Source organism: Ruminiclostridium cellobioparum DSM 1351 = ATCC 15832, from assembly GCF_000621505.1.
Lineage (GTDB): Bacteria > Bacillota > Clostridia > Acetivibrionales > DSM-1351 > Ruminiclostridium > Ruminiclostridium cellobioparum.
In genome coordinates this window covers 57672-115342 of sequence record NZ_JHYD01000010.1, presented here as the reverse complement: position 1 = coordinate 115342, position 57671 = coordinate 57672, and the positions used below count along the sequence as shown (strand labels likewise).

Sequence of the window (57671 nt, the reverse complement as noted above, 5' to 3'; positions counted from 1 at the left end):
GTTTCACCGACAATGGCCCTGAGAAGTATATTTACACAATTTGCTGCTATTTTGTTACATGGGTTCCTTTCAATGAAAGCTGGGGAGTACGGGATATCTTGCATAACAAGGAGCAGCAGGCATTTGCCCGGTCACTTTATTATATTACAAAGGCCCTGGACAAAACCAGGCTGGTCAGTACCAATGACGGTTGGGAGATGGTCACCTCGGATATTTGCGGTATTCATGACTATGTCGGAGACGGCGGGAAGCTGTATGACAAATACCTGAACAAGGATGAACTGCTGGCCTGGTCGGAGTAAATTTTACCTGGTGCCTTGCGTGGAAAAGCTGTGTTGAATTGAAGCTTATTTTCTGTGCAGTCGGCTAGGGCGGGATTTACTCTTTTATTTTTGAATTTTCAGCCAGCAAGTGGATTGCACCATTTAGATTGCACTATGTTCAATTGACAAAAGTTAATCATAATTTTAAAATAAGAAATACTATTATGTAAGGGGGCACAATGAATATAAAAGTAAAAGCACTAAAGGCTGCATTCCCGCATACATTACCGGTTCTGGCAGGATTTTTGTTTCTGGGGGTAGCCTATGGGATTTTAATGAAATCTATCGGTTATGGGGCGGGCTGGACTTTTTTGATGAGCTTCCTGGTATTTGCAGGTTCAATGCAATACGTTGGAATTACCCTGTTAACGGCTACCTTTAATCCCCTGTATGCTCTTTTTATAACCCTGATGGTAAATGCAAGGCATATTTTCTATGGCATATCAATGCTGGAAAAGTTCAAAAATACAGGAAGATTTAAACCCTACCTGATTTTTGCCATGTGTGACGAATCTTTTTCAATATTATGCTCTGCAAAACCTGAGAAGGATGTGGACAAAAACTGGTTTATGTTCTTTATAGTCTTTCTGAACAGATGGTACTGGATCATCGGCTCTGTATTGGGAGCTCTCCTGGGGAATTACATAAAGTTTAACACAAAAGGCCTGGATTTTGCATTAACCGCACTATTCGTGGTTATTTTCATAAACCAGTGGCAGGAACTGAAAAATCATTTTCCGGCTGTTGTGGGGGTAATAAGCTCTGCCGTTTGTCTGCTGATCTTCGGGCCTGATAAATTTATCATACCAGCCATGATTCTGATTTTAATTATATTTACTTTCTCAAATAAAAAGATTTATAAAGGAGAAAACCTGTGATTTTAAGTCCATTTCAAACCTTTATTACAATTATAATGCTTATGTTAGGTACCATGTGCACCCGGTTCCTGCCGTTTATATTTTTCAGGGCCGACAGGGCGACACCCCAGTACGTTCAGAGGCTGGGCAGGGTATTGCCCTATGCCGTTATAGGGTTACTGGTAGTATACTGTCTGAAGGGGGTGTCATTTACTTCAGGTCCTTACGGTCTGCCTGAGTTCATATCAATACTGATAATAGCCGTACTGCATGTGTGGAAGAAGAACACTCTCCTGAGTATATTTGCAGGCACGGCGTCATATATGCTTTTGATTCAGTATATATTTTAATGCTATTATCAGAATGTGAGGGTTATAATAAAAGAGGCTGGAGCTATGATAATCATAATGTCCAACCTCTTCATATATTTATCAACTTATGACTTGCTTATTCTGTCGGAGATGGTTCTTGCAACGTGAACGCCGCTGGCGCTGGCCTGTGACAGACCGCGTGTGACACCGGCTCCGTCACCTATGGCAAACATGTTCGGAAGTTTTGTCTCCAGCTCGTTGGTGAGCTCCAGTCTTGAGCTGTAGAACTTAACTTCTACACCGTAGAGCAAGGTATCGTAGTTTGCCGTACCCGGAGCAATTTTGTCCAGAGCGTATATCATTTCAATAATATTATCCAGATGTCTCTTGGTAAGAACAAGGCTGAGATCACCGGGAGTGGCATTCAATGTGGGGTGTGTAAAGCTTTGACCAAGCCTGTGGGCATTGGTTCTGGCACCTTTTATCAAGTCTCCGAACCTCTGGACAAGCACACCTCCGCCCAGCATGTTTGACAGCGATGCAATCCTCTTACCGTATTGATAGGGCTCATTAAACGGATGAGTAAATCGGTTGCTGACTAAAAGCGCAAAATTGGTATTTTCACTTCTCAGGCTGGGATCCGTATAGCTGTGTCCATTGACAGTTACAATGCCGTCAACGTTTTCCGAGACCACATGGCCGTAAGGATTCATGCAGAATGTACGCACCAGGTCACCATACTGTTTGGTTCTGTATACAAGCTTTGATTCGTATACAACATCGGTAATGTGCTCAAATACCTTTGCAGGGAGCTCAACTCTTACACCGATATCGACCTGGTTATTGATCATATCTAACTTAAGCTGCTTGCACTGCTTGGAAAACCATTCGGCACCTGATCTTCCAGGAGCAACAATAAGATATTTGCACTCTATGGTTTTTTCATTGTGAAGCTCTATTGCATAACCATTCTCAGAAGGTGTAATATTTAATACCTGGGTGTTGCAAAGCATTTCAAGACGTTCCAACAAATATTTGTATAGGCGTTTCAGTATTTCCAGATTGTTCTCTGTTCCAAGGTGCTTTACTGCCGCCTGAAGCAAATGCAGATCGTTTTCAAGAGCTCTCTTTTCAATAGCCTTGGCTTCAGGTGTGTAGGTTGAAAACATCTCTTTGGTTGCACCGAAATCGACATTAACACTGTCCACATAGTTAATCAGGTCCATTACTTCCTTATCTTCAAGATAGTCATTCAGCCATCCACCGAATTCAGTTGTAAAATTAAACTTACCGTCCGAAAAAGCACCTGCACCGCCGAAACCCCGCATGATATCACAAGTTTTGCAACGTATGCAATCCTTTATTTTATTGGCAATTATGGGACAATTTCTTCCAAAGATATCATTGCCCTGTTCTATCATTACAACTTTCAAATCAGGATTCTTTTTTGTCAACTCATAGCCGGCAAAGATACCGGAAATACCACAACCAATAATTGCTACGTCATACATAGTCTTTACCTCCGTAATTCACTGTGTCAATGTTGTTATCATGTATGGCACTTGGAAACAGATTTGTACAAAAATAAGAACATTGTCTTCCAAATAAGATATTATACAGGACATCTCATACTAAGTAAATGGTTAAAATGATTTAATGATACTATATTACATATTATTGCGTAAACGTTCAATCATATTGCCTGGGGTAATTTGAAAATATTTACACTACTTTAAATTTGTGCTAAAATAGCTGAAAAGGATATATAGTATGGAATTTATCCATTTCATGAATATAATCATATGAAAGGTGGATTTTATCGTGAAAAACAGGAAGAATTTAATAATGTTATTTTCTTTAACAATAACATTATCCTTAACCGGTGTTTATGCTTCAACTGCCGTTAATGAAAGTACGGATTCTAATAGTACAGTATCATCTGAAAAAGCTGAAAATAAGATAAAAGTAGAAACAAGACTAAATACGGTTTGGCAGGATATAAAGAAAACCCATAACATAAATGAAGATGATTACATAGAATTGGATATTGGTAAGCTGAACCAATTCTTGAGTGGTAAGTTAAAAGGATATACCGACAAAGACTTAATTGATGAAATGAATAAAATTTTAGCGGAAAATCTTTTTAATGCACCGGTAGGCTCAACAAAACCTAAAATTTTGCTTAACAAAGCTGGTAATGAGATTGTTTTTGCATATAAGGAAAGTGACGGCAAAAACACTTTAAATATATTCAGAAAAACTGAAGTGAAATCATCAAATGATGTTCTATTTGAAAATATCGTGCAAAAATCAGAGGGTGATCACATTCCGGAACTGGCACCAACCATATGGTTAAATTAACACGTTGTGCTAATTAATTTAAATTTTGTTTTACCTGTGTAATTTTTTATGTCAACTAGTACTTCCGCACTAACTTCATAAAATAAGGATGCCCCCAAAACAATTACGAAAATTGTATCGCCTCATTTAAAGTGGTTTTACCGTCGTCGACAATTTACCGCAATTGTTTTTAACCGTGCATCTTATTTCATGAAGTTGTCCTCGCGTACCAGTTGATTTTAATTAAATCTATCTGTAAAGCAAAACAAAATTTCAATTAGCATAACAGATTAAATTAACACGTTGTGCTGGTTTAAAAGCGCAGGTACTTTCCGTAATAAAAAGCTGATGCCTCGCCGGGAACCAGCTTTAAAGAACCTTGCTTCAATAGTGCGCGAGAACGTATCCATTGATGGACAGCGGGCGGGAGTATTATTGATTGTGCAGACATGGGTTAAAGCTGTTTTTTATGGTCTCTGCAACCAGATTTAACCAGGAAAGAGTGTTTAACCTGACTTCAACTTTGCAGTTAGCTGATATTGCTGTTTATACCGGTATGCGAGTACAACTTTAAGCAATGGACAGCACGGTAAAAGTGCTTGCTGAAATTTGTAGGCGAGAAACAAGTATTTATGCCGGGAAATTGACAGGAGGTCAATTTGAGCAGCACGCGAGACCCGGATGGTCGAGTTGCTGCGACGGCGAAAAATACTTGTTGTGAGCCGTACTATTTCAAGTAAGCGCTTTGTGTGCAATCCATTGCTTGAAGTTAGTACGGAAGTACCGGTATAATCAGTAATAATTTTTTTCTCGCAAAGTTGATCAGCTAACCGGCACAACTCGTTAAATTATTAATAATCTCTTAATTTTTTCTCCAAAATGTTGAAAAGTAGTTTTTAATAGTATATTTTAAATGTATAAACGAATGTATAAATACTAAGGATGAAATGGAGTTAACAGGGTATGAGTTACTATTTGACCTTTTTTCTGTCACTTGTAATAATGCTGATTGTAACACCTAAATTGACAAAACTTGCCCATAAAATCAATTATACAGAAAAACCAAATCCCGAAAGCGGCAGAAAAATCCATACAGAAAGCAAAGCATATCTGGCGGCTGTGGGAATATTCTTTACTTTCTGGTTTTGCTACTTTTTATTCACCCGGGATTTCAGCCAAAAATCAATAGTTCTGCTTACAAGTTCCTTCATCATCTGGTGTGTGGGTATGGTGGATGACTGGTTTAAAATCAACGGTAAGGATTTGAAGGCATTGCCCAAATTTATACTGCAGCTGTTTGCATGCATGCTGCTGGTATATTTCACAAATATTGAGTTTTCCGGGATTACAAATCCCATTAACGGCACTTATATATTGTTTCCGGAGTGGATACAATTTCTTCTCTCCGTTCTGTGGCTGTTCGGAGTGACGACAGTAATTAATTTTTCCGATGGCCTGGATGGCCTGGCAGGAGGGATTTCATGCATATCTGCCGCCACCCTGTTTATAGTATCTGTCACAAAAGGCAACCAATTGCTTGGAATCATGTCTATAACTCTGGTGGGAGTGTGCCTTGGATATTTAAAATATAACAAATACCCTGCAAAAATATTGATGGGTGATGCAGGAGCTACTTTTTTAGGCTTTATTCTGGCGGTTATTTCCCTGGACGGTGCTTTCAAACAGGCCACGGCAGTGTCAATTTTCATACCAATACTGGCTCTGGGCCTGCCCATATTTGATAATATTTTTGTTGTCATAAAAAGGATAAGAGAAGGGAAACGGATATATGAGGGGGATTCCTCCCAGATTCATTACAGGTTGATCAACAAAGGGCTTACCCAAAAACAAACAGTATATGTCCTGTATCTTGTCTGTATTTGTTTGAATTTAAGCGCAATAATTTTACTGCTTCTGTAATAAACTTATTAATAAATTTTAATAAATTTATTTTGTATTACCGGTAAATCAATGATATAATTTGATAAAAAGAAAATAATAAAGACAGTTCGTGACCATCCTGTCTGAAGCTTGTATTTTAAAGCACATTCCAAAAGAGTGCGAGAACGGCAAAATGAGAGATGCTGTAATACAAGCTTTGATTAAAACTACGGCGACGCTGCCTGCATTGCAGGGCAGTATTTTGTTTTGCATCCCGGCCTATTGACGTAGTCCGCAAGCTGCATGCACTGTGTTTTAAAAATGTACTGTTGGTTGCGGCAAATGAGAGGGGTTTTTATGAAAAACAAAAAAATATTATGGCTGACAACTTCGGCCATGATAGCGGCAGTATATCTGGTGCTCACAATGATTTTTTACGCAATAAGCTTTGCACCCATGCAAAGCAGGCTGGCAGAGGCACTTACGGTTTTACCGTATTTCACGCCAGTAGCCATACCGGGATTATTTATAGGCTGTATACTGGCAAACATAATAGGGGGCTACGGAATATGGGACGTGGTAATTGGAAGTCTTACTTCACTTTTGGCTGCATACCTGACCTACAGGCTGACTTTTAACAAACCCCGGAGAAAGTGGCTTGCACCGCTTCCGCCTGTATTGCTGAATGCGGTAATTGTCGGAGCGGAGCTCAATCTTTTATCAGGTTCTCCAACCTGGGAGGCATTTTTAGGAATAATGCTGTCGGTGGGCATAGGACAGATTATTGCATGTTATGTAATAGGATTTCCACTTATGTTATTATTTGAGAGAAGCAAAAAAATAAGTGAACTTTTTAAGCGTATTTCTTAAAAATGTTCATATTTTATCTTGATTTTTTTGATAGTCTAAGATACAATAACTTTGTCGAAAAAACTTAATAATGGTGTTTTTCAATATATATATCCGTATATTGAAAAATATCCCGTATATTCTCGGTGATATGGTCCGAAAGTCTCTACGAAGCCGCCGTAAATGGCTTTGCTACGGGTGTTCATCTTTGACATATTTTTATTTGTCGTAAGAATCAGAGCTCCCAATCCATGATTGGGAGCTTTTATAATTAACTGGGTCTTTTTATAATACTTCAGTTGAGTTGTTATGACTAGGAATATTCTGTTAAAGCAGTATATTTCACTATTTTCCGGAGGATTGAGATGGAACTCTTAAAGCAAAGAATCTTGAAAGACGGACAGGTTTTAGGTAATGACATCCTTAAAGTGGATTCTTTTTTGAATCATCAGATGGATGTTCAGCTTTTCAATGAAATGGGCAAGGAATTTTTCAGATTGTTTGCTCACAAAAATGTTACCAAAATTCTCACAATTGAATCTTCAGGTATAGGCATTGCATGCATAGCCGCACAGTATTTCAATGTCCCGGTGGTTTTTGCCAAAAAAACCGAAGCAAAGAACCTGGATTCCGATACTTATCTGGCAGAAGTATTTTCGTTTACAAAAGGCAAAACCTATAGTGTGAGAGTTTCGCAAAAATATATAAATCCCAATGATATCGTATTAATAATAGATGATTTCCTTGCCAACGGAAAAGCGGCACTGGGACTTGCCGACATTGTCGGACAGGCAGGAGCTCAGGTTGCCGGTATTGGAATTGCCATAGAAAAGGGTTTTCAGGACGGGGGAAAACTCCTGCGTGAAAAAGGTCTTGAGGTCCAGTCCCTGGCTATTGTGCAAAGCATGCAAAACGGAAAGATCAGCTTCAGTGAATAGGTTTTATGTTAACATACTTGGTTTAAAATGCTCCCGGAAAACGGAAGCATTATAATATATCAATTAATTATTAATTAGAACTTAGGGGGATTCAAAAATGAAAAGATTATTGGCATTAATGCTGGCTGTTGTTATGATCACTGCAGCTGTACTTACCGGCTGCGGATCGGGTTCGGCAGCGCCGGCAGGTGGTGAAGGTTTAAAAGTTGGTTTTATTTACATCGGAACTCCTGGAGATGTGGGATATACCTTTGCTCATGACCAGGGGCGTATCTACCTGGAAGAACAATTAAAGGATAAGGGCGTTACAACCGCTAAAGTTGAAAGTGTGCCTGAAACGGCAGATTCCGAAAAGGCCATAAAAAACCTCATTGACCAGGGCTGCAAGGTAATATTTGCTACAAGCTTCGGTTACATGGATTTCGTTGAAAAAGTGGCTAAGGAGTACCCGGATGTTAAGTTCTTCCACTGCTCCGGCAACAAATCAAACGGAACCAACTTCGTAAACTATTTTGGAAAGATTGAACAAGCCAGATATCTCACCGGAATAGTTGCAGGTTTGAAGACAAAGTCCGGAAAAATCGGATATGTTGCAGCAATGCAGATACCTGAAGTTATCAGAGGTATCGACGCATTTACATTGGGAGTACGTTCGGTAAACCCCACAGCTGTTGTAAACGTCAAATGGACAAACACCTGGTATGATCCCCAGCTGGAAAAGAGTGCTGCCGAAGCATTATTGAACGAGGGAAATGACGTTATTGCACAGCATCAGGATTCAACTGCTCCGCAGATAGCAGCCCAGGAAAAAGGTGCTTTTGCAATCGGTTACAATTCAGACAGCAGCAAGGCTGCACCAAAGGCGTATCTCACAGCTCCCGTATGGAACTGGGGTGTATACTATGTAGATCAGGTTCAGAAAATTCTTGACGGTTCATGGAAGGCTGAAAATTACCTCGGCGGAATGCATGAAGGCGTTGTGGATATAGGACCTATGACAGATCTTGTGGACGCCGACATAAAGGCAAAGGTTGAAGAAGTCAAGGCCAAAATTCTTGACGGTTCACTGGATGTATTTGCAGGTCCTGTAAAGGATCAGACCGGTGCGGTTAAAATCGCGGAAGGTGCCACAATGACTGTTGAAGAACAGCAGGCATGCAAATGGTTTGTTGAAGGCGTAAACGGAAAAATAGACTAATAAAAAACGATAACTGATTTATTCTGACAAATTACAATATTAGCAGTAGTTGAAGCTCCTTTGCCAGCATTGGGCTCGACTACTGCTAATAAGGTTTTATAACGGGGTGTGAGGATGTTTCCAGCCTCGTTGAAAGTGCCAAGGCAAGGAAGTTTCTGCAGACGAAAAAAATTTTTAAGAACGTAAACGTTCTTTTGAACCATGGGTTATAATAAAGACATGCAGTCAAAAAATCTTTATAAATTTAAAAGGTGATACTGTGAGAAATGAAGTTTACATCAAAATTGAAAATTTAACAAAAACCTTCGGACCCGTAATAGCAAATAATAACGTTTGTCTTGAGGTAAACAGGGGAGAAATACACGCACTTCTCGGAGAAAACGGCTCGGGCAAAAGTACCCTGATGAATATGCTTTCCGGCATATACACACCTGACAGCGGACAAATATACATCAAGGGCAGGCAGGTTACTTTCAGAACTCCCAAGGATTCAATGGAAATGGGGATAGGTATGATTCATCAGCATTTCAAGCTGGTGGAGGTAATGTCTGCAAAGGAAAATATAATAGCCGGCCAAAAGGGCAGGTTCTTTGTGGGAAGTGCAAAACTTTCCGGGAAAATCCGTAAAATATCCGATAAATATGGTCTGGCAGTTGATCCGGATAAAAAAATATATAATATGTCTGTAGGTGAAAAACAGACGGTAGAGATTCTCAAGGTTATTTACAGAGGAGCTGAGATTCTTATTCTCGATGAGCCCACGGCAGTTTTAACTCCACAGGAAACGGAAGGGCTTTTTAAAATTCTCAGAAAAATGAAAGAATCGGGAAGTGCGGTAATAATCATAACCCATAAGCTGAATGAGGTCATGGAAATTGCCGATAAGATCACTGTATTAAGAAAAGGCGAAACAGTGGGCACAGTAAATAAAGAGGATACAAATTCCGCCGAACTTACCAACCTTATGGTTGGGCGTGCTGTCGACCTGTCTATTAGCAGGATTGAATGCAAGGACAAAAAAACAATATTAAACATTGAAGGTCTGACAGTGGTGGATGATGAAAAAGTAAAGGCTCTCGACAACATTAACTTCAAACTGTCGGCAGGTGAAATCCTGGGAGTGGCTGGGGTTGCAGGCAGCGGACAGAAGGAGCTCTGCGAAGCAATTGCCGGACTTTTTCCGGTTGCTTCAGGAAAGATAGAATATAAAGGCGAAAATATCGTAGGTAAAAATCCTCGTGATATAATAAAAAAGGGAATAAGCATGAGCTTCATACCCGAAGACAGGCTTGGCATGGGACTTGTGGCATCCATGGGCATGGTGGACAACATGATTTTGAAGGAATATCAGAATCAAAAAGGATTTATGATCGATAAAAAAATTGCCAGGTCCCTTTCGCAAAATCTTATAAAGAAGCTGGAAATAAATACTCCTGGTATTTACCATCCTGTCCGGCAATTATCAGGCGGCAATATCCAGAAGGTTCTGCTGGGGCGTGAGATAGAATCAAATCCCCATCTGCTCATAACGGCTTATCCGGTCAGGGGTCTTGATATAAATGCATCCTATACAATTTATGACCTGCTTAACGAGCAGAAGGAAAAAGGTGTCGGAATACTTTATATCGGAGAGGATCTCGACGTGCTTATCGAGCTTTGCGACAGGATCATGGTCATATGCAACGGTAAAATAACCGGCATGGTTGATGCCCATAAGGTTAACAAGGAGCAGCTAGGTATGATGATGGCGGGAGAAGCTATGGAAACGGTTATGGGGGTGGGAGCGTAAATGGTCAGAATAGTTAAAAGAACGGATTTGACAAAACGGCAATCGGTAATGTTCAGACTGCTTGCAATTCTGGGAGCACTGCTTGCCGCCGGAATATTTATATTATTTCTTGGATTCAATCCCTTTAGGGTTTACCTTTCAATGCTGGACGGGTCCTTCGGCTCCCTGTACAGGTTTAAGGAATCAATTATCCAGGCCATTCCCCTCATTGTTTCATCACTGGGTATTTCAATAGCCTTCAGAATGAAATTCTGGAATATTGGTGCCGAAGGCCAGATAATAATGGGAGCATTTGCTGCCAGCTATTTCGCTTTGTATTGGTCAAACCTGCCGGTATATGTCATGCTGCCGCTTATGTTTCTGGCCTCGGCGGCTGCAGGCGGCATATGGGCTTTGATACCTGCCTTTTTCAAGGCGCAGTTCGGCACCAACGAAACCTTGTTTACACTGATGATGAACTATATAGCCCAAAAAATAATAGTCTATGTACAGTATGGTCCGTGGAAGGACCCCAAAGCCCTGGGGGCAGGTAAAATCGCACTTTTTGGTGATAATGCGGCGCTCCCGGAAGTGTTCGGCATTCACATAGGCTGGATAATAACTGTTGTACTTGTAATTCTGGTATATATTTTCATTAATAAAACAAAGCGGGGCTATGAGATACAGGTTATAGGAGAAAGCGAAAACACTGCAAGATACGCAGGTATGAATGTTAAAAAGATAATATTGTCCTCATTGATTCTCAGCGGTGCACTCTGCGGGCTGGTAGGCATGTTCCAGGTATCGGGAGTAAACCATACCTTAAGCTACCAGGTGGCCAACGGGGTCGGGTTCACCGCTATAATAACAACCTGGCTGGCAGGTTTGAGTGCTCCTGTTATTGTAATAGTCTGTTTCCTGTTTGCAGTGCTGCAGCAGGGGGGAACCTTTATACAAACGGCGTTCAGCATACATTCCTCGGCTGCACAGCTGATTCAGGGTATGATCTTATTCTTTGTACTTGGAAGTGAGTTCTTTATCCAATACAGACTGGTTTTAAAGCAAAAAACGGATAAATTGATAAAGAAGGAGGCAGCGTAGAGCAAATGACATTTATAAGTATTTTAACATTTATTCTGACTGGTGCCGTCACTGCCGGAACTCCTCTGCTATTTGCCACACTGGGAGAAATTATCACTGAAAAGGTCGGCCAGCTGAACCTGGGTGTGGAAGGTATGATGCTGATGGGTGCCGTAATTGGCTTCAGTGCTGCCCTTTCAACAGGAAATCCTGTTCTGGGCATACTTGCCGGGATGATAGCCGGCGCTTGCGGAGCATTGATCTTTGCTTTCCTTACAATAACACTCAGGGCAAATCAGATTGTTTCAGGTCTTTCACTGACCATTTTCGGTACAGGCTTTTCAAGTTTTGTGGGACAAAAGATGGTTGGACAGGGTTTGGCCGATTCCGTGAGAAACAGCTTTGCACCTGTAAAACTGCCCTTGCTGGGAGATATTCCGGTGCTGGGACCGGCTTTGTTCAATCAGAATGTACTGGTATATGCGGGCTATGTTGTAGCTGTCATTCTGGCAATATATCTGTATAAAACCAGATTGGGCCTGAATATGCGGATGGTAGGGGAAAATCCCGGAGCGGCGGATACTGCGGGAATTAATGTAGCCCTGTACAAATATGTGCATATACTTATCGGGGGTATGCTTTGCGGGATTGCCGGAGCGTATATGTCGATGATCACAGTTCCTTCCTGGCAGGATGGAGTAACAGGGGGCAGAGGCTGGATAGCCGTTGCACTTGTTATATTTGTAACATGGAATCCGTACAAGGCCATGCTGGGCTCGTATTTCTTCGGAGCACTGAGCATTCTGGGTTTATATTTACAGGGTTATGTGCATATACCTCAAAGTATTTTTGACATGCTGCCATATTTTGCTACAATAATAGTATTGATTATGATTTCTTTGAAAAAGTCCAAAGAAAATAACCCGCCAAAGGCGTTGGGAGAACCTTATTTCAGGGAAGACAGATAACAGGAGATGGAGGTTAATGTGAATAAAAAAATAATGCGGTCAGGGAGCATATTTTTTACAATTATTCTGTTGGGCTTTGCAGCCTTAAAATATTCTGCAGGAAGTACCAGAACTTCTATTTTTTATTTTATAGCAGGAATAGGCTTCCTTATTGTTTTTATATCATATTCGAGAAAAGGCGGAGCATCAAAATAAATAAGGTAAGAATATGGACAAATACCTTGTTATGACTGTTATTTTAATGATAAAATCATTTATGATGCTTTTAACTTGTCAGGTGTGGCAAAAACTTATTTGTACAATGAGTGCAATAAAATACCAATAATATTTGTTTAAGGATGTGTTTTAAAATGGAACGGACAGAACAAAAGAAGAGGATATTCAGCGGAGTTCAGCCTTCAGGGAATCTTACAATAGGTAATTACCTCGGTGCAATAAAAAACTGGATTCCCATGCAGGATGAGTTTGAATGCCTCTATTGTGTGGTTGATCTCCATACTCTCACCGTAAGACAGAATCCTGCAGAGCTGAGACAGCGCAGCCTGAACCTGCTGGCTTTATATATGGCCTGCGGCCTTGATCCGCAGAAATGTATCCTGTTTCTGCAATCCCATGTAAGTGCTCATTCCGAGCTGGCATGGATTTTAAATTGTTATACCTATATGGGCGAACTGAACAGAATGACCCAGTTTAAGGATAAATCAGCAAAACATTCCGACAATATAAATGCGGGGCTATTCACATATCCCGTACTTATGGCGGCAGACATACTTTTGTACCAGACCGAGCTTGTACCCATAGGTCAGGACCAGAAGCAGCATCTGGAAATAGCAAGAGACATTGCAGAAAGATTTAATAATGTTTACGGAGATACTTTTACCATTCCTGAACCTTACATTCCTAAAATAGGTGCAAAGATAATGAGCCTCCAGGAGCCGGAAAAGAAAATGTCCAAATCCGATGAAAATGAAAATGCATATGTATTTATACTTGACAAGGAAGATGCGGTCCTTCGCAAGTTTAAAAGGGCGGTTACCGATTCAGAACGTGAAATAAGATATGATGAGGTCAATAAACCCGGTGTAAGCAATTTGATAAGTATATATTCCGCAGTAACCGGCAAGACTTTTTCTGATATAGAAAAGGAATTTGACGGAAGGTCCTATGGTGACTTAAAGGAAGTCACAGGCCAGTCTGTTGCTGAAATGCTCAGACCTGTTCAGCAGAAATATAACGACCTGACTGCAAACAAGGATTATCTTAATTCCATATTAAAGGAAAATTCTGAAAAAGCGGCTTATATGGCAAGAAAGACACTTTCAAAGGTTCAAAGAAAAATTGGTTTGCTGCCAAGAAGCTAGGGAAATGGAACAGGGATCATTTCATACGTCGATTTGACTTTGCAGTGGAATGGTTCCTGTTTTTTTATGTTAAGGAAATAATACTTCTGTTTGAAGAATATAAATTAGTGATACGAGCGTCAAAAGAATATATTCATTAAATCCTTAACAAAGCTGCTATTTTTCCTATCAGTAAATTATTTTGCTGATAATATACATGTGTTTTAGGAGAATTGTATGGCACTGACAGAATTGATATTATTGGCATTGGGACTTTCCATGGATGCTTCGGCAGTGTCCATATCCAATTCCCTGTGTATTGATAAAATAAAACTTAAACATGTCCTGAAGATGGCTCTGATGTTTGCTGCTTTTCAGGGCATCATGCCGCTGATAGGCTATTTTGCCGCAAACAATTTTGAGGATGTAATCAGCAGGTTTGATCACTGGATAGCATTTATTCTTCTGGCCATAATAGGCGGGAAAATGCTGCATGAAGCAATAAAAGCCGAGATAAATCAGGAGTGCAGCTTGTTTTCACTTACCTTGAAGCTGCTTTTTGTTCAGGCTGTGGCAACAAGCATTGACGCCCTGGCGGTCGGAGTGAGTTTATCGGCCCTGAATGTGGATATTTATTATTCAATAACTATTATAAGCATTGTAACATTTGTCTGTTGTACGGCAGCGATACTTGTAGCCAAAAGATTCGGAAATCTGCTGGGAAAGCGGGCAGGTATAGCAGGCGGTATTATTTTAATATCCATAGGAATTAAAATATTCATCGAGCACATGTTTTTTCACGTATGAGATACTTGGAGCGCATATAACATAAACATAAAGCAGAGCAAAGGCAAACGTATGTTTGCTTTTGCTCTGCTTTATGTTATAATTTAATTTGATTGTTTGAAGCAATATAAGTTATGAGAGACCGGTTAATGGCAGGGAGGACATATGAACAGATTTGAAGTTGTTTCGGAATATAAACCAAAGGGCGATCAGCCTGTAGCTATAGAAAAGTTGAGCAAGGGGATAATAGAGGGACAAAAGCATCAGACTCTGCTGGGTGTTACCGGTTCCGGTAAAACCTATACTGTGGCAAAGGTCATAGAACAGGTTCAAAAGCCTACGCTTGTCATCGCCCATAACAAAACCCTTGCCGCACAGCTATGCAGCGAGTTTAAGGAATTTTTTCCGAATAATGTCGTAGAGTATTTTGTAAGTTATTATGACTATTATCAGCCCGAGGCTTATATCCCGTCGACAGATACCTATATTGAGAAGGATTCCTCGGTGAACGAGGAAATAGATAAGCTCCGGCACTCGGCAACTGCCGCTCTTTTTGAAAGAAGGGACGTAATTATCGTTGCCAGCGTTTCCTGTATTTATGGTCTGGGTGATCCGGAGGACTATACCGACCTTATGCTTTCACTCAGGGTAGGGATGCAGAAGGACAGGGATGAAATAATACGCAAGCTTGTTGATATTCAATATGAGAGAAATGAGATAGATTTCAGAAGAGGCAGGTTCAGAGCAAGAGGGGATGTGCTTGAAATCTTTCCGGCAAACAGCTCTGAAATGGTTCTGAGAGTTGAATTTTTTGGGGATGAGATAGAAAGGATAACAGAGGTTGATTACCTGACTGGGGAAATAAAAGGAACAAGATCGCATATAGCTGTTTTCCCGGCATCTCACTACGCTACTACGAGGCCTAAAATGGAAAAAGCCATGGTGACCATTGAGCAGGAGCTGGAAGAACGTCTTGAACAGCTGAAAATGGAGGGCAAGCTGCTTGAAGCCCAGCGGCTTGAGCAGAGAACCAGATATGATCTTGAGATGATGTCTGAAATAGGTTTCTGCCAGGGTATCGAGAATTATTCAAGGCATATCAGCGGCAGAGAGCCCGGAAGTTCGCCCTTTACACTAATGGATTACTTTCCCGACGATTATCTTCTGGTAATAGACGAATCCCACGTTACAGTTTCCCAGATAGGGGCAATGTACAACGGAGACAGATCCAGAAAGGAATCACTGGTTGAGTACGGTTTTAGACTGCCTTCCGCTTTTGATAACAGGCCGCTTAAATTCAATGAATTTGAGGAAAGAGTAAATCAAGTGGTCTATGTCAGCGCCACGCCGGCCGCCTATGAGAGAGAGCACTCCACACAGGTGGTTGAGCAGATTATCAGGCCTACCGGGCTTATTGATCCTGAGATAATAATCAGACCGGTCAAGGGACAGATAGATGATTTGATCGGAGAAATAAATTCCAGGGCTGAAATAAGACAAAGAGTACTTGTTACAACACTTACCAAGAAAATGGCCGAAGATTTGACCGATTACATGAAGGAACTTGATATTAAAGTAAAATATCTTCATTCCGATGTTGCAACTTTTGAGAGAATGGAAATAATCAGGGATTTGCGTCTGGGGGTATTTGACGTGCTGATAGGTATAAACCTTCTCAGAGAGGGGCTTGATATACCTGAGGTTTCGCTTGTTGCCATACTGGATGCAGACAAGGAAGGCTTCCTCAGATCGGAAACTTCCCTGATCCAGACAATAGGACGTGCCGCCAGAAACTCTGAAGGAAAGGTAATCATGTATGCCGACAATATAACCGGTTCAATGCACAGAGCCATAAGTGAAACCAACAGAAGAAGACAGCTTCAGATGGATTTTAACAATACTCATGGTATTGTGCCAACAACCATACAAAAATCAGTCAGAGACTTAATCGAAGCGACAAAGGTTGCAGAGGAGGAGGAATCATATTATACTGGTAAGGATAAACCAAATCTCATGTCTGTTGAGGAATTGGAAAAACTGATTTCAAAACTTCAGAAAGAGATGAAGCAGGCTGCCGCAGACCTGCAATTTGAACGGGCAGCTCAACTGAGAGACAAAATTGAAGAGCTGAAGAAGAGAGTATAGCATACAGATGAACGATGGACATAACAATATTTAGATGTATGAATGAGGGTGTGTCGGGGTTAAATGAAATTATTGAGGCAGTTTTTAATCGTACTAATAATTTGTGTTATAGGTGAAGTGCTGAATAAGGTTGTACATGTTCCGCTTCCAGGCAGTATCATCGGTATGATATTGCTGTTTGTTTGCCTGATTACCGGAGTTATTAAAGTTGAAATGATAGAGGAAATAAGCGGTTTTTTGCTTGATCACCTTGCATTCTTTTTTATACCCTCGGGAGTGGGCCTTCTGGCATATGCAGGCATACTGAAAAAGAATCTGGTACCTATCATGGCCATATGCTTTGTTTCCACCATTCTGGTAATGATTGTTACAGGTCTGACCGTACAGTTGATCAAGGGGAGGAAAGCAAAGTGAAAGAAATATTATCAACACCTGTATTTGCATTGTTGATCTCATTACTGGCCTTTGAAATAGGTATTTTTGTTAATAAAAAAACAAGGCTGGCTGTTTTAAATCCTTTAATGCTGGCAATTTTAATTGTTATTGGAATATTGATTGTTTTTAAAATACCGCTGGAGGATTACAAAAAGGGCGGAGATTTTATATCTCTGTTTTTAACTCCGGCTACCGTGATACTTGCTGTTCCTCTATATAAAAATATCCATTCTCTGAAAAAGGACTATGCGGCAATAATTGGCGGTGTAATTGTGGGCTGCATTACTGCCATTCTCAGTATATGGCTTATGGGAAAGGCATTTGGCCTTTCGCCGGAATTACTTGCCTCGCTTATTCCAAAGTCAATAACCACACCTTTGGGCATAGAGTTGTCAAACCAACTCGGTGGAATACCGTCGGTTACAGTAGCAGCCATAGTTATAACCGGAATAGTTGGGGCGGTTTTGGCACCGGCATTATTGAAGGTATTAAGTATAAAGGATAAAACAGCCAAGGGTATAGCAATCGGTACTTCGGCACATGCACTGGGGACAACCAAGGCAGTTGAGCTCGGTGAAACCGAAGGGGCCATGAGCGGCCTGGCCATAGGCCTGGCAGGGCTTGTCACCGTTATAATAGCCACAATACTTTCCAGGGTGGGATTATTCTAAAGGAAATCATACTTTCCTAAATCATTATCGTATATATCATTATAGCGGCAAATTGTTTCAGCGGGGTTGCAACCCTCAAATACAGTTTCAGTTTGCATTGACTTATTTGTTTGTGGAGGTTATTGTGAAGAATATATACGTCATATTATCCGCTACTCCTACAATGATGGGGAAGTTTATAAGAGTACTGACCAGGAGTTCCTTTAATCATTCCTCCATCAGTTTGACAGAAGGCTGGGAAGAGATGTATTCCTTTGCTCGTTACAGAGCTTCCAATCCTTTAGTAGGTGGTTTTGTCAGGGAATTTCCTCAAAGACTCTCACATGGAAGGGACCAGGGCGAGGTTTATATAAAAGTGTATAAAATTCCTGTAAGCAACAAGCAGTATGAAAAAATTAAGATGTTCATATATGGTATCAGGGATGACAGCGAGGAAAATATATATAATACGCTGGCTGCCATAGGTATTTTCCTGGGTCATAGAGTTAATACCTATAAAGCGTACACCTGCTCGGATTTTGTTGCACAGTCCCTGTCCAGGGGAAAAATCATTTCCAACAGTTATGTATCAAGAAATATAGTTCCTGATGAAATGCAGATGTTTCTGGATAGATACACTGTTTTCAGCGGATGCTTAAAGAATTATAAACCGGTTGCAAATACCTGTCCCGAGTCGGGTGAGTTCTATATGAGACTGGGATTTGTAAAGGAAGTTACAAAGACCTGCCTTCACTTTTATAACCTGATAAAGCGGAATAACATGGCCAACTATTTTTATGTCTCAGGTAAATCACAGCAAATTTAATATTTTATAATAAAAAACGGCTGATTACGGCAAAGGAAGATTATTGGGCCGCACTGCGCTGCCTTGCAGCTTGTGCCGGGCGTGTTATTAACGAAAAAAAGCTATTAAAAAAGCTTTTTTTGTTATAACTATTAATGAAGATAATAGAGCCGCATTTCGCCGCTTAAAAAACATGCCCGGTAAATATGTATTTAATTGCGGCTCATGCCGGACTATGCTATACTATTACCAAACTAAACCATTGTTTGCTCTTATAGGTGGATGCTGGTTGTAATAAGATATATTTTAGGAGGGTATGCAGCAATTATGGATAGCATGGCAAAACTGAATTTTTGGTTGGAAAATGATTATTTTGATCAGGATACAAAAAATGAACTTATATCAATAAAAAATGATGCAAAAGAAGTAGAGGACCGTTTCTATAAAAGTCTTGAATTCGGAACCGGAGGACTGAGAGGCATAATCGGCGCAGGCACAAACAGAATAAATATATACACCGTGAGAGTTGCTTCACAGGGCCTGGCAAACTATATAAAAAGCCTTGGCAAACAGGACAAGGGTATTGTCATAGCTTATGATTCAAGATTCATGTCGCCGGAATTTTCGCTTGAGGCAGCAAAAGTATTTTGTGCAAATGGTATTAAGGCCTATCTTTTTGATGAATTACGCCCCACCCCTCAATTATCCTTTGCGGTGAGATATTTGAAAGCCGCCGCGGGAATAGTAGTCACAGCCAGTCACAATCCAAAGCAGTACAATGGTTACAAGGTCTACGGAGAAGATGGCGGTCAGCTTTCTCTGGACGGTTCAAACGCTGTTATTGCTGAAATCAATAAAATTTCCGATATCACAAAAGTTAACACAATGGACAAAGAAGCTGCCGTCGAAAAGGGCTTGCTTGAAATTATCGGAAGCGAGGTTGACGATGCCTATATTGCAATGCTCAAAACCTTGCAGGTTAACAAGGAGGCTGTTGCACAGGTTGCAGATACCTTTAAGATTGTTTATACACCGCTGCACGGTGCGGGGAACAAGCCTGTAAGAAGAATCCTTTCAGAAAACGGTTTTAAGAACGTTTTGGTTGTAAAGGAGCAGGAACTTCCCGATTCCCAGTTTTCTACCGTAAAGTCTCCAAATCCGGAGGAACGGTCGGCCTTTGAGCTTGCTATCAAACTGGCTTCGGATAATAACGTCGATCTTATTATCGGAACCGATCCGGACAGTGACAGAGTCGGAGTTGTAGTAAGGAAGAACGACGGGGAATATGCCGTTCTGACCGGCAATCAGACAGGCTGTCTCCTGCTGGAATATATCCTGACTGCAATGAATGAAGCGGGCAAGCTTCCTAAAAACGGTTTTGCAGTAAAGACAATCGTTACTACCGAACTTTCAAGGGAAATTGCAAAATATTATGGTATTGAACTCGTTGAAGTTCTTACCGGATTTAAATTTATCGGTGAGCAGATAATGCTGAGAGATGAAAAGGGAAATCAGAAATACCTTTTCGGCTTTGAGGAAAGTTATGGCTACCTTGCGGGTACCGATGTACGTGACAAGGATGCGGTAGTTGCTTCAATGCTGATAGCTGAAATGGCTGCCTACTACAAGGTAAAGGGTATGTCCCTGTATGACGCCCTTATAAAACTCTTTGAAAAGTACGGCTATTTTATTGAGGGAATAAACTCCTTTACACTGGAAGGCAAGGACGGACTGATGAAAATAAAGTCCGCCATGTCAACCATGCGTACAGCCGGATACACGGGTTTTGGAAGCTTGAAGGTAAAGGCAATAAGGGATTACCAGAATTCGAAGAGATTTGTGGTTGCGGACGGTTCAACTGAAAAAATTACCTTACCTGAGTCGGACGTGCTTTACTTTGAAATGGAAGACGGTTCATGGTTCTGTGTAAGACCTTCCGGAACAGAGCCCAAAATAAAGATATACTACGGTGTCTCCGACAAGACTCTGGAATTATCCCAGCAAAGATTGGAGAACCTGAAAAACAGTGTTCTTGAAGTTATTAAACCTTTACTGTAACTGTAATTGAATAATCAAGCCTCCGGAGCAAATAAGCAAGTACTTCCGGAGGCTTTTTCAAACCTGGCTTTTATATAGTTAATTTATCCTGTTTCAGGGAAGTTGTACGATTGCCATTTCAGGCGTGGAAAAGAACCTGAAGGGAAATATGACGTTCCCAAGGCCCCTGTTAATGTAGAGGTTAATACCATTAACTTTATGAAGTCCTCTGTAGCATTTCATTTTACACAGTTTTTCACTTCTCATCAGTCTGAATTCCAGGTGGAAGGGCATCCATATCTGGCCGCCGTGAAAATGCCCGCAAAAGAAGTAATCCACCTTATTCTCAGGCAGTTGAAAAACCATGTCGGGGTTATGAGATACGGCAATATTTATGCACCCGCCGGAAAAGGAGGCTTCAATGCCTTTGAAGGCCTTTTGGAGGTCAGGCTTGCCTTGCTTTAAATCATCAATCCCAATCAAATTGTATGACTGACCATTCTTATTTATTTTAACATTCGAGTTTAACAGCACTTTTGCACCTGCGGTTTCTATCTCCTTTATAAAGGCAGATATGTTTCCGGCATCCTGCTTCAGGGCTTTATGATCATGATTGCCCATGGTCAAATAGACTTGGTGATTCTTAGTCAGCAGCTTCAAAAAGTTAATAAATTTTGTAATATTTTTGGGGGTTTCAATGTAATCGCCGCTCAAAACAATGATGTCCGGTTGGGCATCGTTTAAAGCTGACAGCAGCTTATATTCCGATACATAGAACTTATTTATATGTATATCGGATAAATGTGCTATTTTCAGGCCCTTAGGGCTTGTGCTGAAGTTTATGACGCTTTTGGATAAAAAGGTCGTTTCAATTTTCATGTATATAAGAATTAATAATATTGCAATAATAAAATAGATCATGTTTATGGGTTACTCCTGTTATATAAACCTATCCTGTGTCTAATAAGTATATAGAAAAAATCATGTTTTGTAAAATATCTGGTGCCATTTGCAGCTTTAAGTAAAAATGTATTGCTACTTTTTGGAACAGTAAGTATAATTATGTTATCAAACTGCATAAATTTTCAATTACTGGGTGTAAAAATTATTAATGTTTTATTTTTAATGAGCAACTTAAGTCACAACTAGACAAAAGAGGAAGAAATGAGACAGATAAGGATATCCAATTGTGAACCCGGCATGATTCTTGGCAAGGCAATATTCAATGATAATTTAATTCTGTTGGAGGCTGGCGCTCTTTTGACCAATTCATACATCGAGCGTCTTAAAGACCTGGGAATTACCGAAGTATATATTGATGACGATATATCCGGCGGTGTGGTTATACCTGATGTTGTCAAGGAAGAAACAAGGCGGGAAGCAATACGGTTTATCAAAGAATCGATGGAAAACTACACCTCCATGCAGTTGTTAAATTCAGTTGAAGCAATAGAAATAGTCAATAAAATACTCGAAGAAATATTAAGCTCGGATGATGTCATTATAAATCTGATGGATATAAAAACCCGCGATTCATATACATATTTCCACTGTGTAAATGTATGTATCCTCTCTGTAATTACCGGAATAAAACTTAATCTCAACACGGCTCATCTCAGGGAGCTGGGGGTAGGGGCGCTTTTGCACGATATAGGCAAATTAATGATACCTGCTGAAATATTATTAAAGAAAGCGGCTTTATCCACTGATGAATATGAAATTGTAAAAGAACATTCCATATACGGTTACAATATATTAAGGAAATTGCCCCTTATCAGTGAAGCTTCGGCAAGGGTGGCTCTTGAGCATCATGAGAGAATAGACGGAAAAGGTTATCCCAAGGGCTTGAAAGGTGATCAGATTCATTTATTTTCGAAAATAGTGGCCATTACGGATATTTTTGACGCACTTACATCAAACAGGATATACAGAGACAAAATAAGTGCAAATCAGGCCCTGGAATACCTGACTGTAATAGCGGCACCCACACTGGACACCAGGGTTTTAAATTGCTTTATTGAGATAATCCCACCATTTCCTGTGGGATCGGGTGTTGTTTTAAACAACGGGGAAAAGGGAGTGGTAATAGGTATAAATAAGAATTTTCCCACAAGGCCTGTTGTGAGGATAGTTTTTAATTCCGATGGCAGCAAGAAAGAGCTTTTTGAAGAAATTAACCTTGCAGAAAAAGTTGGATACACTATTATTAATAATACCGAGCTGATCAAGCAGCCCTGAGAATAAAGCTGTTATGGCAGCATATGATTTTAACGGCAAATTGTAGTTGACAAACCTGGTGTTTGTATTTATAATAGGAAATGCTCGTGCGGATGTGGCGGAATTGGCAGACGCGCTGGATTTAGGTTCCAGTGGGCGACCGTGGGAGTTCAAGTCTCTTCATCCGCACCAATAGTATCTAAACAATAGTCGAAAGTGATTTTATCATTTTCGGCTTTTGTTATTTTCTGAATAAATTGCTTAACAATTGGCTTACACTCATCAATATCGCCACGTTCGAGTATTTCTTTGTATTTTGATAAATTACTTTTTAGCTCATCAGGAGAGTAAAGTTTTGCGATCTGATCACTTTTCACACAGGCTAATTCATATAAGGAATCCTTTTTTGCCTGTTCCAAAGTTTGGAGTTTTTCTTCAAGGGCTGTTGAAGAAATACCTTTCATAATTACATTTACAATATTATTTATTTCCTTATCAAGCCTGCTTATAGTAGATCTCAGTTTATTTATTTCAGATTCTGCCTTATTAAATTTGCTGGCTGAATATTTATTAAGTTTCTCGACGTATTTGTCTATAGAATCATCAGAGAATATTTTATTTACCATAACGGCTAGTGTTTTTTGCTCAATGTGCTCTTTTCTTACTTTGTTCCGGCAATTTTTACACAGGTAATACGAGTAAATTCGTTGCTGGTTGTTCTTTGTCCGATGACCCGCCATAGTTGTATTGCATGTCTCACAGCATACCAAGCCAGTCAACAAATATGTATCTATAGCTTTAAATTGTGCTCTGCTATGTTTATTGTCAATTTTTCTAGCACTAGTGAGTTTCCAGGTATTCAAATCAATTATAGGGGGAATGATATTTTCTACAGTAATGATCTGATCTTCGGGTTTTGTTTTGTGGCCATTACGGCGTCCAGGAACTCTTGGAATTGCTTTGTTATACTCCATAATGCCGATATATTTCTTATTTTCCAGAATAGAGTATAAACTATTTTTTCCAAAATCAGCATTAAACTTGGTTTTAAAACCTTTTGATTTTAGCTCTGATAGAATCTTACCGTAAGTGGCTCCTCCAGCGTACATATCAAATATCTTCTTTACAATACTTGCCTCATAATCATTAATCACATATTTCTTATCTACAATGTCATACCCTAATGGGGCGAATCCACCAGTAAATTCCCCTTTTCGGGCTGTTGTCTTGAGCCCCTTCATAACTTCAGTAGCCAGGTTATCAGAAAAATATTCGGCAAAGCTTTCTAATACCCCTTCCATGAGCCTTCCTTCTGGACTGTCGGATATGTTTTGTGCGGAATACAGTACCTTAATTCCCAATCGTTTGAGCTGAGCCTTATAAATGGCAGAGTCATATCGGTTTCTGGCAAATCGGTCAATTTTATGACATATAATAACCTCAAACAGACCCTTTTTTGCGTCTTCAATCATACGCTGAAAGTCTGCTCTATTATCCGATTTTCCTGAACGTTCTTCATCTATGTAGTCTTTTATGATATCAATTTTATTTTTAACGGCATAGGCCCGGTTGTCTGTGAGTTGGGCCTCAATACTATCATCAGTCTGATCCGGTCCTGGAGAGTATCTATTATAGGTTGCACCTTTTATCATGACCTTCCTCCTGCTATTCGAGTACTTTAAATACGCCTAGTGGCTCAAAATAAATAATGTAATTTGATAAAGTATGATATAAACCGTATTTTTCTCTATAATGTCGCATTGCTTCTTCCAGAAAGTTCTCTGTAACTCCCATGTGTAGTGATAATTCAAAACGGTTTCGGATCCCGTTCTCATAAGCATCAATAAGTCTCTCTAGAGGCACCAATTTTTCATATGCCCAATTCCGAGCACGCTTTTCCTGTTTTACGTTTTCAGGCTTGGTTTGATCAAGAATGTTACCATGAGTTGTAAAATAATGTCCTAGTTCTTCAGCCAGAACACAGATTTTTTCAACATTGGTATCAATATTTTCTCGTATAAGAATATTTTCATTTATGCAAAGTCCGCTAAGCTCTTCCTCAGGATCGATTTTATTAAAATCAACTTCTTTTATTTTTAACATATCGTACTGTATAACCAATTCGTCATATGTCATATTAATACCTCACGGTAAGAGATTTATTCATCCTCACGCAATGTAAATTCGATAAATTTCTCAATCCTTTTTAATTTTTCTTGTGAAATGTCTTTCCCCTTAAAATGCGCGGCTATTGTGTTTATCGGGTCGTTTTCATTGACAATTTTAGGGAGTGGATCAGAAAAATCTTTAAAAGCATCACTCGCTGTCTGCGCTGGTCCGTCGTAAGCTGGAATTTCTTGCCGAGCAAGAGCGGCTCTTAATTGTGCTCCCGGTAAGCCTAAAACTTCAGCTACTTTAGTTATCCAAGTATAGGCTATATCATCTTTACCTCCCCATTCTCCTGGTATGAAGTTATCGATATGCCGAAGCCAATCAAATATATCAGGGTCTATTTTATTTGCAACATCTTCCAAGGTCATTCCTAATTCTTTTAATCTACTATCGATAATACTGCTAACAGCTTCGCCAGTTAATCTGTCAGTGGAAACTTCTAAAGCCTCTGCTATCTTATCAAGAGTTTCTCTGGATGGATTTGTTTTTTTACCCTTTTCTATTGCGCTTATATAACTGGGACTAACCCCTATAAGTCTACCCAATTCATTAACGCCTATGTTCTTATTTTCACGGAACTTTTTTATATTTTTGCCAAGCATAATTAACCCTTTCGCAAATCATTATCTAGTAGAGAACATTATATACTAATAGAGCACAAATTGTCAATATACTTAGAAATAATTAGTAAACTTAAGGAAGCAAGAGCTGGTTTATTTTAATCGTGCTCCATTGGTGCATGATTAAGTTTGACGTGCTCTGGTAGATTATGATACCATTATCTTGCAGAGCACAGAGTGAGCCGATAGAGCATAGAAGGGAGTTGAATAATTTGAAGCTTAGAGAATTGCGGGAAGCTAAAAAAATAGGATTGAATCAATTCGCAAAAGCGCTAGAACTTGCACCATCTTATTTAAGCGATCTTGAAACGGGTAAAAAAACAAACCCATCAAAAGATGTTATGGAGCGTATAGCTGATGCTCTTAATAGTACAGTTCCAGAAGTATTTTATGAGTTGGAAAGTGCGGATAAAACACAAAGGGGGACTTGATCACATGCCATTTTATTTACCTAAACAAACAATTCTATACCCAGATGGCACTGAGGAGGATATTGGGCAGATTGAAATGTCTCCAGAGCAAGAGGAAGCTGCTTTAAAATTCTTAATTCACATAATTAAAGCAACCAGTAAGGGAGACGATCCCAGACTTGAATGCTTGTGAGAAGAAAGAAGGAACTGATATGAAACACGGTATTAAGCCCACAGTAGCACAAAGAAAGTTAATCGCGGGGTATAAGCCCAAAAGTGAATACCTAAATCCTGAAAACTGGCTCGTAATCAAAAATCTACCTAAAGAGCTTATACTGAGACACCGGATTACAAGGAATATTATTCATGTACCGAAAGGAGGTGTAAAGGATGCTGAACATACTCTCAAAGATAGCGAACAGAATTAAAGTTCCAAGGTTCGATGCTTTTCTTGAAAATCTGGAACAGAGAAACTACATACCCGTAAATTCAAATGTTACAGTTGGTGATTGCCTGTTGGCTTGTCAAATGGGCTACAGAGTGGAAGTTTCAAACGGAAAAGTAAGATCCATTAAAAAAGAAAAAGCACCTAAAAGGCGCTAAAACAAATTTCCTATTACCAGTATAGCACTGGAGAAAGAGTGAGGTCAACATGTTTATAACGAAAGAGTCGTTAAAAGAAAAAGGAGCCTGCGGTGCGGGTACTAGAGCCTTTATTGAGAGATTTCCAGAGGGGGCAGAATATCAGACTATTCTTGATGCGCTGGCTGCAGAAAACAATTACGAGTGGGCTAGTTGGTTAATGCACCAGTTTGGTACTACCGACACGGTTATGGAAGTTAATGAAATAAATATCGAGGCAAGTCTTTTCTTCGCAGGAAAAATTATTGTTAAGGGAGCTTTGAAAATAGCAAAATGGCTTTTGGCAGGCCGGGGTATCGAGGCAGGCCGGGGTATCGAGGCAGGCTGGGGTATCGAGGCAGGCCGGGGTATCAAGGCAGGCCGGGGTATCAAGGCAGGCGAGGGTATCGAGGCAGGCCGGGGTATCGAGGCAGGCGACGGTATCGAGGCAGGCGACGGTATCGAGGCAGGCCGGGGTATCAAGGCAGGCGACGGTATCGAGGCAGGCCGGGGTATCGAGGCAGGCTGGGGTATCGAGGCAGGCCGGGGTATCGAGGCAGGCCGGGGTATCAAGGCAGGCCGGGGTATCAAGGCAGGCGACGGTATCGAGGCAGGCCGGGGTATCGAGGCAGGCGAGGGTATCGAGGCAGGCTGGGGTATCGAGGCAGGCGACGACTTTGGAATATATGCTGGATTAAAAATCAGAATCAGTCAAAAGAAAGAATATGCCACTATCAGGGCTAAAGAAAAGCCTCAGAATATTGTTTGCGGCGAGTTTATTGAAGCTACAGATAAATAACATAGAAGGAGAATAAAGAATATGGAAATCACAGTAAACGTTAATGTAAGTGCACCGGAGCTGTCATCAGCTCTCAATAATTTAGCATTAGCTATGGGCGGTAGAGCAATTACATCTGCCGAATCAACTAAAGACGAAGCTAAGAAAGCTACAAACTCTAAGGCAGATAAGAAGGAAAAGGAAAAACCACAAAAAGATCCTGAACCTGAAAAAACTGATGAACCAGTTGTTATTACCCTTGAAGAAGTTAGGGGCAAACTTGCTGAATTGACTCGTGCAGGCAAGCCGGTAAAAGAACTTATTAATAAATTCGGTGCATCCAAGTTATCGGAAATCCCCCCTGAGAAATTTGCGGAAGTTCTGAAAGAAGCGGAGGGGTTATAGAATGGGCCACAGTGAAAGAGCTCATGCCCTGCTATCGGCATCTGGCTCTAAACGTTGGATGAATTGTCCCCCAAGTCCAAGATTGGAGGAGCAGTTCCCAGAAAGTAAAAGTGAAGATGCCATTTTAGGAACCTTCGCCCATGAACTCGCTGAACATCTCCTGAGAGGTAATCTCACCACTGAACTAAAACCCAGTATATATAAGAAGAAACTCATTGAATTTCAAAAAAATCCACTATACAGTCAAAGCATGCTGGAGTACATAGAACAGTATAAAACAATTGTAGGCGAAAAGTACCTTACATTGAAGAAAGATTGCAAGGATGCCTTTATCCTGCTGGAACAAGAACTAAATTATTCTTCTTGGGCTCAAGATGGATCTGGAACAGCCGACGTAGTCTTAATATCCGAGGGTGTAATTGAAATCGTGGATCTTAAATACGGTCAAGGTGTACCTGTTTCAGCAGTCGGCAACCCACAAATGCGGCTGTATGCTTTAGGCGCTATCAACGAATATAGTATGCTGTATGACTTCGATAAAGTCAGGATGACAATTATTCAACCAAGACTTGATAGTGTTTCGGAAGATGAAATAACCGTACAGGAACTACTTGAGTGGGGGGAAACGGAAGTTAAACCGGTAGCAGCATTAGCATTTGCCGGTGAGGGTGAATATAAATCCGGTGATCACTGCCAGTTCTGCAGGGCTAAAGCGGTATGCAGGAAAAGGGCTGAGGATAATCTTGAAATGGCCAGATACGAGTTTCAGAATCCCAACATACTTACACATGATGAAATAGCGGTAATACTGGAGCAAGCCGATGCCTTACAGAAATGGGCAAAGGACATACAGGAATATGCACTTGATCAGGCAGAGAATCACGGAGTCAAGTTCCCTGGCTGGAAGTTGGTTGAAGGTAGGAGTAACAGAAAATATACCGATAAGGAAGCAGTTGCTACAAAGCTCAAAGAAGAAGGCTATTCCACCGAAGTTATCTATCAGCCTCAAGAAATATGGGGTATCACAGATATGGAAAAGAAGATCGGTAAAAAACTGTTTGCTGATTATCTCAAAGACCTTGTTATTAAGCCTGCAGGTAAAGCCACTCTTGCAAAAGAGAGTGACCCACGCCCAGAGCTTTCCTCAGTAGCATCAGCAGTAAAAGATTTTGACGATGATATTTTAAGTTAGGGGGTGCTCATTTGGAAGATTCATATAAAGGGCTATTCAAAGAATTAGCTAAGCTTTGCGGGGTTAATCCGGAACCCCACTGTTCTTATAAGCCAAAATGCGCAACGTATCCAAATTGCAAGGATTGTGACCCTTGCCGTAATAAATTCAAACTTAAAAAACAACCAAAATAAAAAGGAGATTAAAACTATGGCAATTACAAATACAGATACTAAGGTTATTACAGGAAAGGTAAGACTTTCATATGCACACTTATTCACTCCGGCAGCTATTGATGATAGCCAGGATCCAAAATACAGCGCATGCCTGTTAATTCCAAAGACAGACAAGGAAACTGTTAAGAAGATTAAAGCCGCGATTGAAGCCGCAAAACAGACAGGTGCAGACAAAATCAAAGACAAAAGCGGCAAGATTCCAGCCAATCTAAAAACCCCATTGCGTGATGGCGACGAGGAAAGAGCCGAAGATAACCCCGAATATGCAGGACATTATTTTATTAATGCCTCCAGCAAGCAAAAGCCGGGTATCATTGACCGGTATAAGAATGAGATAACTGATTCTACAGAAGTATACTCTGGATGCTACGCCAGAGCCAGTGTTAATTTCTATGCGTTCAATACTGCCGGTAATAAAGGAATAGCCTGCGGACTCAACAACATTCAGAAGGTAGCTGACGGAGATTACCTGGGGGGAAGGTCCAGAGCAGAGGACGACTTTGACGAAATAGAGGACGATGACGACGATTTACTGGATTAATCAAATACGGGGATTCGCAAGAGTCCCCGCTTTTTTCTAAGTTTAGAAGATCGCATACCAAATGAGTGCAGAAAGGATATGAATAATCCTAGGTAAAGACTGGCCGGTCGTTCAGACGTGAACGAAATGAATATAGTTAATGAATCACCGATAGTAAAAGATTCAGAGTGTACAATAAATACTCCCGTAACATTGGGAGTAAAAGATTCAAAAATATATGGAACAGGTCACGTTATAAAACCTGTAGTCCCAGGGAAAGCCAATACACCGCATCAACAAAAGTTTCATTTGGAACAACTTCTACCACTTGAAGATTATGACAAGATAATTATTTTGTTCTCAGGCGGCAAGGATTCAACAGCGTGTTACTTTAAACTTATAGAAATGGGTGTTCCTAAAGAAAAGATTGAATTATGGCACCATGATATAGACGGGGGACACCCAACGAGAAAAATGGATTGGCCTTGCACTGCAAATTATGTAAAATCGTTTGCTGAAGCTACCGGAACATATCTCAGACTATCATGGAGACAGAATGGATTTTGGGGGGAAGTTTACAGAGTAGGTTCAAGCCATCCAATTCAGTACACGGATAACGGAGAAGTTAAAACCTGTAAGTTATCAAAGCTACAGGAACGAAGCCAAGAATTAAGAGAAAATATTTTGGATTCAGACGAATTAAAGGAATATGGCTATAGAATGAAGTTCCCTGCAAAGTCAGCAGATTTAAATGTACGGTGGTGCAGTGCTTATTTAAAAATAGTTGTAGGGGATACAGTCATACGAAATTTAGAAAAGTTTAATGAGCTCAGAAGTCTTGGAAGCAACAGACATAAGTTTCCTGCAAAGAGTGGATGTCATCAAGGCAGATGGTGCAGCGGATCGTTGAAGGCAAGTGTACAAGATACTGTCACTCACCATGTAGACAAAATAAAACAAAATTCTAAGATACTTATTATATCAGGAGAACGCAGGGGAGAAAGTGCAGGACGTTCCAAGTACAATGAAATGGAGATACACAGGACTAATGCAACTGCTAAAAGTAAAAGGTTGGTACATTGGTGGAGACCAGTTATAGACTACACCGAAAGAGATATTTGGGAAGTGTTTAAGAGAAATAATTGCAACCCTCATCCATGTTATAGAGTTGGTTGGAATCGTTGCAGCTGCATGATGTGTATATTTTCACTTCCTAAGCATTGGGTAGGAATAAAGGAATTGTTTCCTAGTTGTTTTGATGAAGTATGCCAGGATGAAAAGATATTGGGCTTTACCTTGGATAATAAAAAGACAATGGAAGAGTACATATTAGGAGCAGAAAGTTGTTTAGATTATTCAGATGCAGAAGCAATAAGGCAATTGAAAACGGGTGAATTCAGAGCAGACGAAATGTTTCTTCCTGAAGGGCAATGGACGTTTCCGGTAGGAGCCTTTGGAGGAAGTGAAGGGGGGCCATGTTAGGCATAATGAAAATATTATCTATAGATATCGAAACCTATAGCAGTGTAGACCTTATAAAATGCGGGGTTTACAGATATGTTGAAGCTCCTGACTTTGAAATACTTCTCTTTGCGTATGCCTACGATGATGAGCCTATAACTGTAATCGACCTGGCAGACTTTGAAGAATTGCCGGAACATGTAAGGGGAGATCTTCAAAACCCAGAAGTAATAAAAGCCGCCTATAATGCCAACTTTGAAAGAACATGTTTAGCAAAATTCTACACCATAACAATGTTTCCGGAGCAGTGGAGATGTACTTCGGTTCATGCTTTATCCCTGGGCCTGCCGGGCAACCTTGAGGCAGTAGCAAAAGTACTCGGATTAAGTGCCCAGAAGGATACAGCAGGTAAGAACCTTATAAAATACTTCTCGGTTCCATGTAAGCCCACAAAAGTAAATGGCGGCAGAACTCGCAATTTACTGCACCATGCACCAGATAAGTGGCAGCAATTTAAAGCATATAACAAGCAGGATGTTGAGGTAGAGAGAACCATCAGAAAGGCTATTGAGAAGTATCCGATTCCTGAAAATGAGTGGGAATTGTGGGCGCTGGATCAGAAAATCAATGACTCCGGTGTGAGACTTGATCCGGTACTCGTGCAACAGGCTCTTAAATGTGATGCAGAATATGCAGCCAGACTTGAGGCAGAGGCAAAGGAACTTACAGGCCTTGATAATCCAAATAGCCCAGCTCAATTAACAGAATGGCTCAAAGAGCAAGGGTTGACTGTTGCTAACGGTCTTGGTAAGGAGTACATACCTCAGTTACTTGACCAGGCTCAGGGGGATGAGGATGTCACCAGGATGCTTGAGTTGCGGAAAGAGATGTCAAAGACCAGCACCAAAAAGTATGAAGCGATGGAACGTGCAATGTGTTCAGACGATAGAGCAAGGGGGCTGCTACAGTTCTGCGGTGCCAATCGTACGTGGCGCTGGGCAGGAAGATTGATTCAAGTACAAAACCTGCCACAGAACAAAATACCGGATTTAGGTGTAGCCAGACAACTACTTAGGGACGGAGAGTTTGAAGCAATAGAACTTCTTTTTGGTAGCCCGCCATTTGTACTGTCACAGCTTATCAGAACTGCTTTTATTCCGTCGGAGGGATGCCGGTTCATAGTATCTGACTTTTCAGCAATTGAAGCGAGGGTAATAGCTTGGCTGGCGGGAGAAACATGGAGAATGAAAGTATTCCAGAGTCACGGAAAGATATATGAGGCCTCAGCTTCTCAGATGTTCCACGTCCCTATAGAAGAAATTACAAAAGGAAATCCACTCAGGCAGAAAGGTAAGATTGCTGAACTGGCCCTTGGATACGGTGGCAGTGTTGGAGCACTTGAGGCTATGGGAGCTCTTAAAATGGGATTGGATGCAGACGAATTGCCCGACCTGGTAACGGCATGGCGTAGAGCTAATCCTAAAATCATTAAATTCTGGTGGGATGTCGATAAAGCAGCAATGGCAGCTGTAGGTGAGCGCAGAACGATAAGGATTCAATATGGCATAACCTTTTCCTACCAAGATGGTTACATGTTTATCAAATTACCGTCAGGGCGTAAGCTGGCTTACGTAAGGCCACAAATCCGAGAAGGAAAATTCGGACGTCCAGCGCTTACATATGAGGGAATGGACCAGGTAAAAAAGACTTGGGGGCGGATAGATACATATGGCCCGAAACTGGTAGAAAACATAGTGCAGGCTGTAGCAAGGGATTGTTTAGCGGTTAATATGATACGCCTGTATGAAGCAGGATATGACATAAGAATGCATGTCCATGATGAGGTCATTCTGGATGTACCAAATACTGATACCGGGGCTCTTACGCAGGTTAATGAAATAATGAGCCAACCGATAGAATGGGCTCCTGGGTTGCCACTCAGGGCAGACGGATATGAAACAGAGTTTTATAGAAAAGATTAAAAATGAAAAGAATGCGCGGCACCGCCATATGTGGAGGTTAAACATGAATAAAAAATTGATTTTAGATTTGTGTGGTGGAACTGGGAGCTGGAGCCGGCCGTATAAAGAAGCGGGTTATGATGTCAAGGTTATAACACTGCCGGCATGGGATGTTACTAAAATTGAGTTTAACAATTATGGCGTAGAGTTTATCCGGCAGGATGTGCAATACAGGGATACAATTTGCGTGTTATTCGATGACGTTTACGGAATATTGGCTGCACCGCCTTGCACGGAGTTTTCATTAGCAAAAGGTAACGCTGTGAGAAATTTTAAGGAAGCTATGAAAGTTGTTGAAGCTTGTTTACAAATTATCTGGAAATGTAGGTTACATACTAAATTACAGTTCTGGGCAATGGAGAATCCAAAAGGTTTTTTACGGCAGTTCTTGGGGAATCCATATTTCGCATTTGAACAATGGGAATTCGGCGATACTGGAATAAAACCAACGGATATTTGGGGTTACTTTAAACCTCCTGTAAAAACTGTATCCGAAAAGCCCAGTGATCCTACAAGACGATTCCCAAACGGAAGAATAAATGGCCGGGGAATGGCTGTACCTATAGTTCCAGATGAATATAGGGGGCTAGGATTAAGCCGAGCCGCATTAAGAGCTATCACACCTAAAGGATTTGCGGAAGCCTTTTTTAAAGCAAATAGTCAGGAGATTAATACAAATGAATTACCGAGATTTCTTACTTAAAAAACGTTTTATATTAGAGTCATCTGGCTTTGAAATTAATAAATACGATCTCAACCTTATGTTGTATGATTTTCAGTGCGATATCGTCAGATGTGCTCTGGCAAGAGGCAAAAGCGCGATATTTGCTGACTGCGGTCTTGGTAAAACCCCTATGCAGCTGGAGTGGGGTTATCAGGTTTACGACTATACCGGAGGAAATGTTCTGTTGCTGGCTCCATTGGCTGTAGCGGAACAGACAAAGCGTGAAGCTGCTAAATTTGATATACCGGTAACCCTTTGCAGGAGTCAGGCAGATGTGCAGCCGGGTATCAATATAACAAATTATGAAATGCTGGATCACTTTGTATCAAATAAGTTTGAAGGGATTATTCTGGATGAATCCTCAATACTGAAGAACTACAATTCTAAAATGAGAAATCAGATTATAGGAAACTTCTCTCAGACACCTTTTAGGCTGGCATGCACAGCGACTCCAGCGCCGAATGACTTTATGGAACTCGGTAACCATTGCGAATTTGCAGGAGTTATGAGCCGGGCAGAAATGCTATCAATGTTTTTCATTCATGACGGTGGGGATACTTCAAAATGGAGATTAAAAAAGCATGCTGAGGATGTATTTTGGCAATGGATGGCTTCATGGTCCATATTCCTCAGCAATCCTGCCGATCTTGGATACGATGGAACCGACTACATACTGCCAGAACTGATTATTCATGAGCACATAGTAGACGGGGATGAGCCTATCAGGGAACCGCTTACACTGACGCAACGCAGGCAGGCCAGAAAGGATAGCCTCGATCTACGAGTTAAAAAGGCTGCTGAAATTGCTCAAAGTGTTGAAGGGCAGTGCCTTATATGGTGTGACCTTAATGCAGAATCAGATTTACTTACAAAGTCAATCCCCGGTGCTGTTGAGGTAAAAGGCAGCGATGCTCCAGAACATAAGAAAACAGCTATGCTGGGATTCTCCAGAGGTGAAGTGAAAGACCTTGTAACGAAACCCTCAATTGCCGGATTCGGTATGAACTGGCAGACATGTTCAGACATGATATTTGTCGGGCTCTCGGACAGTTACGAACAATACTATCAGGCTGTAAGGCGCTGCTACCGTTTCGGGCAGAAAAAGCCAGTAAATGTTCATATTGTCATAAGCGCAAAAGAGGGATGCGTCAAGGAGAATATTGAGAGAAAGACAGCCGATGCCTTAAAGATGCAAAGGGCTATGATCGAGTACACCAAGGAGATTACGAAGAAAGAATTACAATCTACAAAGCGGATAACGACACCGTATAACCCGCAAATGAAAATAAAACTGCCTCAATGGGAGGAGATGATAAAAAGTGCAGCAGGTTTTTAATCAAACAGTTACCGATAGGTGGGCTATGTACCACGGAGATTGTATAGAAGTTTTAAAGGGTATCCCGGATAACAGTATCCATTATAGCATTTTTAGCCCTCCGTTTGCTTCATTATACACCTATTCGAATAGTGAAAGAGACATGGGTAACTGTAGATCGGAGAATGAGTTTTACTTAAATTTTGAGTTTCTGGTATTTGAATTATACAGAGTGCTGATGCCCGGCAGGTTGTTAAGTTTTCACTGTATGGATATCCCGGCTATGAAGGAAAGAGACGGATATATCGGATTGAAGGATTTCCCGGGAGACCTTATAAGAATCTTTCAGGCAGGAAATTTTATTTATCATTCCAGGGTAGCTATATGGAAAGACCCGCTGGTGGAAGCAACTCGTACAAAAGCGCTGGGGCTGCTACATAAGCAGATACAAAAGGATTCATCATTATGTCGTCAAGGGCTACCCGATTATCTAATTACAATGCGAAAGCCTGGAGATAATCCGGAACCTATTTCACATCCAGAGGGTTTTACAAGCTTCGCCGGTGAGAATGAGCCAGAAGCACCAAAAGTTGAACCTACGCTGAAATCGCAATATTCCACTCTCAATAAGCATTCCCATATGAGCTCTGAGGATCCTGTATATTCTCATCATGTTTGGCGCAGATATGCCTCCCCGGTCTGGATGGATATTAAGCAAAGTAATACATTAAACCGTAAACCCGCCCGGGATGACAGGGACGAAAGGCATATATGCCCTTTGCAGCTTGATGTAATTGAACGGGCATTGCAGCTCTGGACCAATCCAAATGATATCGTGCTGAGTCCTTTTGCAGGAATCGGAAGCGAACCATATAAGGCTATCCAGATGGGGCGTAGAGCTGTTGGGATAGAACTGAAAGACAGTTACTATGCTCAGGCGGTAATAAACTGTAAGAGTTTGGATCCAGAATATGATTTTCTAGAATAGGAGGGATTACCTTGAAGTTTTATATAGCAAGTAGATTGGAAAATGCGGATACGGTTAAAAAAATAGCCCTTGCGTTAAAATCCTGGGGGATGAAACATACATACGACTGGACAGCCCATGGAAGTGTTCAGTGTGAAGGACCTGAGAGACTAACTGAGGTCGCAGAGCTTGAGTTACAAGGTGTCAGGGATGCGGATATTGTTATAGTCCTGTTGCCTGGTGGGCGTGGAACACACTGCGAATTGGGCATGGCAAACATTCTCAATAAAAAAGTATTTCTCTGGGCTGAGACAGATGCTATGTTCCTGCAGGATGAAAGAACATGCGCCTTCTACTGGAATGTCAATGTAGAAAGAGTAGTCGGGGATAAGTTCACTTTATTAGAACAGATATTCCGATACGAAGAGAAAATGAGATTTGGTTAAGGGGTTGAGGGCATGCTTGAAATTTCATTCGGAAAAAACAGACACGATAAAGACTGGAAACCGGACTATATGGAATGGGATGAATTTGTCGGGCTACTTAAAAAGGTACGCAGAACAAATGAAACCATGGCCGAGTATGACCGTATGTCTAAAGATGATAAAGATAATATCAAAAATGGCCGGGGCTTTGTAGGTGGCCTTGTAAAAGGCGGCAGGCGTAAAAAAGAAAATGTTGAGAGCCGTTGGTTGATCACACTGGATGCCGATAACGCCGATAGCAACTTCATACCCTGCGTTGAAATAGTCCTTGATGGAACGGCGTATGCTATCTACTCTACCCATAGTTGGCGGCAAAACAAACAAAAATATAGACTCGTATGCCCTCTTGACCGAGCTTTGTCTCCAGACGAGCATGCAGCTGTTGGTCGTAAGCTTGCTGACAAAATAGGCATGCCATACTTTGATAAAACCACTTTTGATGTACATAGGTTGATGTACCTGCCGAGCTGCTCTAAGGATGCTACCCCGATACTGGAGATTGCGGCGGGTGAGCCGGTTAATGCCGACTCCATACTTGAGGAATATATCGACTGGAGAGATCCAGAAGAATGGCCCCGGCATCCGGATGAAAAGAAAAAAGAATCTTTATTCGCAGATAAGAAACTTGGGGATCCCGCTGAAAAGCCCGGAGCTATCGGGGTATTCTGCCAGGTGTATGGCATTGCTGAGGGTATTGAGAAGTTCCTCCCCGATGTGTACGAGGCTACACAATATGATGACCGCTGGACTTATACCGGCGGTACTTCCTTCGGCGGTATGAGGGTTTATGACGATACCTGGGCATATAGTGAGCACCAGAGTGATCCGGTAAATGATGGGCATTGTCATAATATATTTGACCTTGTGAGAATCCATAAGTTTGGACACCTTGATGCAGATGTGAAGGAGCATACAGCAGGCACAAAGCTGCCAAGCCATATAGCTATGTTGGAGTTTGCTGCAGATGATCCTGAAGTTAAGCGTATAAGGCTGGAACAGGACTTTGAGGATGATATTGAAGTCGAAGTCACAAATGATGAAGAAACACCTTCAGCAGATAAAAACTGGACAAATAAGCTCAAGGTAAACTCAAAGACTGGGTTCCCTTTTCCTACGGCGAAAAATGCTGAAATCATTCTCAGGAATGGGGACTTTAATAAAAAATTGGCCTATGATGCCTTCGGTAACACCGAAGTTATACGTGGCCCTTTGCCTTGGCGGCAGAGAGAAAGGCCAAAACAAGAATATGAGCCTTGGTTGGGTGCGGACGACAAAAGGCTGCTTCACTATTTTGGTAAAAAATACGAATTTAAATCTACCGCAACAATACAAAATGCTTTTACGGAGGTAGTACATATGAATACATTTCACCCAATAAAGGAGTACTTGGAGACCACCGAATGGGATGGCCTTGAAAGAATTGAAGAATTATTCATCACATATTTAGGTGCTGAGAACAGCCATTATGTGAGGACGGTTACACGTAAGATGCTTATTGCAGCTGTTAAAAGGTTATATGAACCTGGATGCAAGTTTGACTACATGCTTGTACTTGTGGGGCCACAGGGGGCCGGTAAAAGTAGTTTATTGGCAAAGCTTGGCCGCAAGTGGTTCAGCGATTCCCTGAGAACGTTTGAGAACAAGGAGGCTGGAGAACACCTGCAGGGGGCCTGGATATTTGAGCTCGGGGAACTATCTGCAATGAAAAAAAGTGAACTTGAGGAAGTAAAAGCCTTTTTGTCAAAGACTGAGGATAGATACCGTGTAGCCTATGACAGACAGGTGTCAGAGTTCCCGCGTAAGTGCGTATTTTTTGGAACAACCAACAACCATAACTTTCTGCAGGACCCAACAGGAAATAGAAGATTTTGGCCTGTAGATGTTGATCCGGAAAAGAGGAGATTAAACCATTGGGACAGTCTGGACGATTTTGAGATAAACCAGATATGGGCTGAGGCTTTGAGCCTATACAAGGCGGGGGAATCCTTGGAACTTGATAAGGATACAGCTAAAGAAGCTGAGCGCATGCAAGGCATACACACTGAGGTTGACCCCAGGGAAGGGCTTATACAAAAGTACCTTGATACAAAATTACCTGATGATTGGGAGGAACGCGATATTTGGTCCCGTCGACAGTATCTCTTGGAGGAACCAACTGGAAATATACCAAGAACAAAGGTGTGTGCAGCCGAAATATGGGCTGAAGCCTTAGGGCTTGACCCTGCCAAATTTGGAGTTTGGGAATCAAGGCCCATCAATGAGATTCTAAGGAAGTTTTCTGCTTGGGAAGAGAGAAAAGGGCGTGTAAGGTTCAAAATATACGGGTTACAGACGGCTTATATACGAAAATAAAAGGTGTATCAGTAAAATATCAGTAAGTATCAGTAAAAAAATGGAAGTGTATCAGTAGTAACAGTAAGATAACAGTAAAAATAAAAAATACTGATACACTTTAAAGCCTGATACTAAATGATTACAGAACAACGTAACAGTAATAACAGTAAATTTCTCTATATAAGATAAAAATAATAATTAAGTAGTATATAGGGGTATAGATACAACCTAAACGCACATATCACACACATACGCGTGAAATACCGTTACTGATACACCCTAAAAAATGGAAGGTGAAAAAATGCTTGAGTCAAGAGTCGAGAATAAATTAAAAAAATCGGTGGAGGCCAAAGGCGGTAAATGCTTAAAATTTGTATCTCCCGGTATGCGTGGGGTGCCGGACCGAATTTGTCTCTTTCCTGGTGGGAAAATAATTTTTGTGGAAACCAAGGCACCTGCCGGCAAGCCGGAGCCGTTGCAAAAGAAAAGGCACGATGAGCTAAGGGCTTTGGGGTTTGACGTAAGGGTTGTAAACACTCTGGAGGAAGCAAAGGAGGTGGTGCCGAATGAAGTTCATTCCACATAAGTATCAGGAATACGCGAAAGAGCGAATTATAGATACTCCAGCCCTTGGGTTGTTTTTGGAAATGGGCTTAGGTTAGCAAAACGGTAATTACTCTTACTGCAATTGATGAACTCCTGTATGACCGATTTGAAGCCGCAAGAGTTTTAATTATAGCCCCATTAAGAGTAGCGGAGGACACTTGGAGCCGGGAGAGTCAGAAATGGGATCACCTGAAGCATCTGCGGATATCAAAGATTTTGGGAGACAGGAGACAGAGGGAAAGAGCATTAAAGACTGATGCAGACCTATACATAATCAACCGAGAAAACGTTCCCTGGCTGGTGAGCATGACCGGTAACGATTGGCCGTTTGATACTGTGGTGATTGATGAGTTATCAAGTTTTAAGTCACCATCAGCACAACGGTTTAAAGCATTAAGGCGTAACCGGCCACTGATGAAAAGGGTAATAGGCCTTACCGGTACACCGGCACCTAATGGATTATTGGACCTCTGGAGTCAAATATATCTGCTTGACCAGGGAGAACGTCTTGGAAAAACAATAACCGGATACAGGGAACGATATTTTACAGCGGGGGCGAGATCAGGATATGTAGTGTACGACTGGAAACAAAAAAAAGAATCCGAAGAAGCCGTATTCGATAAGATTTCTGATATCTGTGTCAGCATGAAGTCAGAGGATTGGCTAGAGCTGCCGGAGAAAATCGATAGAGTAATACCGGTTAAGCTTGATGAATCAGCAAAAGCAAAGTATAGAAAGCTGGAAAGGGATCTACTTTTACCCCTGGTGGATGGAGATATAGTAGCTAATACAGCAGCGGTGCTGTCAAATAAGCTACTGCAAATGGCAAATGGGGCTGTGTATAACGAGAATCAGGGTATACAGGAAATTCATGATTCCAAACTTGATGCCTTGGAGGATATCCTTGAAGCAGCAAACGGGCATCCGGTACTATTGTTTTACACATACAAGCATGACCTATTACGCATACAAAAAAGGTTCCCGCGGATTAAAACCCTACGAAAAGGCAGTGAAGGGGTAAAGGATATAGCCGATTGGAATGCGGGAAAGATTGAATTGCTTGGAGTTCATCCTGCATCGGCAGGTCATGGATTGAATCTGCAAGATGGCGGTAATATCATTGTCTGGTTCGGGCTTACGTGGAGCCTGGAGTTATACTTACAAGCCATAGCGCGTTTATATAGACAGGGGCAATTAAAGCATGTAATGAATTATCATTTAGTTTCAGAAGGCACAATTGATGTAGATGTGATGACGGCTTTAGAAAATAAAGCAGCGGGGCAGGATGCCTTGATGGAGGCAGTTAAGGCCAGGATTGAGAAAGTGAGGGATGAATAATGCCAGATGAACAACAGATGCAGGAATGGAAAGAAAAAATTGAAGGGTACAAAAAGATCTATTCAGGAATATATGGAAAGCAGCCTTCGGAAAAGCTTATAGCATCATTCTGTAAGATAAATAAAATTCCTTGGCCTTTACCAGAGCCGGAAGACAATTTGGATTTCTTGAATTGATAGGGGTGAGTCGAATGACCAAAGAAGAACTATCCATTTTGAAAAAGATTAACAAGGAGATTGAACAGATTAGAAAAGAGCTAAATAGCGTACATCCCACAATGATGCCAGTTTCGGATACTGTTTTAGGGTCATTACCCTATTTTCCATATACCGAGCACCCAATTGGGATCGCAGGCTTTGATAATACGCAGTATGAACGAACGATAAAACGGATTCAAAACAGACTTAATCAAAAGCTGCAGGAACTTATGGATGAGAAAGATCGAATTACTGAGTACATATATGGGGTGGATGACAGCGACCTCAGGCAGATATTGATGTACACTTACATCAATGGTATTAGCCAAGAACAGATAGCCGAGAACATGGGGATTAGTAGGGCCACAGTACAACGTAAATTTAAGGAATGGATGTTAAGTGCAAAATAATTTAAAAATGATGCTGAATGATGCAAACACACTATGTTATATTTATATTGTGAAAAATTAACTTTTAATATTAAAACATGAAAACGAGTCAGGGTGCGGATATCCTGTCTCGTTTTTACTTTGTATGAAAGGATGTGACCGGATATGTTTTATAAAGTAAAATGCGGGACATGTGTCTGGGGCACATTCCGAGAAGGTAAATGGGTATATATGTTCCCGAAATGCGTTAAGGGAAGGTTATGAGTTATGGCTAAGTTTCCAGAAGTCTACAGAGATCCGCGTTGGGAACCTGCAAGGAAAGAATGTGTAAGACGTGCTAATGGGTTGTGTGAGAGATGCAAAAAGAAAGGCAAGTACAAACCAGGTAGGATTGTTCATCATAGAGTATACCTGACTGATGACAACAAAACAGATTGGAACATTGCATTTAATCCGAGCAACCTCGAATACCTTTGCAATGATTGCCACGAGGATGAGCACGATAGGAGCACAGGCTTGCAGAAATTTTTGATCCCCCCGGGTTGATTTTTTTAAAAACTTTTCACGGAGACCGTGCATGGGAGCTTAAATTTTACGCGAGACAGAATTTGCAGGAGAGGGGGTAGATATTCATATGTCGACAAAAAAACGTTCATATGCTGCAAAAATCCGGCAAACACTTCGAAAAGAAAAAATTGATATTGACCCTCTCCTGGACGCAACACTGGAGGAACTGGAGAGGCTTAGCGTAATCCGGGATGATCTTTTTGAATCATACCAGGATGAGGATACTAAGTTGTTTAGAGAACACACCAATAAAGCTGGCGCGACTAATGTAATCATGGCTGCGGAGGTCACGGAATACAAAAACTACTCAGATAAATTTAACAAGACCGTGGCGGCTATAGAAAAGATGGTTGAGGCAAGACGGCCTGTAAAGGATGATTCAAAACAGCAAGAGGATCCACTTGCCAAAATTATAAGGCGGGATTTGAATGCCCAAAGTTGAGATACCAAAATATATTCAAGATTGGCATGATTACGTTAAACAGAAGCCCAAAAACCACGGTAATGATATTAAAAAGCTTAAGAAACTAATCGAAAAGCTTTTAAAAAGCAGTACAGTCTTTTACGATAACACAGACGTTGAAGCATTTATTGAATTTTGTAAACTCGTGAAGCACCGGGAGGGTAGATGGGCAGGAAGGCCCCTTGAATTATCCCTGGAACAAAAATACATAGCAGCTTGTATATTCGGCTTCAAAATGTACGACAACGAACTGCATATGGTTGTCCGATATTTCAAAGAAATGGTTCTGCTTGTTGCAAGAAAATGGGGAAAATCAACCTTCATTTCAGCGATAGCAGATTTTTTATTGATATGTGACCGGGAACCAGCTGCGCAGGTATGGTGCCTTGCTACACAGAAACAGCAGGCCAGCATTGTATATGAGGCTGCTAAAAACTTTGCTTTAAGCAGTGAGTACATAAGGACTCATGTAAAAACCCGCAGAGATAAGGATAATTCAGAAATGCTCCTGTTTCCGGCAGGCAATAGTTACATGAAAGCCGGAAGTAAAAACAGCGAAGCCCAGGACGGTCTCAATCCGCACGGGGTTATCATTGATGAGTTGCATGCAATCAAAAATAGAAATACCTATGATGTATTCAGTTCTGCCATGGGTGCCAGAGCGCAGCCGCTTATTGTAATTATAAGCACTTTTGGATTTGTACGTGAAGGAATCTTTGATAGTGTTCTGGAACGGGCCACGGCGGTGCTTGATGGTAAAAGCAATGAGCGATTATTCCCGATAATCTTCCGGATCGATGACGATGACAAACCGGAAGATAGAAAGTGCTGGATTAAGGCAAATCCTGGATTAATAGAGGCACGTCCCACAATGTCATATCTGGAGGGTGAATATCAAAAAGTCCTGAAGGATCCAGCGCAGATGCCGTCTTTCTTGGCAAAGCATCTGAACCGTGCAAGCAGCATGTGTGTGATTTACTTCAACCTACAGGATGTTGACCGGTGTGCAATTGATATGACGCTGGATATGATTCAGGATAAATACGCTGCCGGTGGAGCTGACCTTGCGGAAACAACAGATTTGTGTTGTGCATCAGCATTGGTTCCAATAGGCGGCAAGTTATATCTGTTCCAGAAATATTTTATAGCCCAGGCGAGAATAGAGCAAAATTCAAAAGCCGATAAGATGGCATATGAGAGTTTTTGTAAAACAAATGCGCTGGATCCACTGAACAATGAATTACTAAAAATATGCGAAGGCCCATTGGTTAAAAAAAGTGATGTAACAGAATGGTTTATCGAATTATCTGATAAATATCAAGTTACATTCTGGAAGATTGGCGCAGATCGCTGGCACTTTGATGAATGGAGCGAGGACATGGGCAAACATGGTTATCCGGTGGAAGATAAGAACGGTAAAGGCGTAATGTTCCCAGTTGCGATGGGCGCAAAATCACTATCACGTCCGATGAAGGAAACCAGAGCGCTGTTTGAAGATGAAATAGTTCAGTTCAGCCGTCACAATGGTTTGTTCCGGTGGTGTACAACAAATACAGCTGCCAGAATAGATATAAATGCAAATATACAGCCCGATAAGGCAAAAAGCAATGGACGCATAGATGGTTATGTGTCTTTTTTATGTGCTTATATTGCATATACAAAATGCAAGGATATGTTTGAAGAATTTCAAGGTTAAGGAGGACTTTATATGCAAAGGGAAAGGCAAGTAGAACGGCTAAAAAACTATATTATTGACTTTCCGGATTTGGATATCTGGATAATCTCAGAGGATAACAGATGTGCGGAATTATATTGGGAGAGGATAAACGGATATCTTTGTACTAATAAAAAGCCTTTGGTTATATCAAAGGGCAATTACTACAAGGATGGTTATAACACACACAATGCTATAATACTACTTTGTGGACAATGGTATAAGAATCCGATTGCTTTTAGCGATATAGTCAAAATGCACCTAAAAACAGCGAAATTTACGCTGCCAATTGATGATTTTCCAGAACCTATTGAATTACAAGAGAAGGATATGAATCACAGAGAGGTATTAGAGGGGCAAATCAATATTCTGCAAGATTTACAGGGGAAACTGTCAACTCAATGTGCTAAAGGCCTTCTAAACGTGCCGGAATGTGCAGCCAGGGCCTGTGAAGTAGCAAAAATAATTGAAAGCCTCAGTGCCACGGCGTATAACATGAGGAAGTTTAGAAAGTAGGTGACACATGAAATATCTTGAAGATATTTTGGCAGTTGCTGGAGTCGGAATAATTGCTGTAGGTGTTTTTCTTATTTACATACCGGCTGGATTTATTTTTGTGGGAGCCTGCTCAATAGCAGCAGCGTATATCCTTACCAGGGGAGGTGATTAATCAATGTTCTTAAAAAAGGCTCTAAATGTTGGATCTTCTCAAAATCATGTTGTTGCTTCTAAAGTCATTGACCTTTTAAACCAGGGATATTCCATCATGCAGATAAATCGCAGGTTGTACGATATCCCGGAAGTTAGGACAGCAATAAATTTTGTGGCTGAAAAGGTTGGGAGCATACCTTTTTATCATATCCGGGCGGATACTGATGGGGGAAGCTGGGAAAAGGTTAGTGATAAATTAAACTATGTCCTGACAGTTCGTACTAATCCTTACCAGGGACCGCAGGTATTCTGGACGCATGCTGTTACAACACTACTATTAACAAACAATTGTTATATTATGCCTGAGTGGGACGGCAAAGGAGTCATTAAAGCCTTATGGCCTTTGCCTTTCACAAGGGGTGAATTTAGTCAGGATGAAGACGGAAAAATTATCGTTACATTTGGAGGCAATTACCCGTTTTATTATGACGATATAATTCACCTGCAAAGGTTCCCTGGGGGAAAACAGGGGGCGCAAAGACAAGCAATAGGCAATTATGAGCAGATAGTCAATACAATGCAAGCGCAGGCCGTGAAAGACAGTGAAAACAGCCAGAGAATAGCGGCGCTGCTACAGGTTAACACTCCGCTAAAAGGCGCAGACATGAAAAAGAAACTGGATGAATTCAAGGAGCTTTTTCTGACAGCCGAGAACACAACTGGCTTTGGTATGATTGGAGCCGAATATGATGTTCACAAACTGGATATGAAAATTAGTCCCTTGAATACCGGCTTGATGGAATCTATTATCAGTTACCTGTATAACTATTTTGGAGTGTCAAAGGAGATTATTACTCATACGGCTTCCGAACTTCAGTATGAACAGTGGATTGATGACAGCATCAAACCGATTGTCTATCAGGCTGAAGAGGAAACCACTTACAAGCTTTTCAGTGAAGCCGAAATATCACATGGAAATCTTGTAGAAGGTGAAACGATAGACCTTGAGATCAGTACGTTGTCTGCTAAGACTGCATTCTATAAAGAAATGGTATATGGAACAATCATGAGTCGTAATGAAATACGCCGTAGATTGAGAATACCAAAAGGCCCGGCCGCGCTTGATGAATTTTTGGAAAATAAGAATTTTCAAAAGCTGCAGCCAGGCAATTATGTTGTGGGGGAAGGAGGAAAAGAAGATGAACCAAACTGAAAAACTATCTCCATTGACGGCACAAAGTAAAAGGCGAATGAATTATGAAAATGAAAAATCAAAATTCAGGGCTGTTACGGAAGAGATTGACGGAAAGCCAATTCGAAAGCTCCGAGGGTACCCGATTTTATTTGATACTCCCGGACGGCCATGGAGAGGCAGTAAGTGGATAGAGAAGGTAGATAAAAAAGCTTTGGAAGGGGTTGACTTTTCAAAGCTTGTTTTATTGCTGGATCATAGCACGACTTGGGTATTGGGCAGAGTCGGCAAGAATATGACTGCAGTTGTTGATGATGTAGGCCTGTTCGTTGAAATTACATTGGGTAACACCTGGCTGGACGATTATGTTTATGATCGGGTGCAGACAGAGATTATCGACGGAATGTCATTCTGGTTTGATAGTCAGGCCATGATTGCATCGGACTGGGAAAACAAGATTGATGTGATATTAAAAATCAATGAAGTATACGAAGTCAGCATTGTTGTATTCCCGGCTTATGAAGATACCGTCATAATTACGCAAAACGATGAAGAGGTTCCGGAAGATCCGGGAACAGATGCAAATGAAGAGGCCAAAAAACTGGCACTTATAAATCTTATTGAAACCTTATAAGGAGGATGAAACCATGAAATTAAGTCAGAAGGAAGCCGCCGAGCTTCGCAGGGAAAAAACCGATATTGAGCAAAAGAGGCTTGCCCTCAAAGAAAAATGCAAAAATCACAGGGACATGTCAACTGAAGATGTCAGTAAGGCAGCTGACGAAATGAGGAGCATGTCAGACCGGATTGACGAAATCAATGAAAAACTGAAAGATGCTCCGGAGGAAACAAGAGGGGGACTAAATCACGTGAGAGTAAATGAAATCACGCAGGAAAATTTCAGATCAAGCTCCCAGTATAGAGATGCATTTTACAGAAGCTTTATAAACCGCAGAGTTTCAGAAGAAGATGCTTCAATACTGGAAATGGGTAAAAGAGCAATAACAGATATGAATGGTGGAAGTGTGACGAGCGGCGCAGAATATCTTGTCCCTACAACCACACTGGATGTAATCAAGTCTGTAATCACAAAGTATGGCCAGGTATATGCAGCAGTGACCAAATATGGATTTATTGGTAATGTGTCGATACCTATAGGAACTGCCGGTGCACCTACTGCGAATGCAGATGGGACCGTTACTCTTAATTTCACATTTACTGAGGTAACGCTTGCACAGGAAGCTGTTGTTGCTACCATAAAAATCAAAAATCTGCTGCTCAAAAATAGTATTTCGGCGCTGGATAATTACCTTGCTACTGAAATGGGTAAATACTTGGGTACATACCTTGACAATGCCGTACTTAATGGTGATTCAGGAACATTTACTGGCATTCTTCCTTCCATCACTGCAGCTCCGTCAGCAAAAAAGAACTATTCCGCAATGGCATGGGATAAGCTTATGGATATTGAAGCAGAAGTTGATTCGCCATATGGTGATGATGCAACATTCATCATGAGAAGAAAAACATTCTTCAACCGTTTCAGAAAAATGACGGATGCGGCGGGAGCTCCAATCACAACAACAATACCTGTAATAACCGGAAACGGAAAGACACAGTTTGTGTTGGACGGTCACAGGGTTATATTCACATCTGCTATGGCAGAAGATGATATATTGTTTGGTGACCTGGAACAGTACATTGTTAACGAATCTCAGGAAATCACAATAGAACCTTCCAGTGTTGGTGATGACGTATTCGGAAAGGATATGACTATGTGGAGAGGTAAGGTATATAGCGGCGGCAAGCCTCTGTTTGCAAAAACTACATTTACCTACTGGGGATATTCAGGGACCTAATAGAAAGGACGGGTATGACGATGACAAAACGTAAAGAAAAATCGCCGGAGGTTACGGAAGTGAAAGACATTGACCTCTCATCTGGAACTGATCAGACGGTATTAATTTTCAAGGCTAATCGTCCACTCACTGTCCAGGAACATGAAGAATTGTCTCATAAACTGAGATACGAGGAAGAAAATACGGGACTGAAAATTGTTTTAGTCCCGTTCTTGCTTGATGTTACGGATGGTGATCAAGATGATGAGTAATGAAAATATGCTGGTAGAAGTGAAAAAAGGTCTTTGTATTTCAGGCGAATATACAGATGATACCTTGATGGCAAAAACATTAGCGGTAAAAGGGTTTATATTAAATGCCGGGGTTACAAGTGCTAATCTGGAGACTGAGTTAGGTCTGGCAACGTTGACTGTGGGGGTAAACGACCTCTGGAATCTTAACCCGGGTGAGGTGAAATTCAGTCCGGCATTTAGTATATTACTGACACAGCTGCAGGCAATGAGTTTGTCATAGGAGGGTAACATATGTTTAAGATTATCCGACCCGATACAGCCATAAAAATAATAAAAAAGAGCGGCACTACAAAAGATGCAGACGGCTTTGATATTGATAAATGGGAAGATGTTTGCAACCACATTTTGTGTGAATGGCAGAATAAGTTTGGGGTTGAAGTGTACAAGACCGTAAAAGCATCTACCATTAATGTCAGCGAACCGGCGTCACTAAAGCTATGGTTTGTACCTGGGGTAACTCCGGACTGCCGGGTGATCCGTTTATCTGATGAAGCGGTGTTTGAAATTGTTGGTGTAGATGATGTAATGAATAGGCACCAACAATTACAGCTTGAGATAAAAAGATATGTAAGGGGTTGAGATTATGGCCAAAATGACAATAACTCCACCGACAGATCTTATGGATAAGTTAACAAAATTAGGTTTTTCCGGTAAGGAAATTGGCAAAAAGATGCTTAAAAAGGGTGCTGCAATATTGAGGGATGAAGTAGACAGCAACCTGAAAAAGAACCTTTACCGTAACCGAGCATACAGAAAAGATTTTCCCACAGGTGCCCTTGAGCGTTCTATAACCATATCCAAGCCAAAAGAAAATAAAAATGGTGATTTGTCTATTTCGGTTTACTTTAAAGGTAAAGATGATAAAGGTGTTACGAATGCACAAAAAGCCATGGCTATGGAGTACGGCACGAGCAAGCAAGATGCAGAGCCATTTATCCGACCGGCTGTATCCTCAAAAGAAGAAAAAGTTATTGAAGCAATGCAGGCTGTATTCAATGAGGAGGTAAAAAACACATGAACGTAAATCCTCTTATTGAAGATGCATTATCTAATATTGGCTGTCCAGTCAGCCCTATAAAGTACAGTGGCAAAAGTGAATCATATATAACCTATTATACACTGCTTGAATCAGACGAAATATTTGCTGATGATATAGCAATTGGCGCTGGGACGGAAGCCACGGTTGATGTTTACAGCAAAGGAAATTTTAAAAGTCTTGTAAAGGAAGTAAAGAAAAAACTTAAACAAGCTGGCTTTTCTATACTTCCTTCTGGACTGGAACTATATGAGCCTGAAACAGGCTATTATCATATAGTGATAGAAATTTACATTGAAGGAATGGAGGATGAAGAATAATGGCAAGTATAGGATTGAGATACCCTGCATATGCACCGTTAACAGAAAATGAAAATGGTACATACAGCTATGGCCCCGGCAAGATTGCCGCAAAAGCAATTAAAGTTGATATGAAACTGACGGTATCAGATGAACCATTGTATGCTGATGATGGTGTAGCAGAGAGGGTAAGGGAATTTGTTGAAGGTTCAATGATATTCACACCTGATGATTTAAAACCAGAAGTCAGAGCCGAGTGGCTTAATAATACTTTAGAAGAAAAGACAGTGGAAAGTGAAACAGTAAAGGAATTATCAAGCACAACCGAGGATACGCCGGGATATTTTGGATTTGGTGTCTATGTGCCTAAAATTGTAGGCGGGGTTCGTATGTATAGAGCAATTCTATTTGCGAAGATTCAATTCGGGGAGCCGGACGAAAGCATGGAAACAAAGGGACAAAAGATAACCTGGCAGACCCCGGCGATTGAAGGCAAAATGATGCGGAGAAATGACGGAGTCTGGAAAAAAGAAGTTACAGTATCAAGTATTGCTACTGCTGTTGCCTGGTTAAAAAGTGAATTAAATATAGCTTAAGGAAGGAGATAGGCAGGGCTAAAACCCTGCCGATTTTATTATGAGAGATATAAAAGATACAGGAGTAAAAATACAACTTGACATTGAACGGGAACTTGTTTTTTCCTTGAATGTCATGAGTGATGCGGTTGAAAAGTATGGGAAAATGGATAATTTATTAAACGATTCTGCAAAAAGTCTTGAAGTAGCAAAGTGGCTTGCTGTTCAGATGGTCAATGAAGGGATTGAAATTTATAATGATAACAATCCGAATGATAAGCAATCCTTGATTGACGAAAGAAAGCTGTGCAGATATGTACATGGATTTGGTGGCTTTAATGTATTACAGCAAAAGGTACAAGAAGCAATGTTAAAAGGATTACCGGCTGACCGAGTACAACAGGTTGAGGAATTAGGAAAAAACTTGATAGCTGCGCAGAGTCAGACGAAACCGAAAATGAACAGGGAACAGAGACGGAAGAAATAAACTTTGCGCAGCTGACCTTTATAGGAAAAACCCTTTTGGGCTATCCAGAAAAAGAAGTATGGCATATGACATATAGAAAGCTTGACCTGCTCTTTAAGGAATACAAGTATTTCTATGGGATAGAAAAAAGGTATACAAATATTGATGATATTATACCGGAGGATGTGAATTAATAATGGGTAACAAGAAAACAACTATAGGCGCTGGAGTTGTCCTGGATGGAGAAAAAGAATTCAAGCAAGCTATAACCGAAATCAATAACGGCCTCAAAGTTACAACATCGGAATTGATGCTTGTTACAGCACGTTTCTCCGATAACGCAAAATCTATGGAAGCACTTACGGCGAAAAGTGAAGTCCTGGAGAACACTGTCAACGGTCAACGGGAGAAAATATTAAAACTCCGGGAAGCTTTGGCGCATTCTGCAACAACATATGGTGAAGCCGATTCAAAGACAATGAAATGGCAGGTCAGTTTAAATAAAGCCGAAACCGAGCTTGTAGGGATGGAAAGAGAACTTGAAAAAACCAGCAAGGAAATAGATGAGTTTGGAAAAGAGGAAGAGGAAGCCGGAAAGAAAACTTCGAGCTTTGGTGACAAAATAAACAACCTTGTAGGTGCTCTGGGCATTAACCTTCCCGCCGGTGCACAGGAGGCCATAAAGGCACTCGACGGGCAAAGAGTTTCTACCCTTGCATTAATAGGTGTAACAGCCGGAATTATTACTGGATTTGCAAAGGCATCATTTGCCGCTGCTGATTTTGCTGATGATATACTAACACTATCTGCACAAACAGGCATATCTACAGACACATTACAGGAATTGAAATATGCTGCGGAGTTTGTAGATGCTAGCCTTGAGACAATGACAGGGTCCATGACAAAAATGATCAGAACAATGGCATCAGCTCAAGCTGGTAACAAGGAGGCGTCTGCTGCTTTTAGGCAATTGCATTTAAGTATTACCAATAATGGGAAACTAAAAGACTCTGAACAAATGTTTTATGAGGTCATTGATGCTCTTGGCAAAATGAGAAATGAAACAGAACGTGACGCACTTGCAATGCAAATATTTGGGAAATCGGCTCAGGAACTTAATCCTTTGATAGAAGCGGGTAGCGGTAGATTAAAGGAACTCGGAGAGGAAGCCCAAAAATTAGGGATTATAATTTCTTCGGAAAACTTAGATCAATTAGGGCAATTAAAAGACCATATGGATAAATTGAACGCTCAGACCGGCGCATTAAAATTAAATCTTGGTCTTGCGTTAGCCCCGGCTTTAATTGAAATATTTGAAATTTTAAACAAGATGAACCCCAGAGTCCTTGCTACAGTTGCAATAATCGGGAGCATAGCGGTGGTAGCTATTACTGTTGTAAAATCTATCGCAGACATTACAAGTACTTTCTCAGCAATGACACCGGTAACTTTTAAAACAACTATGATAATTTTAGGAGTTGTTGCTGCCTTAATAGCGTTAGCCGCCATAATTGCCGTTATTACGGGAAAAGGTGATGAGTTAAACAGAACAATGGCTAGCGTTGGAAGTAGTGTAGGAAATATGACCAGTACTGTTAACAATGCCGGTAATAGTCTACAGATAGGCCGTAACGCTTCTGGAACAAACAATTGGCGTGGGGGATATACTTGGGTCAATGAAGAGGGCGGAGAAATAATGGATTTACCACGGGGCACCCGGATAATTCCTCATGATGTGTCAATGGAAATGGCGCGGACGGCAGGATCATCCAGCGATATATATAACTTCCAGCCCGGCAGCATTGTTATTGATGCTAAAAATATAAAAGAGTTTAATGATATAGTTAAGCTTGTTAAGGGAACAAACCAGGCAAGTAGAGTAAGGACGGTGATGGGATAAATAATGGGAACATATATAGTAGATTTACCTTGTATAGTAGATAATTATATTGATAGACAAAATTCTACAACTAGTTTTGGTTCAGCAACTACCTTACTTTTGGGAGGGTTTGAAGGTTTTAGAGGTAATGATGATAACAACAGATATATCACAATAATGAAATTTAATTTTTCATCCCTGCCAGCTGGGAAATCAATTTTATCTGCATATTTAAGATTATATTCTATAAATCATGTTGAAAACTATAATATAAAAGATAGTTATAATTATCCATTTTTAATAAAGCCTTTATGGTATACACCTACAGAAAGTGATACCTATATGAATCCTGAACTATGGTGGACACATCATGATGGTACAAGAATTGATGTGGAAACTCTTGCATCTACATATTTAAATATAGACTTTATGGGTTTTATCAATAATACAGATGTAAGAAATAAAGGAATTGCTATAGCATGGGAGGGTAAGGGCCAAACTACTTATGATATAGGCCCTGTATGGCAAATTGGAGCAAGAAATAGCGCAAATCCTCCTATGATAAGAGTGACATATACAGATACCATTCCAGAAAAACCAACCGCAATAGACCCAATTGGTTTATATGTTCAAAATTCAGGAGTAATCCAATTTAAATGGGTGTATAATAATTCAACTGGTGGAAGTCAATATAAATTTGACCTCAAGTGGAGTACAAATAGTACAACATGGACAACTGTAAGTCAAACAACAGGAAATAACTATTATGACATGCCAGCCAACACATTGCCTACAGGAAATATATATTGGAAAGTAATTACATACAATAACCTAAATGAAGCCAGTCCCGAAAGTAATGTTAATATTTTCTACTCAATTGGTGCTCCGGCAGCTCCTGTAATAACAGAGATTACAAATACAAATACTCCAAAACCGACAATAGTGTGGACATCTAGTTCTCAGCAGGTATTTCAAGTCCAAATAATAAAAAGTAGTACCGTTGTTTATGATACTGGAGATATACCCAGCATATCAATTAAATCACATACAATAACAACCTTTTTAGAAGATGGGACTTATGTTGTAAAGGTTAGAGTAAAAAATGAATATGATTTATATTCAAGTTGGGCAAGCGCTCAATTTACCATAGAAACACCAAAACCAGTGAAACCCCCCATCACGTTAAAGCAAAATAAATACAGTATTGATGTAACAAGTAATTTAGCAGACAATAGTTATTTATTATTATTCAGAGCAGATATCAATTCAAGCGACTTTAAATGCGTTGCTAAATCAACTGCAAATGTAATTAAGGATTATACTATTGAAAGCAATAAAGAGTATAAATATCTTGTGAGAGCTGTTAGCAAAACAGGAACTTATCTGGACGGCGAAATAAAGAGCATTGTTTCAATGGCCTTTAATAAATCAATAATATCTCCGGTATCTAACCTAAGTAACATATTTGAAGTTAAATACAATCTAAATGAAAGGCCAGTTAAGAATATTGCTATCAGTACACCAAACACAACAAACTATTTTTCTGGACGAAAGTATCCAGTCGTAGAATACTCGGAACATTTAGGCTGTGGAATAACACTGTCATTCTTTATAAAGAGTGATGCGGAATATCAGCAATTACTTGATATTCTGTACCTGAAGGAAATAGTGTTGTACAGAGACGGAAGGCGCAAGTTTTATGGAAATATATCAGGAATAAATGTAACAGACCATTTCGCCGGATATACGGTTAATTTTTCTATAAATCAGACCGATTATAGCGACTACTTGGAGGTGTAAATGATATGCTTAATTTGGCTATAGGAGGATATAGTACAACAGATGTAATAAATCAGCTTCATGCTAAAGGCGGGGTTCGTGAAGTAAAATTCCGTTATGACCTAAGAAATAAAAATGAAGTTAAAATCGGTGAATTGTTAGCAACAGATTCAGGTAACTCAATGAATTTTAATAGTTTGGCAGATATAAAACGCACAGGTACTTTTACTTTCAAAGAAACGGAACTACAAGATGTTGACTGGTTGAACGATAGAGTCCAACCAGTTTTTTTATTAAACATGCCTGATGGAAAATTCATTGAGTGGCCATTAGGCATGTTTTTATTATCGTCTCCAACGCGAAGAGATAACTTCGGTGTATGGAGAGAAGTGGAAGCATATGATGCAAGCGTGATCTTGGAAGAGGATAAATTTGACAACAGGTATCGTATTCCGGCAGGAACCAAATATGTTGATGCGATAACTACTATCTTAAACAACGCTGGCATAAGAAAAGTAAATATAACAGATCATAGTGGTTTAATCTCAACTGACAAAGAATTTGAAATCGGTACATCTAGACTGGAAGTCGTAAACCAATTATTATCAGAAATTAATTATACATCTATATGGGTGGATACTTACGGTTATTTTACCAGCAAGTCATATATTCTACCGAGTGACCGTGAAACAGAATATTCATATAAGACAGACGATTTAAGTATCATATACGATGGGGCAATAAACGAACTTGACATATTTAATGTCCCAAACAAGTGGATTATAACAGCTTCCAACCCCGAAAAGACACCGCTGACAAGTATATATACCAATGATCTGCTTACGTCCAAAACCTCCACGGTTAACAGGGGCAGAACCATTGTTGATTTTAGACAGGTGGATGATATCCTGGATCAGGCTACATTAGATGCGTACACAAAAAGAATAGCTTACAATGCCAGCCAGATATATGAGAAAGTGCAGTTTCAAACTGCATTAATGCCTCATCATAGCTATATGGATACGCTTTTTGTTGAAAATAAGAATCTTGAGATATCATCCAAGTTTACTGAGACCTCTTGGGAGATAGAGTTACAAGCTGGAGGAAAAATGAAGCATAATGTTAGGAGGGTTATAAATATATGAGTGAAATACCAAACGCAGGTGAATTTTTAAGTAGTATTAATAATGATAAAGGATACAGGGTTTTTAAACTTGCAATAGTCACAGCGTTATTTGCAAGCGGTTTTCCTCAGATTAAATTTGATGGGGAGATTACTTCCAGTGCAAAAAAATATCCAATATTAGCTTCATATACTCCTGCAATCAATGATAGAGTTCTTGTTGCAGCAGTAAGCGGCACTTACGTAATTTTGGGGAAGATAAAGTATTAAGGAGGGACTATGAGCTTAATAGAAAAGATTTATCAAATTGATTTAGACATTAAAGTTGAATCCCGATATGAGCCGATGGAGTTTATCCAGGGCGATACTTTGAATAAAATAATTTTTAAAATATCAAACTCAGGAAAAACTTTTAGCCTAAACCAATATGTATACAGAATAATTTTAGAGCGTCCTGACGGAGTCAAGGTGAAAAAAACACCAAAGGTAGATAACGAAAGATTGATTTACAATTTAGGAACAACAGAAATCGAAAAAGCTGGAACCGTAGTTGCCTATATGGAAATTTACGATGGTCCAGAGAGAATCACAACAAAAAGTTTTAACTTTAAAGTAGTAAAATCTATGAATAATGGCGGTTTGATTGAAAGTGAAACGGAATATCCGGTAATTTCGCAAGTGATAGGTGATGGGTTAGAAACTCAGTTCTATGTTACTCACAACCGTAACACTTTAGATGTTATCGTTAGCATCCGTACGAATCAAGAACCCTACGAAATTGTTTATGCAGATATGACAATTATAGATCCTAATACTGTTTTAGTAACCTTTGCCCAGGCACCGGCTACAAACCAGTATAAAATTATAATTATCGGGTAGGTGGTAGAAAATGAAGATTTTTGGGAGAGAACTTACATTTAATGGGTATGATGTAATACACAAAGGCAATCTAAAAAATTGGAATCCCATTTTAAGCAATTTAGATGAAAATGGGATTCCAACATTGACTACATATAGAAGAGGCGACGGAACAATATTTATGCAGATAAAGTTTACGGATAAAGTAGACGGTCGATACCGAAAATGTATAGTGACTTATTATAAGCAAAATGGTTTTGTTGAAAAGGAATACATATCAGATATACCCTAGGCTTAATTGGGGGAGCAAGAATAAATAATCTATTTGGTTTTAAGGATTACTCAGAAATGAGTAGTCCTTTTTGATTACACAATAAAACATATGGAGGTAAGAAGGAATGAAAAAAATAATTTTAAGCATGGTTATATTATTTACTATTTGTTCAGGTCTGCCGATTAGTGCAGAAGTTGATCGTGACTACATATATGATGTATTACAGCAGGATTACGGTGTACTGGTAACAAATACGGGTTACGCCGAAATTAATTACAAAATCAACAGAATAGGGGATATAAACGAAGTACAGTTATATCTTGATTACGAGCTATTCAACGATATCCAATTCGGATATTATACGCTAAAAGAAAAACAGGTAGCTACAGATCAGGTAAAACAATTCGCTCATGAAATCTACAAAGAAGTTACAAAATTATATCCTGAGGAAAAGTGGCAAGGTTGCTATGTAGCTTCATTTACAAATATTTTTAATCAGGATGTTACGCTGGAATTTTTTAACTGGTCAAATTTTAATGATAACGAGATATTGAAAGGAATACAGTGGCTTCCCCAGAGGGATGCCGATTGGGAATTGGGAAAATGGCCAGAACTTGAAAAATAGAAATGATTATACAGACAGAAGAGGACTGTAAAAGGTTCTCTTTTTTTGATTACCGAAAATAAGAGAGAAGGGATAGAATGGAGCCTTGCATGCAAATAAAGGCGATAACAGAAGTGACCCAAAGAGCGATTAGCAACACGCACCGGATTGATGGACACGATAAAAAAATAGAAGAAATTGAAAAAACTCAGACTCAGATTCTCGTGGATTTAAATGGCAATATGAAGTTGCTCACGCATGAAATGTCTGGTGTGAAAAAAGATGTCCAGGAGCTTAAGGACAGACCTGTAAAGCGGTATGAGACGGTAATAACGGTGATA

Annotated in this window: 67 protein-coding genes, 1 tRNA gene, 1 pseudogene and 1 riboswitch (2 of these 70 cut by a window edge); of the genes and pseudogenes, 64 read left to right on the top strand and 5 right to left on the bottom strand. The window is 40.4% G+C overall.

What is annotated here, in order from left to right:
- The 3 genes from T344_RS31810 to T344_RS0107345 all read left to right on the top strand — a co-directional run.
- Positions 1-302, top strand: partial view of a hypothetical protein gene (locus T344_RS31810; protein WP_027628161.1) — the 3' portion only. The gene continues 49 nt to the left of window position 1, outside the view; only the last 302 of its 351 coding nucleotides appear in the window; the start codon falls outside the window, past its left edge; the stop codon is at positions 300-302.
- Positions 303-502: 200 nt separating this feature from the next.
- Entirely contained in the window at positions 503-1201 is a 699-nt protein-coding gene (locus T344_RS0107350; RefSeq protein ID WP_027628160.1) for an AzlC family ABC transporter permease, read from the top strand.
- Positions 1198-1530 (top strand): branched-chain amino acid transporter permease, encoded by a 333-nt coding sequence (locus T344_RS0107345; RefSeq protein ID WP_027628159.1) that lies wholly within the window; start codon positions 1198-1200, stop codon positions 1528-1530. Before T344_RS0107350 ends, T344_RS0107345 begins: the two co-directional genes overlap by 4 nt.
- Before the next feature lie 86 nt (positions 1531-1616).
- Here the strand turns inward: T344_RS0107345 and T344_RS0107340 are convergent, their stop codons facing one another.
- Positions 1617-3002: an NAD(P)/FAD-dependent oxidoreductase gene (locus T344_RS0107340; RefSeq protein ID WP_027628158.1), complete on the bottom strand. Its 1386-nt coding sequence runs from the start codon at positions 3000-3002 to the stop codon at positions 1617-1619.
- 310 nt (positions 3003-3312) lie between these two features.
- On the opposite strand from T344_RS0107340, the gene T344_RS0107335 reads away from it, so the two are divergent.
- From T344_RS0107335 to T344_RS0107260, 16 genes are all read left to right on the top strand, one after another.
- Positions 3313-3852, top strand: coding sequence for a hypothetical protein (locus T344_RS0107335; RefSeq protein ID WP_027628157.1), 540 nt, complete (start codon positions 3313-3315; stop codon positions 3850-3852).
- A 942-nt stretch (positions 3853-4794) separates the two neighbouring features.
- Entirely contained in the window at positions 4795-5751 is a 957-nt protein-coding gene (locus T344_RS0107330; RefSeq protein ID WP_027628156.1) for an MraY family glycosyltransferase, read from the top strand.
- 318 nt (positions 5752-6069) lie between these two features.
- The gene (locus T344_RS0107325) at positions 6070-6582 is read left to right on the top strand and encodes a QueT transporter family protein (RefSeq protein ID WP_027628155.1); all 513 of its coding nucleotides are present in this window, start codon (positions 6070-6072) and stop codon (positions 6580-6582) included.
- Positions 6583-6674: 92 nt separating this feature from the next.
- A riboswitch (purine riboswitch) is annotated at positions 6675-6776 on the top strand.
- 150 nt (positions 6777-6926) lie between these two features.
- Complete coding sequence (locus T344_RS0107320; RefSeq protein ID WP_004623072.1) at positions 6927-7499, top strand: xanthine phosphoribosyltransferase; 573 nt, start codon at positions 6927-6929, stop codon at positions 7497-7499.
- Between the two features lie 97 nt (positions 7500-7596).
- Entirely contained in the window at positions 7597-8697 is a 1101-nt protein-coding gene (locus T344_RS0107315) for a BMP family ABC transporter substrate-binding protein (RefSeq protein ID WP_027628154.1), read from the top strand.
- 259 nt (positions 8698-8956) lie between these two features.
- The gene (locus tag T344_RS0107310) at positions 8957-10486 is read left to right on the top strand and encodes an ABC transporter ATP-binding protein (protein ID WP_027628153.1); all 1530 of its coding nucleotides are present in this window, start codon (positions 8957-8959) and stop codon (positions 10484-10486) included.
- A complete protein-coding gene (locus tag T344_RS0107305) occupies positions 10487-11566 on the top strand; it encodes an ABC transporter permease (protein ID WP_027628152.1) in 1080 nt (359 codons plus the stop codon).
- A 5-nt stretch (positions 11567-11571) separates the two neighbouring features.
- A complete protein-coding gene (locus tag T344_RS0107300) occupies positions 11572-12513 on the top strand; it encodes an ABC transporter permease (protein ID WP_027628151.1) in 942 nt (313 codons plus the stop codon).
- A gap of 18 nt (positions 12514-12531) precedes the next feature.
- Entirely contained in the window at positions 12532-12708 is a 177-nt protein-coding gene (locus tag T344_RS30960; RefSeq protein WP_004623102.1) for a hypothetical protein, read from the top strand.
- Positions 12709-12863: 155 nt separating this feature from the next.
- A complete protein-coding gene (trpS, locus tag T344_RS0107290) occupies positions 12864-13874 on the top strand; it encodes a tryptophan--tRNA ligase (RefSeq protein ID WP_027628149.1) in 1011 nt (336 codons plus the stop codon).
- A gap of 216 nt (positions 13875-14090) precedes the next feature.
- Positions 14091-14660, top strand: coding sequence for a manganese efflux pump MntP (locus tag T344_RS0107285; RefSeq protein WP_027628148.1), 570 nt, complete (start codon positions 14091-14093; stop codon positions 14658-14660).
- A gap of 144 nt (positions 14661-14804) precedes the next feature.
- Complete coding sequence (uvrB, locus tag T344_RS0107280) at positions 14805-16784, top strand: excinuclease ABC subunit UvrB (protein WP_027628147.1); 1980 nt, start codon at positions 14805-14807, stop codon at positions 16782-16784.
- Positions 16785-16847: 63 nt separating this feature from the next.
- Positions 16848-17198 (top strand): CidA/LrgA family protein, encoded by a 351-nt coding sequence (locus T344_RS0107275; protein ID WP_027628146.1) that lies wholly within the window; start codon positions 16848-16850, stop codon positions 17196-17198.
- Positions 17195-17890, top strand: a complete 696-nt coding sequence (locus tag T344_RS0107270; protein WP_027628145.1) for an LrgB family protein — start codon at positions 17195-17197, stop codon at positions 17888-17890. The genes T344_RS0107275 and T344_RS0107270 overlap by 4 nt, the downstream gene beginning before the upstream one ends.
- A gap of 124 nt (positions 17891-18014) precedes the next feature.
- Positions 18015-18695 carry a hypothetical protein gene (locus tag T344_RS0107265; RefSeq protein ID WP_027628144.1) on the top strand — a complete coding sequence of 227 codons (681 nt, stop codon included), beginning with the start codon at positions 18015-18017 and terminating at the stop codon, positions 18693-18695.
- A 306-nt stretch (positions 18696-19001) separates the two neighbouring features.
- On the top strand, positions 19002-20732 hold the full coding sequence (locus tag T344_RS0107260; RefSeq protein WP_027628143.1) for a phospho-sugar mutase: 1731 nt from the start codon (positions 19002-19004) through the stop codon (positions 20730-20732).
- A 93-nt stretch (positions 20733-20825) separates the two neighbouring features.
- On the opposite strand, the gene T344_RS0107255 is transcribed toward T344_RS0107260, so the two are convergent.
- Positions 20826-21632, bottom strand: coding sequence for a metallophosphoesterase (locus T344_RS0107255; RefSeq protein ID WP_034860753.1), 807 nt, complete (start codon positions 21630-21632; stop codon positions 20826-20828).
- Positions 21633-21875: 243 nt separating this feature from the next.
- Here T344_RS0107255 and T344_RS0107250 point away from each other — a divergent pair, with 243 nt between their 5' ends.
- Positions 21876-22949 (top strand): HD-GYP domain-containing protein, encoded by a 1074-nt coding sequence (locus T344_RS0107250; RefSeq protein ID WP_027628141.1) that lies wholly within the window; start codon positions 21876-21878, stop codon positions 22947-22949.
- 88 nt (positions 22950-23037) lie between these two features.
- A tRNA-Leu gene (locus T344_RS0107245) sits at positions 23038-23120 on the top strand.
- On the opposite strand, the gene T344_RS30295 is transcribed toward T344_RS0107245, so the two are convergent.
- From T344_RS30295 to T344_RS30290, 3 genes are read right to left on the bottom strand one after another with little or no spacing between them, the layout of a single operon-like run.
- Positions 23099-24580 carry a recombinase family protein gene (locus tag T344_RS30295; RefSeq protein WP_084331139.1) on the bottom strand — a complete coding sequence of 494 codons (1482 nt, stop codon included), beginning with the start codon at positions 24578-24580 and terminating at the stop codon, positions 23099-23101. The two genes, T344_RS0107245 and T344_RS30295, sit on opposite strands and share 22 nt — an antisense overlap.
- A 13-nt stretch (positions 24581-24593) precedes the next feature.
- Positions 24594-25064 carry an ImmA/IrrE family metallo-endopeptidase gene (locus tag T344_RS0107235; protein WP_027628140.1) on the bottom strand — a complete coding sequence of 157 codons (471 nt, stop codon included), beginning with the start codon at positions 25062-25064 and terminating at the stop codon, positions 24594-24596.
- Between the two features lie 23 nt (positions 25065-25087).
- Positions 25088-25702 carry a helix-turn-helix domain-containing protein gene (locus T344_RS30290; protein ID WP_084331138.1) on the bottom strand — a complete coding sequence of 205 codons (615 nt, stop codon included), beginning with the start codon at positions 25700-25702 and terminating at the stop codon, positions 25088-25090.
- 230 nt (positions 25703-25932) lie between these two features.
- On the opposite strand from T344_RS30290, the gene T344_RS0107225 reads away from it, so the two are divergent.
- The 43 genes and pseudogenes from T344_RS0107225 to T344_RS0107015 form a co-directional block, all read left to right on the top strand.
- Positions 25933-26151, top strand: coding sequence for a helix-turn-helix domain-containing protein (locus T344_RS0107225; RefSeq protein ID WP_242842036.1), 219 nt, complete (start codon positions 25933-25935; stop codon positions 26149-26151).
- A gap of 4 nt (positions 26152-26155) precedes the next feature.
- Complete coding sequence (locus T344_RS30955; RefSeq protein ID WP_154669424.1) at positions 26156-26323, top strand: hypothetical protein; 168 nt, start codon at positions 26156-26158, stop codon at positions 26321-26323.
- 19 nt (positions 26324-26342) lie between these two features.
- On the top strand, positions 26343-26558 hold the full coding sequence (locus T344_RS31905) for a DUF6906 family protein (RefSeq protein WP_422784860.1): 216 nt from the start codon (positions 26343-26345) through the stop codon (positions 26556-26558).
- Positions 26521-26733, top strand: a complete 213-nt coding sequence (locus tag T344_RS0107210) for a hypothetical protein (RefSeq protein WP_027628138.1) — start codon at positions 26521-26523, stop codon at positions 26731-26733. The genes T344_RS31905 and T344_RS0107210 overlap by 38 nt, the downstream gene beginning before the upstream one ends.
- 49 nt (positions 26734-26782) lie before the next feature.
- Positions 26783-27550, top strand: a complete 768-nt coding sequence (locus T344_RS31505) for a hypothetical protein (RefSeq protein WP_027628137.1) — start codon at positions 26783-26785, stop codon at positions 27548-27550.
- Between the two features lie 21 nt (positions 27551-27571).
- Positions 27572-27934: a hypothetical protein gene (locus tag T344_RS0107200; RefSeq protein WP_027628136.1), complete on the top strand. Its 363-nt coding sequence runs from the start codon at positions 27572-27574 to the stop codon at positions 27932-27934.
- A 1-nt stretch (position 27935) separates the two neighbouring features.
- Positions 27936-29126, top strand: a complete 1191-nt coding sequence (locus T344_RS0107195; protein ID WP_027628135.1) for a DUF2800 domain-containing protein — start codon at positions 27936-27938, stop codon at positions 29124-29126.
- Positions 29127-29315: 189 nt separating this feature from the next.
- Positions 29316-29882 (top strand): DUF2815 family protein, encoded by a 567-nt coding sequence (locus tag T344_RS0107190; protein WP_027628134.1) that lies wholly within the window; start codon positions 29316-29318, stop codon positions 29880-29882.
- A 126-nt stretch (positions 29883-30008) separates the two neighbouring features.
- Positions 30009-31343 carry a phosphoadenosine phosphosulfate reductase domain-containing protein gene (locus T344_RS0107185; protein ID WP_027628133.1) on the top strand — a complete coding sequence of 445 codons (1335 nt, stop codon included), beginning with the start codon at positions 30009-30011 and terminating at the stop codon, positions 31341-31343.
- The gene (locus T344_RS0107180) at positions 31337-33304 is read left to right on the top strand and encodes a DNA polymerase (RefSeq protein ID WP_422784859.1); all 1968 of its coding nucleotides are present in this window, start codon (positions 31337-31339) and stop codon (positions 33302-33304) included. The genes T344_RS0107185 and T344_RS0107180 overlap by 7 nt, the downstream gene beginning before the upstream one ends.
- 43 nt (positions 33305-33347) lie before the next feature.
- Positions 33348-34046: a DNA cytosine methyltransferase gene (locus tag T344_RS0107175; RefSeq protein ID WP_027628131.1), complete on the top strand. Its 699-nt coding sequence runs from the start codon at positions 33348-33350 to the stop codon at positions 34044-34046.
- A complete protein-coding gene (locus T344_RS0107170) occupies positions 34021-35403 on the top strand; it encodes a helicase-related protein (RefSeq protein WP_027628130.1) in 1383 nt (460 codons plus the stop codon). Before T344_RS0107175 ends, T344_RS0107170 begins: the two co-directional genes overlap by 26 nt.
- A complete protein-coding gene (locus T344_RS0107165) occupies positions 35387-36370 on the top strand; it encodes a DNA-methyltransferase (RefSeq protein WP_027628129.1) in 984 nt (327 codons plus the stop codon). Before T344_RS0107170 ends, T344_RS0107165 begins: the two co-directional genes overlap by 17 nt.
- A gap of 11 nt (positions 36371-36381) precedes the next feature.
- Positions 36382-36795, top strand: coding sequence for a nucleoside 2-deoxyribosyltransferase (locus tag T344_RS0107160; RefSeq protein WP_027628128.1), 414 nt, complete (start codon positions 36382-36384; stop codon positions 36793-36795).
- Between the two features lie 12 nt (positions 36796-36807).
- Positions 36808-39186, top strand: a complete 2379-nt coding sequence (locus tag T344_RS0107155; RefSeq protein ID WP_027628127.1) for a virulence-associated E family protein — start codon at positions 36808-36810, stop codon at positions 39184-39186.
- 283 nt (positions 39187-39469) lie between these two features.
- A complete protein-coding gene (locus T344_RS0107150; RefSeq protein WP_027628126.1) occupies positions 39470-39754 on the top strand; it encodes a PDDEXK family nuclease in 285 nt (94 codons plus the stop codon).
- Positions 39735-41112, top strand: a pseudogene (locus T344_RS27775) (SNF2-related protein). The gene T344_RS0107150 and the pseudogene T344_RS27775 overlap by 20 nt, the downstream one beginning before the upstream one ends.
- Positions 41112-41288, top strand: a complete 177-nt coding sequence (locus T344_RS30945; protein WP_154669423.1) for a hypothetical protein — start codon at positions 41112-41114, stop codon at positions 41286-41288. Before T344_RS27775 ends, T344_RS30945 begins: the two are co-directional and overlap by 1 nt.
- 14 nt (positions 41289-41302) lie before the next feature.
- Positions 41303-41719 carry a sigma factor-like helix-turn-helix DNA-binding protein gene (locus T344_RS0107135; RefSeq protein ID WP_034860747.1) on the top strand — a complete coding sequence of 139 codons (417 nt, stop codon included), beginning with the start codon at positions 41303-41305 and terminating at the stop codon, positions 41717-41719.
- A gap of 246 nt (positions 41720-41965) precedes the next feature.
- Complete coding sequence (locus tag T344_RS0107130; RefSeq protein WP_027628124.1) at positions 41966-42244, top strand: HNH endonuclease signature motif containing protein; 279 nt, start codon at positions 41966-41968, stop codon at positions 42242-42244.
- Positions 42245-42332: 88 nt separating this feature from the next.
- Positions 42333-42707: a hypothetical protein gene (locus T344_RS0107125; protein WP_027628123.1), complete on the top strand. Its 375-nt coding sequence runs from the start codon at positions 42333-42335 to the stop codon at positions 42705-42707.
- Positions 42694-44424: a terminase large subunit gene (locus T344_RS0107120; RefSeq protein ID WP_027628122.1), complete on the top strand. Its 1731-nt coding sequence runs from the start codon at positions 42694-42696 to the stop codon at positions 44422-44424. The genes T344_RS0107125 and T344_RS0107120 overlap by 14 nt, the downstream gene beginning before the upstream one ends.
- A gap of 12 nt (positions 44425-44436) precedes the next feature.
- Complete coding sequence (locus T344_RS0107115; RefSeq protein WP_027628121.1) at positions 44437-44958, top strand: hypothetical protein; 522 nt, start codon at positions 44437-44439, stop codon at positions 44956-44958.
- A 7-nt stretch (positions 44959-44965) separates the two neighbouring features.
- Positions 44966-45112, top strand: coding sequence for a hypothetical protein (locus T344_RS31235; RefSeq protein ID WP_169738696.1), 147 nt, complete (start codon positions 44966-44968; stop codon positions 45110-45112).
- A gap of 3 nt (positions 45113-45115) precedes the next feature.
- Positions 45116-46306 carry a phage portal protein gene (locus T344_RS27770; RefSeq protein ID WP_051571645.1) on the top strand — a complete coding sequence of 397 codons (1191 nt, stop codon included), beginning with the start codon at positions 45116-45118 and terminating at the stop codon, positions 46304-46306.
- On the top strand, positions 46293-46919 hold the full coding sequence (locus tag T344_RS31360) for an HK97 family phage prohead protease (protein ID WP_034860744.1): 627 nt from the start codon (positions 46293-46295) through the stop codon (positions 46917-46919). The genes T344_RS27770 and T344_RS31360 overlap by 14 nt, the downstream gene beginning before the upstream one ends.
- Positions 46920-46932: 13 nt before the next feature.
- Positions 46933-48144, top strand: coding sequence for a phage major capsid protein (locus tag T344_RS0107095; protein ID WP_027628119.1), 1212 nt, complete (start codon positions 46933-46935; stop codon positions 48142-48144).
- A gap of 59 nt (positions 48145-48203) precedes the next feature.
- Positions 48204-48395: a hypothetical protein gene (locus T344_RS0107090; protein WP_242842035.1), complete on the top strand. Its 192-nt coding sequence runs from the start codon at positions 48204-48206 to the stop codon at positions 48393-48395.
- On the top strand, positions 48385-48657 hold the full coding sequence (locus T344_RS0107085) for a phage gp6-like head-tail connector protein (protein WP_242842034.1): 273 nt from the start codon (positions 48385-48387) through the stop codon (positions 48655-48657). Before T344_RS0107090 ends, T344_RS0107085 begins: the two co-directional genes overlap by 11 nt.
- 11 nt (positions 48658-48668) lie before the next feature.
- Entirely contained in the window at positions 48669-49016 is a 348-nt protein-coding gene (locus T344_RS0107080) for a head-tail adaptor protein (protein WP_027628116.1), read from the top strand.
- Positions 49017-49020: 4 nt separating this feature from the next.
- Positions 49021-49455 (top strand): HK97-gp10 family putative phage morphogenesis protein, encoded by a 435-nt coding sequence (locus T344_RS27765; protein ID WP_051571642.1) that lies wholly within the window; start codon positions 49021-49023, stop codon positions 49453-49455.
- Entirely contained in the window at positions 49452-49793 is a 342-nt protein-coding gene (locus T344_RS0107070) for a hypothetical protein (RefSeq protein ID WP_027628115.1), read from the top strand. Before T344_RS27765 ends, T344_RS0107070 begins: the two co-directional genes overlap by 4 nt.
- Positions 49793-50368 (top strand): major tail protein, encoded by a 576-nt coding sequence (locus tag T344_RS0107065; protein ID WP_027628114.1) that lies wholly within the window; start codon positions 49793-49795, stop codon positions 50366-50368. The genes T344_RS0107070 and T344_RS0107065 overlap by 1 nt, the downstream gene beginning before the upstream one ends.
- 40 nt (positions 50369-50408) lie before the next feature.
- Positions 50409-50834 carry a hypothetical protein gene (locus T344_RS0107060; protein ID WP_027628113.1) on the top strand — a complete coding sequence of 142 codons (426 nt, stop codon included), beginning with the start codon at positions 50409-50411 and terminating at the stop codon, positions 50832-50834.
- A gap of 35 nt (positions 50835-50869) precedes the next feature.
- Positions 50870-51007: a hypothetical protein gene (locus T344_RS30940; RefSeq protein WP_154669422.1), complete on the top strand. Its 138-nt coding sequence runs from the start codon at positions 50870-50872 to the stop codon at positions 51005-51007.
- Positions 51008-51009: 2 nt separating this feature from the next.
- Positions 51010-52713 carry a phage tail tape measure protein gene (locus tag T344_RS29640; protein ID WP_051571641.1) on the top strand — a complete coding sequence of 568 codons (1704 nt, stop codon included), beginning with the start codon at positions 51010-51012 and terminating at the stop codon, positions 52711-52713.
- Positions 52714-52716: 3 nt separating this feature from the next.
- A complete protein-coding gene (locus T344_RS0107045; protein ID WP_027628112.1) occupies positions 52717-54492 on the top strand; it encodes a DNRLRE domain-containing protein in 1776 nt (591 codons plus the stop codon).
- A 5-nt stretch (positions 54493-54497) separates the two neighbouring features.
- Positions 54498-55616, top strand: a complete 1119-nt coding sequence (locus tag T344_RS0107040; protein ID WP_027628111.1) for a hypothetical protein — start codon at positions 54498-54500, stop codon at positions 55614-55616.
- On the top strand, positions 55613-55864 hold the full coding sequence (locus tag T344_RS0107035; protein WP_034860741.1) for a hypothetical protein: 252 nt from the start codon (positions 55613-55615) through the stop codon (positions 55862-55864). Before T344_RS0107040 ends, T344_RS0107035 begins: the two co-directional genes overlap by 4 nt.
- A 9-nt stretch (positions 55865-55873) precedes the next feature.
- Complete coding sequence (locus T344_RS0107030) at positions 55874-56473, top strand: BppU family phage baseplate upper protein (RefSeq protein ID WP_027628109.1); 600 nt, start codon at positions 55874-55876, stop codon at positions 56471-56473.
- Positions 56474-56483: 10 nt separating this feature from the next.
- Positions 56484-56744: a hypothetical protein gene (locus tag T344_RS0107025; RefSeq protein ID WP_027628108.1), complete on the top strand. Its 261-nt coding sequence runs from the start codon at positions 56484-56486 to the stop codon at positions 56742-56744.
- A gap of 106 nt (positions 56745-56850) precedes the next feature.
- Entirely contained in the window at positions 56851-57351 is a 501-nt protein-coding gene (locus T344_RS0107020; RefSeq protein ID WP_027628107.1) for a hypothetical protein, read from the top strand.
- A gap of 89 nt (positions 57352-57440) precedes the next feature.
- Positions 57441-57671 carry the 5' portion of a hypothetical protein gene (locus T344_RS0107015; RefSeq protein WP_027628106.1) on the top strand. It continues 54 nt past the right edge of the window, so 231 of the gene's 285 nt are visible here — the first part of the coding sequence; its start codon is at positions 57441-57443; its stop codon lies off the right edge, out of view.

Bases quoted from the DNA above. Each gene is read 5' to 3' on its own strand.
- T344_RS0107130 (WP_027628124.1), top strand. From the start codon at position 41,966: ATGGCTAAGTTTCCAGAAGTCTACAGAGATCCGCGTTGGGAACCTGCA.
- T344_RS0107070 (WP_027628115.1), top strand. From the start codon at position 49,452: ATGAACGTAAATCCTCTTATTGAAGATGCATTATCTAATATTGGCTGT.
- T344_RS0107065 (WP_027628114.1), top strand. From the start codon at position 49,793: ATGGCAAGTATAGGATTGAGATACCCTGCATATGCACCGTTAACAGAA.
- T344_RS0107080 (WP_027628116.1), top strand. From the start codon at position 48,669: ATGTTTAAGATTATCCGACCCGATACAGCCATAAAAATAATAAAAAAG.
- T344_RS0107195 (WP_027628135.1), top strand. From the start codon at position 27,936: ATGGGCCACAGTGAAAGAGCTCATGCCCTGCTATCGGCATCTGGCTCT.
- T344_RS0107325 (WP_027628155.1), top strand. From the start codon at position 6,070: ATGAAAAACAAAAAAATATTATGGCTGACAACTTCGGCCATGATAGCG.
- T344_RS0107305 (WP_027628152.1), top strand. From the start codon at position 10,487: ATGGTCAGAATAGTTAAAAGAACGGATTTGACAAAACGGCAATCGGTA.
- T344_RS0107085 (WP_242842034.1), top strand. From the start codon at position 48,385: ATGATGAGTAATGAAAATATGCTGGTAGAAGTGAAAAAAGGTCTTTGT.
- T344_RS0107060 (WP_027628113.1), top strand. From the start codon at position 50,409: ATGAGAGATATAAAAGATACAGGAGTAAAAATACAACTTGACATTGAA.
- T344_RS0107115 (WP_027628121.1), top strand. From the start codon at position 44,437: ATGCAAAGGGAAAGGCAAGTAGAACGGCTAAAAAACTATATTATTGAC.
- T344_RS0107155 (WP_027628127.1), top strand. From the start codon at position 36,808: ATGCTTGAAATTTCATTCGGAAAAAACAGACACGATAAAGACTGGAAA.
- T344_RS0107260 (WP_027628143.1), top strand. From the start codon at position 19,002: ATGGATAGCATGGCAAAACTGAATTTTTGGTTGGAAAATGATTATTTT.
- T344_RS31360 (WP_034860744.1), top strand. From the start codon at position 46,293: ATGAACCAAACTGAAAAACTATCTCCATTGACGGCACAAAGTAAAAGG.
- T344_RS0107095 (WP_027628119.1), top strand. From the start codon at position 46,933: ATGAAATTAAGTCAGAAGGAAGCCGCCGAGCTTCGCAGGGAAAAAACC.
- T344_RS0107035 (WP_034860741.1), top strand. From the start codon at position 55,613: ATGAGTGAAATACCAAACGCAGGTGAATTTTTAAGTAGTATTAATAAT.
- T344_RS0107235 (WP_027628140.1), bottom strand. From the start codon at position 25,064: ATGACATATGACGAATTGGTTATACAGTACGATATGTTAAAAATAAAA.
- T344_RS0107170 (WP_027628130.1), top strand. From the start codon at position 34,021: ATGAATTACCGAGATTTCTTACTTAAAAAACGTTTTATATTAGAGTCA.
- T344_RS27770 (WP_051571645.1), top strand. From the start codon at position 45,116: ATGTTCTTAAAAAAGGCTCTAAATGTTGGATCTTCTCAAAATCATGTT.
- T344_RS0107330 (WP_027628156.1), top strand. From the start codon at position 4,795: ATGAGTTACTATTTGACCTTTTTTCTGTCACTTGTAATAATGCTGATT.
- T344_RS0107030 (WP_027628109.1), top strand. From the start codon at position 55,874: ATGAGCTTAATAGAAAAGATTTATCAAATTGATTTAGACATTAAAGTT.
- T344_RS0107020 (WP_027628107.1), top strand. From the start codon at position 56,851: ATGAAAAAAATAATTTTAAGCATGGTTATATTATTTACTATTTGTTCA.
- T344_RS0107040 (WP_027628111.1), top strand. From the start codon at position 54,498: ATGCTTAATTTGGCTATAGGAGGATATAGTACAACAGATGTAATAAAT.
- T344_RS0107250 (WP_027628141.1), top strand. From the start codon at position 21,876: ATGAGACAGATAAGGATATCCAATTGTGAACCCGGCATGATTCTTGGC.
- T344_RS0107185 (WP_027628133.1), top strand. From the start codon at position 30,009: ATGAATATAGTTAATGAATCACCGATAGTAAAAGATTCAGAGTGTACA.
- trpS (WP_027628149.1), top strand. From the start codon at position 12,864: ATGGAACGGACAGAACAAAAGAAGAGGATATTCAGCGGAGTTCAGCCT.
- T344_RS0107045 (WP_027628112.1), top strand. From the start codon at position 52,717: ATGGGAACATATATAGTAGATTTACCTTGTATAGTAGATAATTATATT.
- T344_RS0107135 (WP_034860747.1), top strand. From the start codon at position 41,303: ATGACCAAAGAAGAACTATCCATTTTGAAAAAGATTAACAAGGAGATT.
- T344_RS0107180 (WP_422784859.1), top strand. From the start codon at position 31,337: ATGTTAGGCATAATGAAAATATTATCTATAGATATCGAAACCTATAGC.
- T344_RS0107025 (WP_027628108.1), top strand. From the start codon at position 56,484: ATGAAGATTTTTGGGAGAGAACTTACATTTAATGGGTATGATGTAATA.
- T344_RS0107275 (WP_027628146.1), top strand. From the start codon at position 16,848: ATGAAATTATTGAGGCAGTTTTTAATCGTACTAATAATTTGTGTTATA.
- T344_RS31905 (WP_422784860.1), top strand. From the start codon at position 26,343: ATGAAACACGGTATTAAGCCCACAGTAGCACAAAGAAAGTTAATCGCG.
- T344_RS0107125 (WP_027628123.1), top strand. From the start codon at position 42,333: ATGTCGACAAAAAAACGTTCATATGCTGCAAAAATCCGGCAAACACTT.
- uvrB (WP_027628147.1), top strand. From the start codon at position 14,805: ATGAACAGATTTGAAGTTGTTTCGGAATATAAACCAAAGGGCGATCAG.
- T344_RS31505 (WP_027628137.1), top strand. From the start codon at position 26,783: ATGTTTATAACGAAAGAGTCGTTAAAAGAAAAAGGAGCCTGCGGTGCG.
- T344_RS0107315 (WP_027628154.1), top strand. From the start codon at position 7,597: ATGAAAAGATTATTGGCATTAATGCTGGCTGTTGTTATGATCACTGCA.
- T344_RS30290 (WP_084331138.1), bottom strand. From the start codon at position 25,702: ATGCTTGGCAAAAATATAAAAAAGTTCCGTGAAAATAAGAACATAGGC.
- T344_RS31235 (WP_169738696.1), top strand. From the start codon at position 44,966: ATGAAATATCTTGAAGATATTTTGGCAGTTGCTGGAGTCGGAATAATT.
- T344_RS0107300 (WP_027628151.1), top strand. From the start codon at position 11,572: ATGACATTTATAAGTATTTTAACATTTATTCTGACTGGTGCCGTCACT.
- T344_RS0107175 (WP_027628131.1), top strand. From the start codon at position 33,348: ATGAATAAAAAATTGATTTTAGATTTGTGTGGTGGAACTGGGAGCTGG.
- T344_RS30295 (WP_084331139.1), bottom strand. From the start codon at position 24,580: ATGATAAAAGGTGCAACCTATAATAGATACTCTCCAGGACCGGATCAG.
- T344_RS27765 (WP_051571642.1), top strand. From the start codon at position 49,021: ATGGCCAAAATGACAATAACTCCACCGACAGATCTTATGGATAAGTTA.
- T344_RS0107190 (WP_027628134.1), top strand. From the start codon at position 29,316: ATGGCAATTACAAATACAGATACTAAGGTTATTACAGGAAAGGTAAGA.
- T344_RS0107210 (WP_027628138.1), top strand. From the start codon at position 26,521: ATGCTGAACATACTCTCAAAGATAGCGAACAGAATTAAAGTTCCAAGG.
- T344_RS0107285 (WP_027628148.1), top strand. From the start codon at position 14,091: ATGGCACTGACAGAATTGATATTATTGGCATTGGGACTTTCCATGGAT.
- T344_RS0107320 (WP_004623072.1), top strand. From the start codon at position 6,927: ATGGAACTCTTAAAGCAAAGAATCTTGAAAGACGGACAGGTTTTAGGT.
- T344_RS30945 (WP_154669423.1), top strand. From the start codon at position 41,112: ATGCCAGATGAACAACAGATGCAGGAATGGAAAGAAAAAATTGAAGGG.
- T344_RS0107120 (WP_027628122.1), top strand. From the start codon at position 42,694: ATGCCCAAAGTTGAGATACCAAAATATATTCAAGATTGGCATGATTAC.
- T344_RS0107255 (WP_034860753.1), bottom strand. From the start codon at position 21,632: ATGATCTATTTTATTATTGCAATATTATTAATTCTTATATACATGAAA.
- T344_RS0107150 (WP_027628126.1), top strand. From the start codon at position 39,470: ATGCTTGAGTCAAGAGTCGAGAATAAATTAAAAAAATCGGTGGAGGCC.
- T344_RS0107340 (WP_027628158.1), bottom strand. From the start codon at position 3,002: ATGTATGACGTAGCAATTATTGGTTGTGGTATTTCCGGTATCTTTGCC.
- T344_RS30955 (WP_154669424.1), top strand. From the start codon at position 26,156: ATGCCATTTTATTTACCTAAACAAACAATTCTATACCCAGATGGCACT.
- T344_RS29640 (WP_051571641.1), top strand. From the start codon at position 51,010: ATGGGTAACAAGAAAACAACTATAGGCGCTGGAGTTGTCCTGGATGGA.
- T344_RS0107200 (WP_027628136.1), top strand. From the start codon at position 27,572: ATGGAAATCACAGTAAACGTTAATGTAAGTGCACCGGAGCTGTCATCA.
- T344_RS0107350 (WP_027628160.1), top strand. From the start codon at position 503: ATGAATATAAAAGTAAAAGCACTAAAGGCTGCATTCCCGCATACATTA.